The organism is Paenibacillus sp. GXUN7292, assembly GCF_050864975.1.
Taxonomy (GTDB): Bacteria; Bacillota; Bacilli; order Paenibacillales; family Paenibacillaceae; genus Pristimantibacillus.
In genome coordinates, this window is sequence record NZ_JBOZWO010000022.1 from 57,672 (window position 1) to 106,812 (window position 49,141).

A 49,141-nucleotide genomic window follows, 5' to 3' on the forward strand; every position below is an offset into this window, starting at 1 on the left:
GGATGGGTCCAAATAACCCATTCTTACTGCCTTGGCAATAGCGTATACAAACAACGAGGTGCAGGAGTTTTCCAGCCAGTTGTCAGGAAGATCGCCCTTGTCCAAAACCTGATACCATAAGCCGCTCTTTTCATCCTGGAATTTAGGCAGCGCTTTAAGCAAATCCTGCAAAATAGCAACCAGCTTCGGCTTATCCTTGTGGTCATTAGGCAAATAGTCAAACATCTCCAGCAGCGCTACCGGGTACCAGCCTACTGCTCGCCCCCAAAATTCCGGCGCAAGCCCCGTTTTCTTATCCGCCCATACCGCTTCCTTCGATTCATCCCAGCCATGATAGAGCAAACCTGTGACAGGATCCTTTGTATGCTTTTCCATTAAAATAGCCTGGAATGCCATCAAGTCAAAGTACTCGCTTTTATTAAAAGTATGACCATACTGTACCGCGATCGGCCCAGCCATATATAAACCGTCAAGCCACATCTGGTTCGGGTATTTCTCCTTATGCCAGAAGCCCCCAGATGCATTCGTCTTCCAATCCTTAATTAACGGAACAAGCGTATGAAGCGCCTTCGTATATCGCTCGTCGCCTGTCTGCTCATATAAATTGAACAATAGCACGCCTGGCTGAATATCATCCAGCTCGTAGGAATTGTATTTGCGAATACTGCCATCCGGCAATATTAAGCTGTCGACCCAGCGTTTGATATAGGTATAATAATCATCATTGCCCGTTGCCTTCCAGCATTGCTCCATGCCTGACAGGAACACGCCCTGGTGATAGTGAAAACGATCCGGCGGCAGCTGTTCCGGCTCGAATGTCGCCATGAGAACCCGGCAGCCCTTCTCTGCCCATTGCAGCGGCGTAAGTGCATCATTAATTTCCATTACTGATTCCCACTCCTAACTGTTATTGTTCATCTCCTTTACTATAACATACAAATTAAAACGTTTACATACCATTACAAACTTTTTCGTACATTATCAAACGAACATAGGCGAACGAGAAACTTAGGAGAGGAGCGATTAATTTTTACGAAGATTGGCAGTGAAGATAGCACTTCTGTGGAGACTGTCGATTAATTGTGGATAGGGCAACAAGCAATAGAAAAGGGGCCACTGCGATCAAGATTGGGATTCCGACCACTGTTGTGGTCCAATTTTTTTGATGAAATAACCCCCTGTAAAGGATAAAATTGGCCTACAAAGGCGGACGCTGCCGCTTCTCCTTTCCCAATCTTTCTCTTCGTTCCCTCTCTTTTTGCTTGCCAATCGTTGCCCATAATTAATCGACACCTTCCTATGATTCGTTAGCGCCGCGGCTCGCCAGCTGTATTGCCCTGCACCATAGGGCCCAGCAGCCGAATATGCTCACATGGCAGATGCGGATTGGCTACCCGCCGCAGCATCAGCTCAGCAGCTCGTTCCCCGGCCTCCTGCACTCGCAAGATCGGCCTCGTCAAATGCGGATATCGCTCATGCTCATCATGCTCCATCCCAATGAGGGAAAGCTCATCCGGCATGCTTATGCCTAATTTTTGCGTCAGCTCTATAATCCATTCGGATTCCTCTGGCATTACGGCAAGAACAGCCGTATATTGGCTTGACAGAAGCTCTGCTTCCAGTTGCTTAAGCCATGCCTCGCGATTGCCAAAGCCGGCGTCCATTAATCCAGTCATAGCTATATCCATCCCATTACGTGCAAGCGCAGCTGAAAAGGCAAGCCTTCTTAGCCGAAAGCCCCGCTGGCTTTCAATATTGCCAACATAAAGAATACGCTTATGCCCGTCGGCATGCAGCCTATCAACCGCCAGATGCACCGCATGCTGCACATCCCAAACGACACTGTCAACCTCGGCAGATTCTGGCGGGTAACTGATGAGCACCTTGGACAGCGGCAGCTGAATGAAAAACGCCTCCATCCATTCAGGTATGCCGGGAGCCAGAAACAAGCCGTCCGCATACAGATGCCCTTCCCGCTCCATCCACTCCATCAGCTCATTCTCATTCTTCAAATGCTTTGGCGGTACTACGGAAGCAATACTATGACCAAGCTCCTGCATCCTTACTTGCAAGCCATTAAACCTGGAGGCAAAATAAGACTGCTGCGCTCCGACAAACAAGACAAACCGTCTTCTTTTTCCGTCAATCGGATATATTCTCTCAGCCATCATGCCGTCCTCCTGTGCTTTCGTTACATAACCGAGCTCTCTAGCAGCAAGCAAAACTTCCCGCCGCGTAGATTCAGCCATGCCAGGCAAGCCCCGAAGCGCTTTGGACACAGTATGTACTGTTAATCCAAGCTGATCTGCCAGATGACGCAAGGTAACTGTTTTTTTGCGCGGCAATTTATTCCCCTCCTTACTTGCTAATGATGAAAACGCGGATTACGGCCTATTATATTTACGGCTTTGTACAAATGTAATGGCGGTCATCATGATCACTGGCGGTAGGCTGACTACCGTAAACATCCAATTGCCCGTAGCAGCTGAAACAAATGAAAAAATAATAATAGTTGCTACACCTATCAATAGTGAAACCAGTATGCTTGACTGCTTTGCATCGCTCTGCGTCATTTTAAAAGAATAAATTGCACCCGTAATCGCCCAGCTCCCCATATGAATAAACAGCAAAATAGCAAGCGCAAAAATAATATTAAGCTGAACGCCCGATAAGGCAAGCATCAACATCACATAAATAGCAGCGAAAGTAAAATACCAGGAAATAGACCGGGCTTTATTCCATATAAAATGATACACTTCATCCAGACCGCGCTTCTTGCCTGCTGCGCGCCTTCCCAAAAACCATCCTAAAAAACCAAGCACCATGCCGCCGTATAGTCCTACATACTCCATCTAATCCTTCCTCTCCGCAAGCTTATTTTTCAAAAATAAACACTTCTTCAATCGTCAATTGAAACGCTTTTGCGATTTTATAGGCTAATTCAAGGGATGGATTGTACTTCTCCGTTTCAATGGCAATAACCGATTGTCTCGACACTCCAACTGTTTCTGCTAGCTGCTCCTGCGTCAGTTGATGCTGTGCCCGTAAATCCCGTATTCTGTTTTTCAATTTTTCACCCCTAAAATGTAAAGCTAACTTTACGTAAAGCTTACTTTACATATAGCAACCTTGTCAAGACCAGAGCTTTAGCTCGCAAAAATTCCTGACAGACTTTTAAACGCAATGCCCTCTCTATCAGCGTAGTACTTATTTTTATTTACTTTAATTTTTATATGAAACTAAAATGGCACTATAATGTATCCATTATTCTTCCTATAATGAGGTCAAATTCATGGAAGGGAAGCGATCACTTGTCAACAAACCATGCATCGATAAGCACGAGCCGCAATGTGCCTGTGCATGACAGCGCTGATATTATCGTCGTTGGCGGCGGGCCTGCTGGAGTAGCCGCTGCTATTGGAGCTGTACGAAGAGGGAAAAAGGTTATACTTATAGAGCATTCCGGGCAGCTTGGCGGTATGGGCACGCTTGCGAATGTCAGTGTTTTTATGGGGGTCGGCAATGTTACCGGCATATATCGCGAGCTGATTGCAGAGGTAATGCCTGAGGCGCTGCCAAGCACGCATCAGCAAGGCATATGGCCGCAATATTCTCCTTTCAAGGTAAGACATTATTTGAATCAGAAGCTGGAAAAGGAAGGCGTGCAAGTTTATTATCATGTCAGCTTTGTCGATTCCTTAATGGAGGGCAATCGCATCATCGGCATTGTCGCTCATACTCGAGAAGGACTGCGTGCCTTTATGGGCAAGGCAGTCATAGACTGCACAGGCGATGCTGCCGTCGCACGCGCAGCAGGCGTGCCTATACGTACCGGCCGCGACAGCGATCATATGACGCAGCCAATGACATTAATGTTCACGATGCAGGATACTGGGCAGCCCGTTAAACCTTACCTGCCGGAGGACTGCTACTATTACGAATCTGTAGCCGACCTGCCGCAAGGGCGCCTGCTCTATTGGGAAGTCAAAGAAGATCGTACCCTGCTTGTCAATATGACGCGCGTTAAAGGCAACGGGGCAAGGATGGAAGATATCAATTTCGCTGAAAAAGAAGCACTGCGCCAGGTGTTTTCAGTCGCTCACTACTTGCAGCGCAACGGATACGCCAACTATATTATTTCGCATATTCCGGGTCAGACGGGCGTTCGTGAAACGAATCAGATCGAGGGAAGCTATACCTTAACTGAAAATGACTTGATAAACAGCGCTGTATTCGATGATGTTATTGCTCAAAGCGACTATGAAATCGATATTCATAGTCCCGATGGCGGTAAAACGACAGATGAGCGCAGGCTTGGGCTGTATGACATTCCATACCGCTGCATGCTTCCGAAGCAAATTGAAGGCTTGCTTGTCGCAGGACGATGCATCTCAGCAACTCATGTGGCCATGTCCTCCATGCGCGTACAGGCTACCTGCTATGCGCTCGGTCAGGCGGCAGGCGTAGCGGCTTCCATCGCAATCGATGAGCAGCAGCCGTTAGCCGATATTTCCATAGCGGCTTTGCATGACAATCTGCAGCAGCAAGGCGTGGAATTTAGACGCAAGCCTGTAAGCTAGTAAAAGCGCAAATAAAGGTACCCCAGCAAAAAAAGCCGGTGGTACCTTCCCTAGTCTTATTTATCGTGGCTGCCGTTTGCTCCGTTCCCATACAATAATCGGAATGAGCAGCAGTGAGAGTATGCCGCCCAGAAGAGACAGTGTCGTATAGCTGGAATGAGCGACGATCGCGCCGGACATCGCGCCGCCCGATGCCCCGGCAATAGCGATAAGCACATCGACTGAGCCTTGTGTTTTGGCGCGTGTACTTGGAGTAGTCGCATCAACAATTTGCGCGGTACCGCTAATGAGTCCGAAGTTCCAGCCAAGACCAAGCAGGGCCAGCGCCAAAGTAAGCAGCAGCATAGAGTCGGCGGGCGCTAGCGCTGACAGCAGTCCGGCTGCAAGCAAGGTTAACCCTGCCATATAAGACATCGTCGTTCGCCCCAGTTTATCAACTAGAACGCCAGTAATTAGAGATGGCAAATACATGGCTGCTACATGAATGCCGATGACTATCCCCACCTCGCCCAAGCCATGCCCATGGCTTTTCATATGAACTGGCGTCATCGTCATAATTGCAACCATGACGATTTGCGTTAGAACCATTACCGTTGCCCCTATAACTATGCCGCGCTTATTGGCAGCTGTGATCTGCGGGGCTGCTTGGCCTTGGCCTGCATGGCCCGGCCTATTTTGCTGCGCTTCAGCAATGCCTTTCGCAATAATAAACGGATCAGGACGAAGCATGATCAACAATACGGTACCCGCCAGTAAAAAAGCGGCGCTAGCCAGCATGAAAGGGCCAGCTAATGGCGGCACACCAATCGATTCCGCGAATTTGCTCATGACATCAATCAGATTAGGACCTGCCACTGCGCCGAAGGTGGTGAAAACCATAGCCATACTGATCGCCTTGGCTCGCTGCGTCGGCCCTGCGAGATCCGTCCCCGCATAACGCGCCTGCAGGTTCGTAGCTGTTCCAGCTCCATAGATAAAGAGGGATATAAATAACAATGGCAATTGATCGAGTATAGCTGCTATAATTACGCCTATTGCTCCTACACCACCGGCAAAGAAACCGGCTGTGAGACCCACTCGCCTTCCAAGCCGCTGCGAAAGTCTTCCTACAATAAAGGCTGCTGCCGCAGAGCCTAGCGTAAATAATGCAGTGGGCAAGCCTGCCAAACTGTCCGATCCGATCATATCCTGAGCCAGCAATGCGCCGACAGTTACACCTGCCGATAAGCCTGCTCCGCCGAATATTTGTGAAATAATGATGATAATTAATGTTTTTCTGTACAGCTTGTTTTGTTTATCAACAGATTCAATATAGTCCTGTATATTATATTTGACGTTTTTTGAGTTTATCTTAACGTTGCTTTGTGCCATCGTATTTTTATACTCCTTTGTAACTCTATACTTGCTCAACCGTGTATTCAATCGCCGTATGCTAAATCTATCAGCGGTATCAATTTTTTAATTTACGAGACGCGTCATCCCCACCTGCCTTAACACTTTTGTTCTGTTCCCCTGCTTCTACCTTTATCTTACTCTACTTCAGGACAGCTATACAGCTTGTTTTTTTATTTAAGATCATATTCAAAAAGCTTTACAGCCAATTCTAAAGGGAAAAACTCATACTGTTGAAAAACCTTTATATCGCGAAATGTCCAACTAAAAATAGTTTTGGGCTGGCTGCGAGCAGTTCTGTATGATAATTCATACACATATGTGTTTTTCGGGACATTTTAGTGTAATGTGTATGATTTTTCATATACAATCGTGTTTTCCAGAGCATTTCAGCCTAATGTGTATGAAATTTCATATACATTTAGCCGTTTTGAGGTGGCGCCGACCGATTATGTATGATTTTTCATATACATTTGTGTATTTTGGGATATTTTAGCGAAATGTGTATGATTTTTCATATACAATCGTGTTTTCCAGAGCATTTCAGCCTAATGTGTATGAAATTTCATATACATTTAGCCGTTTTGAGGTGGCGCCGACCGATTGTGTATGATTTTTCATATACAATCGTGTTTTCCAGAGCATTTCAGCCTAATGTGTATGAAAATTCATATACATTTAACCGTTTTGAGGTAGCGCCGACCGCTTCTGTATGATATTTCATCAACACGAACACATGCTATCAAATCTATTTGAAAATCTTGTCACTTAATATTTATACAAGACATTCTAGACAGTCTTATAAAGGCCGAGATCGAAGCTTTCATGGTTAATCGCGATCAAGAGAAGCCCAACAGCCGCAATGTAATAGTTACTATCTACGACCCCTTCACCGCCCCCTTCACACGAAGTATGGTTTTATTGACGAGCTTCATGTACCTCAAGACCGTAATGGCAAATTTCAGACTCAAGTGTTTGAGCCGTACCAACGGCCGAGCTGGCTGGCTATGCACCCACAAAACGTAACAGGGTGTTCCCGCTCGCCGTAGGCAACAGGAACACCCTTACTACTATTCTATATTTGTTGCTGACGATCTCTCAATGCTGTTTTTAGCGTAGACTGCTCATTAATAACCATAACCAAATGCTCTATTCGCTCAAGCGTCTCCCAGCTAATATGATGCTCCATTTCCTCGACCTCTGCTTCAATCTGTTTCTCTGGGACGCCGAGCTGCCGCAAAAAAGCTTCCAATAATTGATGCCGCCGCAACAATTTTTCTCCAGCATGAAGCCCGCTTACCGTTAAAGCAATACGGCGCCCATATTTCTCAAATGTTACATAGCCCTCGTCGACTAATCTTTGTGCCATTTTTGAAACAGAGGAATTATTTACAGACAAGGCAGCTGCTACATCTGAAATTCTTGTATGGCCATTTTCCCGAACTAATTGATAAATTTGCTCAAGATAGTCCTCCATCCCTGGCGTTCGCATGTCCTCCCGCCTTTCTCAGATTATGATAATGCTTTGGCCGGACGAACATATTTTGCAATAACTCCATGCCGTGGAGAGCATATAAAACTTACCGCAAACACGACACCTGTCGAAAACGCCATTGAGCCTGAGATCGAAGTATCAAGCCATGCTGCGATATAATATCCCATTACAGCTGACAGCACTCCGAAAAAAGCGCTCAGTGCAAACATAACAAGCAAGCGATCAGTCCATAAATAGGCCGCAGAAGCTGGTGTAATCAACATGGCAACTACCAGTATTGCCCCGACAGCATCGAACGCTGCCACGCTCGTTACAGAAACTAGCGACATAAAAATGTAATGCATGAAAACGACAGGAATGCCAAGGCTGGCCGCTAAAGCCGGGTCAAAGGAAGTGATTTTCCATTCTTTATAAAAACCTATTATTGCAACTAATACAACGAAAAGCACAATGGCCAAAATAAATACGGCTTCAGGAATTGATCCGATCCAAGGCAGCTCGATTTTTTCCCATGGGATAAACGTTATTTCTCCCATCAAGGTATGCCGGATATCAAGATGGGCATTTCCGACTTTAGTAGCGATAAGCACGACGCCTATTGCAAATAAAGTTGTAAAAACGATACCTATTGAAGCTTCTTGCTGAACACCTCGCGCATGAAACCACTGCACCAAAATTGCGGTCAGCAAGCCTGCTGCAATGGCGCCTATCAGCATATGGACTCCGCTCAACTCCCTTGTAACGAGGTAAGCTACTACAATGCCAAGCAATACCGAGTGGCTGATTGCATCAGCCATCATTGCCATTCTGCGCAAAATCAATAACACGCCGATGAGGCCTGAGGACAGTCCCACAAGAGATGCCGTCAATAAAATCCATCCTGCATAGCTCATACTGTCATCCCCTCCCCAGCATTTTCTGTTCGGTTTGAGACCGTAATAGCACTTTTCTTTGGCCGCGCTGCTGCAGAAAAATAACCAGGAGCCCTTTGCTTGCCCCAAAAGTAAGTGACACTAAAAATAGAGCAGCGGCTGCAATTACAATAAATGGACCTGTCGGCCATCCTTTGCCCATTGTACTAATTAAGGTTCCAAACATACCCGAACCGCCGCCAAACAATGCTGACAATATAAGCATCCATTTAAACGAATGCGTCCAGTAGCGCGCACTGACGGCTGGAATAATCATTAAGGCCGCCATCAGTATAACTCCAACTGCTTGAATGCCAATAACGATAACAAGCACCATAACCAGCACATAAATACTGTTCATCCAGCGGTTTGAGAGCCCCAAGCCTTTGGCATACTGAGGATCAAACAAATATAGCTTCCACTCTTTAAATGCCACAATGGCAATAAATAATACAATTAAAGCAAGGACCGTCATCATTACTACATCTTTATATACCATTGATGCCGCTTGCCCAAATATGAAGCTATCCAGACCGCTTTGACTGCCGCCGGACATTCGATTGACGAACGTTAACAGCATAATGCCAGAACCAAAAAAAACAGATAAAATGATTCCCATAGCAGCATCTTCTTTGACTCTGGTAGACGTACGAATCCATTGGATTAACCATGCTCCGATCAACGCGCTTACCGCAGCTCCGCTTATCATGATTGGCAAGCTTTTTGTGCCGGCCAGCATAAAACCAATAATGACGCCAGGCAAGGCAGCATGAGACAACGCATCGCTCATCAGGCTTTGCCGCTTCCAATAGGCCAGACAGCCTATCGTTCCTGCAGCCATTCCGAGCACTAGTGTACTTAAAAGAACCCACTGGGCATTGTGCGACAAAAATCCAGTCATCCCAGCTTCTCTCCCATCCAGCGCAGCGTGCCGCCATAGGTGCGAAGAATATTATCCTTGGTAAACGTTTCTTTTGTCGTGCCATGCGCAACGACTGTGCGATTCAAGAGCAGCACATGATCAAAATAATCTTCCACGGTTTGAAGATCATGATGAACAACCATTACCGTTCTGCCCTTGCTTTTCAACGTTTTCAAAGTATCCATAATCGCTCGTTCAGTGGCCGCATCTACGCCTGCCAACGGCTCATCCAAAAAGTAAAGCTCAGCATCCTGAACCAGCGCCCGTGCCAGGAAAACACGCTGCTGCTGTCCGCCTGAGAGCTGGCTAATCTGCCGTTCCGCATAATCAGCCATTCCCATCTCAGAGAGTGCATGCATCGCCATTTCGCGGTGCTTGCGCTGAGGCCATCTGAGCCAGCCGATCTGGCCGTATAACCCCATCATAACAACATCCAGCGCATTGGTCGGAAAATCCCAATCAACCGAACCGCGCTGCGGCACATAACCAATACGCGATTTTTCTTTTGTATAAGTAGAACCAAAAAATTTTATCGTGCCAGACAATTTTGGATGCAAATCGAGCAATGTTTTCAGCAAGGTAGATTTCCCCGCTCCGTTCGGACCGACAATACTAGTCAGCGTACCCGGCTGGATGTCAAAACCTACACTGTTAAGCACTTTATTTTTCCGGTATGAGGCCGATACGTCTCTAACACTTATAACTGGAAACATTTAAATCCCCCCTATTCACTCAATGCTTTGTAAATTGTTTCGACATTATGGCGGTACATGCCAATATAGGTTCCTTCCGGTGTTCCTTCCTCACCCATCGCATCCGAGAAAAGCTCTCCTCCCAGCTTGATATCGAGACCTTGCTTTTTAGCTCCCTCAATAACTGCGTTAATAGAGGCTGGATTAATACTGCTCTCAATAAATACTGCCGGCACTTTGTGATCTAAAATTATTTTTATTGTATCTTCTATGTCGGTCAAGCCGATCTCATCTTCTGTACTAAGTCCTTGAAGTCCAACGACTTCCACATCCTGCAATCGCCCAAAATAACCAAAAGCGTCATGCGCTGTTACTAAAATTCTTTTATCTTTTGGAATTTGCGAAAGCTTTTCTTTAGACTCATTTTTCAGCTTTTGCAGTTCTTCAAAATACTTTTCTTTATTCGCTTCGAAATAATCCGCATTTTCCGCTGACATTTGTTTTAGCTTACTTGTAGCATTTTCTAGGGCCTGCTGCCACAGATCAATGTCGAACCATATGTGCGGATCGATCGCTCCGCCTTCATCCTTCAGCAATTGATCAGCAGCGATAGAGTCTCCTATGCCAAGCACAGGCTTGCTCTTTCCTATTTCCTCAAACACCTTGGTCATATTCGCTTCCAAATGCAAACCGCTGTAAAAAACCGCATCGCTGCTCTCCAGCTTTTTTATATCGCCTTGCGTTGCATTGTACAAATGCGGATCCACACCAGGACCCATCAAGCTGGTAACCTCAACCTTATCTCCGCCTATAATAGACAATGGCTCAGCAATTTGAGCAATTGTCGTAACAACATTTATTTTATCTCCCTGCTGCGACTTCCCATTGTTCCCCTTGTCTGATGTGCAGGCCGAAATAACCATTGCCACCACCAAAACAAGTAATAACATGTACTTGCTTTTACTTGAATATCGCTTCTTTTTCTCCACCACTTCTACCTCCTGTTTTCAATGTTTCCTTTGTGCAACTATTTTATATATATGTTATTGTTTTGCCTTAGGGAAACTTTTTTGTTAATGTACAATTTATAGTGTAACCACCATTTTGTCAACAGCTTTTTTGTATTTTTTTACTACTTTATTAGCTGGCTTGTACATATAGATAGGAAAATAAGTGCAATACAATCAATGAAATTTACTGGAGGATGAAGGATGGAGGGCTATTTGTCAGGGTTACTAATTAGCTCGCTTGCAACGGGTATAGGCGCAATTCCGATTTTATTTTTTCGCCGCATATCACATTTTTGGATGGATATACTTCTTGCCTTTACAGGGGGAGTCATGGTTGCTGCCTCGACGCACGGGTTGATCCCTGCTTCTCTTAAATTGACCAATTTGTTCAACTTTAGCTGTGGTGTCATCATAGGCGCGATCGCTCTAGGTATTGTGGAGAAGCTTATTCCGCATGTGGATTTGAAGCATAGTCAAACAGATATCATTATCCCTGCACAATCCATCATGCTTATAACTGCGATGGCTATTCATAATATTCCGGAAGGACTTTCTGTCGGTGCCGGCTTTGCCAGTGAGGCGGACAAGCTCGGATTTCTGATTGCTCTTTCGATAGGCTTTCAAAATATACCCGAAGGATTTCTGATTGCGCTCTTTCTAGTCCATCAAAAAGTAAATCGTTTTACTGCGATTGCCGTCGCTTTTCTTACAGGAGCCATTGAAATTGCTGCAGGCGTTCTTGGCTATCATTTGTCCGGCCTATCGCTTAACCTCGTTCCGTTTGGTCTAGCTTTCGCTGCAGGCGCAATTCTTTTCATCGTTTATAAGGAACTGATCCCTGAAACCCATGGGCATGGCTATGAGCGCGCAGCTACATTTTCATTCATAGTCGGGATTGTATGTATGATCGGTTTAGTAGAGTGGTTTCGATAAGTACTTGAGCTGAAGCAGTGTCCGCCTTGATGAGCAGGGGAGACGTTTTTCTTGCTTGTTTAGGAGCTTGCTAATGCTTTCTTAACTAACTGTATTTACTCAGGCCTTTGAAAACGCTAACGGAACTGAGACACGCTATTGTATGGAAACCAGCCTATTCTAAAATCTAAAGGAACTGAGAGACCTTATTTACTCAAAAACACTACCTAGACGGGGAAAAGATCACCTATAGCGCTCCACAGTTCCGTTACAGTTTTAAAACACCTTTTTATTGCTAAATAGAGCCTCTCAGTTCCGTTACAATTCTAAACAAATGGCAGCCTCTCCCCTACTGGTCCATTCTTCTTTCCAAGCTTTCTTAAAAAAGCCCAAGGCGCCAAACAACACGGCGCCTTGAGCTAATCTATCATTTTATTGAGGCAATTCTCTGTATTCTGAAGGTGTTAAGTTCGTCGCACGCTTGAAGAACTTTGTAAAATACGCCGCCGATTCAAAACCAAGCTCCATCGATATTTCATGCACCTTGAGCAGCGGATTTTTGAGCAATTGTTTTGCTTTATTCAATCGGACTTCAGTTATATACTCAAACAGCCCTTCGCCTGTCAACTGCTTGTACAAACGGGACAAATAAGAAGGATTAAATCCGACAACTTCTCCAATCCGGGTAAGCGACAGATCGCCAGCCAGGTTTTCCTCGATATAACGTTTAATAGTTGCGATTACCTTGAGCTCAAGCTCCGCCACATTTGATTGACTGTAATCGAATATCGATTCCGCTACTTTTGCCAAATAATCCATTGCCTCTTCCCAAGTGTTGTGAGCTGAAAGCTGCGTAAGCTTTCCTAAGTCAATATCGAGCTCGGTGCTGCTCTTATCCAGTGGTTTATTCAAAAATGTAAAAAAAATCGGAACGACGGCATAATACATTTGCAGCTTGATATGATCGTTCGCATGCTCTTCTGCACGTAGAACGAGCTCAGAAAAAAGTAAAAAAAAGGGCTCGCGCTGCGAAGTTTCAAGATAGGTTTCCAGCCTGTGAATCCTCCCGATCAGTGATTGGAATGAAGCATCACTATCACTTTCACTTTCACGCTCCGTACTGAGCGATAACTGGCTTTCCAGCAATAGCACCTCTTTATGCAAGCCATACTCAAAATTGAAAATCCGTTTAAGCCTGCCGAATGACGGACTGCAATCATGGAAATGTACTGGCGTTGTTCCAGCCAGCAGTGACACCTTCAAGCCTAGATGCTTTTTGCAAGCCGCTTGAATTTCCTCTAAGGACTGGCTAATAAGTATCGCAGCATGCTTCCAAGAGCTGTCCATATCGGAATTGCGGTCGGGTTTCCCCGAGTCAAGCCTGGGCTGAATAAGCCAAATCAAATTGCCGCGTTCATACATACAAGAAAACAGCTGAAGAGAAGGACTAAGCAGCTCATTTACTACCGTGTGAAGCGAGAAGCCGAGCATCGTCTCATCCTGTGACTTCAGCTCCCGATCCTCTACTCTGCCCAGCATAAGCAGTACAGGCTGCGCAGCATTGAGCGGTATTTTCAGCTCAGCCATGCGCCTAGCCAGTCTGTCAGCATCCTTCTCTTCACCGCTTAGCAAATCAGTCAACCATTCCTTTTGAAGCATAGGCAGCGCTTCGTTCATATAAGCATTAGCCTGCAAAACCAACCGCTCCCGCTCAAACTTATTTTCAAGCATTTGAACAGCATTGCGGATGGTGTCGACGATAATATTGTCATCCTCTGTTTTCAAAATATAGTTAAAGCTATTGTTGCGGCTGGCTGTATGCAAATAATTGAAATCATCATGCCCGGTCAAAAATATAACGAAAGCGTGCGGCCACAAACGATTGATCTCCTGCTGCAAAGCAAGCCCTGACATGCCGGGCATACGGATATCGCTAAGCACAATGTCAATTTTCATGCGGTTAAATATATCTAAAGCTTCGAAAGCAGAATAAGCGAGCTGAATTTCCAATTCCAAATCGTTTGCACTTTCTATGAGCTGTGCCAAGCCTTGAACGATCAATTCCTCGTCATCAACGATTAGCAATCTATACATGCTTAAGTCCCCTTCGTTATCGGAATAGCTGCTTCGACACATAAACCGCCAAGTGAAGAACGCGAAACGGATAATCCATATTGTTTGCCGAATTTCAACTGCAGTCTGCGGTGCACATTTAACATGCCGGTCGTTTCCACATGCTCCTCCAATTTAAGTTCCATCGCAATCCTTTCAATTTGCCTATCCGACAGATCCTCGCCGTTATCCTCCACCGTAATTTGCAAAAGCTCATCTGTCGACGAAAAAGACATTTTCACAATGCCGCCGGCCATTTTATTTTCCAACCCGTGCTCATATGCATTTTCCAAAATAGGCTGCAGAACCAGTCTGGGCACCAGAACCTCCTTACAGTTGTCTGGAAACTCTTCACAAATGGTTTGTATTCTGCGCGAATAGCGCAGCATCTGAATTTCAATATAGGAATGGGTATGGCGAACTTCTTGCGCGAGCGCTATTTCATCAGCCCCATTCCGGGTAATGTAGCGAAAATATTCGCCCAAATGACGGGACAATCGAATGACTGTGTCGGTATCATGCATCTGCGCAACACGATGCAGCACAAAATAGCTGTTGTACAAAAAATGAGGGTTAATTTGAGATTGAAGCTGCTTCAGCTCAGATTGCTGCGAACGTATTTTCTCTTCATATACCTCGTGCACGAGCAATTGAAGCTTGCTGGACATCACATTGAACTGTTGGTACAAGTAAGCAAATTCATCCTCTTGGCTATGCTTTAAGGAAACATTCAAATTGCCTTTTTCCAGCTTGCGAAATGCAACGACCATTCTTTGAATCGGCTGATGGATGATACGATAAATCCAATATGAAAATATAATGACGATAACAACCGAGGTCAGTGTAATGATCCAATACCAATAGCGGTATTTCGTAAGCGGCCCAAGCGTCTCTGCCTCCGGCAAAAAAACAGCCATAACCGAATTTAGTACGGACGACTTTTCGTAAATAACCGTGTATGCCACACGACCGGCCGTAATACTAAAGCTGCCGTTCTGAAATTGCTCCAGCGATTCGCCAGCTATGTGCGGTATTAAACTTTCGGCTAACGCATGCATCTGGTCGCTCCCGCTCACAATTTTCCACTGTTTGTCGGCTTGCATCAGCATGCCGCCCCCAAGCTTCGTATTGTGCACTTCATCCAGAGACTGCTGCAGAAAATCTTCCGAAACAGAAAGCTTTAATATAAGAAAAGGCTCATCATCGCTGTCCTCAATCCCATAAGTGCCTGGGTACGAACCGCCTATCAAATATTGATCATTCCAAAAAACGATAGGCGATGAAAGAGTAGACTGCTTGAGTACAGCAATTTCATCTTCAACTGGCAAAGCTATAAATCCCCTCGAGGAAATATTTCTTTGAATGCGCGGCAAATAAACACTGATATCATCCATATATAAGCTGGAAGCTTGAAGCAGCCTCAGCTTCTCTTGAATGCGGAGAATAGCCTGTGCGTACAAATAATCGGAGAGATTATGCTTGGCATAGCTAAGCGTTTGCAGATCGCTGTCCGCCAGCAGCTCATTCCTTAGCCGCATTATTCTTTGAAAATCTGCATCCATTCCTCGGACATAATTGTGCAGCCTGGATTTAAGCGATTGTTCAATTTGTTCCTTCACCGTTGTAGAGCTCGAATAGTTTAAATATAAGCCGAGAATAGATAAGGGCAGCATAATCAATAAAAATGCTATAGCCAGTTTGAAAAATATGCTAGACAATTTAATAGGTAGCACCTTCATTGTATCCCCCTATTTTTTTGAATGTCTCTCTTGCTGCACTGCCGGAGTATATAAAGAAGAGCAGTCCAAGCGTAATAATCTTGAACTGCTGTTTTATATATAGGATTCCTTATTTTACACCTAGCAAGCGATAGATGACAACAGCTGCCTGCGCTCGTGTTGCAGCGTCATTCGGCTGCATTTTATCGGCAGAAACTCCCTTAATGATTTGCTCATTTACTGCCATTGCAATATCATTAGCCATAGATTCTGTCAGCCCGGAAATATCGGAGTATTGACTTAAATCATCACCTGCCTGAGGACTGTCCGCCCCCTGATGAAATAGTCTGATTGCCCGCCCGGCCAATACAGCCATTTCAGCACGAGTAATCGCTTCATTCGGGCCAAATACCCCGTTTCCACGGCCTGTAATTAAACTGCTCGCGGCAGCGGCAGCTACGTAAGGCGCATACCAGTCAGACTCTTTAATATCAGGGAATGGCTGTGATGAGTCTGTATGATTCAACTTGTACAGCCTGACCAGCATCGCTGCAAATTGTGCCCTTGTCACAGGTGCGTCGGGAGCAAAGCTTCCTTCCCCTTTTCCATTTACAATGCCGTTTGCAGCAAGCACTTCAATTGCGCGTCCTGCCCATTGCTTGACACGGTCAATATCATTAAATGCGACCTTGTTTTCCAGTATAGCGAAGGTGGAAGCACCGCCTATGAATGCTGCATAGCTGCTGCTGAGCATTTCGCCTCTAATCCATTCAGGGCTGCCTTGGCCAAGATCAGCCATTACGAGCAGCTCCTGATCGAAGTCCCCGTCGGCCGGCAATTCCAGACGAATCGGCTTTTGGAAAACAGGCTGCTCAGTTCCATTAATTTTCAATTGTATACGATAAGCAAGCGAGGCAAGGGTCTGCTCCAAATGGCCTGCTTCCGGCAAATCTACTTCTGTAATTTGCAATTCTGTCTTACCATTAAATTGTTCTGGATCAAAGCTTACAGTCACGCCCGACCATTTTACAGAGACATCCAGCAAACCAGCATCCTGTAGCTTCTTTAAAAGCTGTTCATCCAGAATTAAAGATAGGCGGTCTGCTTCAGCGGAACCTAAATCCATAATCAAATTCGCCTGCAAGGCTGAAGCGGATGGATCAAGCTTTCTTAACAGCTCATTCAGATGCTTCACGGATGCTTGAACACTCGCAATTTGCTCCAGCAGCACCTGTCCGCCAAGTTCAGCAGCTGCGGCGCCAGCATTAATGGAGACGGCAGAGCTCAGGTCCAGTATGCTTATTTGTTCCAGCACAACTGCAATTCGTTCCGTTCCAGCAGCAATCAAGGCAGCCTGTTCAGACGCATCTGCGCCAGCCAGCTTTTGATCCATACCTTTCAAATATTCCTCCAGCTCCGCAATAGGAGTAGTTGGCTTCGGATCGATAATCATTCCTCCTCCTGGATAGGTTGGTAGCGGGCTTAACTCATAAATGCGCACCTCTAGTGGGCCATACGTTTGCTGCAAACGATTCTGACTGACTGCGATGCTGCTCCCTGCTTTCCAATCCTTCACCTGCATGCCTGCAGCTATGCTGAAAGATGCCTCCAGCTCCTCTTTGCTGCTGTTAACTGCAGCAAGATACGTTTTTCCGTTTACTTGACGGCTCATCCAGTGCAGATGCTCGCTTTCGCCGCTAATTACCTTCACATTTGTATCTGGTTTATCGGACAAAATAAATGCCTGCAAATCTTCTATTTCTTGGGCTACCGCGTTTACATGGCCTAGCAATTTTTCATAGGCTTGTCCGCTCGCATCATTTTTCAGATCGAATAAAGAATAAAACAGTATTCCTCTGGCACCCTCAGTAATATATTGCCAGGCCATATTGCGCATTTCCTGCTCGGTCGGAGGACGAAGCCCGCCTTGTCCGTAGTTGCCTACATTTTGCGCTTGTACGACCGCCCACTGCCCTTTTTTGCCAAGCATTGCTGTTGTCTCTTTCTGCAGTTCACCAGGCTCACTGATCGGATCGGTTTCGAGCCCTTTAATTGGATAAACATCTAACCCGAAAATATCTGTCGTTTTGTCCAGAGTATTTGCATTCGGCAAATTAAAATCGACAGTATAAGCTGGATGGTTCGGATCATTCGCTTTCACCGCTTCATAATGGCTCGCCAGACGATCATCATTCGGTGACTCATCATTCAAATACCAAGCCAGCAAAGCCGGATGGTTCTTGTAACGATTCGCAAAATCGCTAATCATTTCAACAGCATCCTCATCGCTTTCAATACCCTCAGGCGCCCATGTCGACCCGTAATAAAAATCCTTCAGCGAAAAGATAACGGATTTGCCGTACTGCTGGGCAAGATCAAGCTGCTGCTCAGACGGATAATCATAAGGCAGCAGTGTATTGATCGGGCTGTCCTTCAGCTCCTCCAGCTCTGAAGCCATAATTTTGTCTGCATATATGCCGATCGGCAGAAACAGCTTACCGTCTCTCCAAAATCTACCCTCCCCATCCACATAGGATCTTGGCTTCTCAGCACCACTGGAAAGCTTCTGAATTGTCCATTCCTTGGAATCAACAACCATATCGGCAGAAAGGGCTTCTACCCTGACTTTATAAGTACCAGGAGCCAAATGTAGAGAAGCAAATGTGGTATCTATGCTTGCAGCGCCAGTAAACTCCTTTGCATCCAGTACAGAGTCGTCTGTTCCTAATAAGAGGGCACGCAGGGTATAAGCTGTCAAATCAGCACCAATTGCCGGCTCAGCCGAAACCTCAATCGGACTGTTCTCTCCAGGCAGAATAAGTCCACGATAATTCGGAAACTTAAGCTGTGTTTGCAGCAGTTTAGGCATAACTGAATAGATTTGCAAATCGTCGAACCAAACCGTACCTGTCGAGCCTCTTGTGTATAAGGTTAAATCTGCCTGTGCCGCATTAGCTGGAGCTGTTAGCAGCGGTATGCGCAGCAGCGTCCATTGCTCAGGCTTAATCGGGTTGACATAAGAGCCGGTTAACCAATCTCCGGATGAATCAATGACATCCAGTGCAAGCAACGCGCCTTCTTCTTCTGTTACGCCTTCTGTTTTTACCCACACTTCAGCGTAATATCCCATGCCAGGGGTGACAGAAAATCTGAATTGCGGTGAAATATTGTTTGCTCCATTATCATACTTCAAGGAGCGATTGCCTGTACGGGATACGGTAGCATCATAGCTCGTCGAGCTTGTTATCCATATATCCTGTTCTTCGTCCTCTTCGAATGAAGTTTCATATCCTGTGATGGCATTGCTGCTTGACGATTTCTTGTATATCTTGACATCGTCAAACCATACCGTACCCGTGCCGTCCTTGCTCAAATAAAGCGAAACCTGCGTTCTTGTCGCATCCTCTGGAATGGTGTACGTTGGCAGCTTCAGCAATGTCCAGTCCTCTGCTACAATGCCTTCTGTATATTGCCCGCCCTTCCAATCGTCACCGTCGTAAGCCTCTAAAGCGATTCTTGCTTTATCGGCGCCGGCAACATTTTTTGTTTTAATCATCACTGTAGCATAATAAGTGGAGCCGGGCTCCAAATTAATTTGATACTTAGGATATTCGTATTCATTGGGGTCCGTCCGCTCATATTTCAAGGAATGCGTACCGCTATAAGCCTCCGAATCATCATAGCTAGTTGCGGCCGTAATCCAATCCTGCTTCTCTGTATCATCAAAGTTTTCTTCAAACACCAATTCATCGCCGCTGGCTGCGTAAGCAACCGAAGACGAGCGGTCTGTCCCGCTTGGAACGAGCCCTAGCTGAAGCACGAGAGCTGCTGCAATAATTAAGCTGAGCCACTTTTTTTTCATTTCTTCCACCTAACCTTCCACCTCATAGATGTGTACTTGCAATGGTACGAATGAATCTGTAAATGTGCTTGTTGTTACCGGCAATACACGCCCTTCCTTAGGCACCTTTACTTGCTGCGCTCCCGCAACTTGAAAGGATGCGGTTTGATTCGTTTTTTCATTATTCACCGCAAAAATATAGGTTTTGTTGTTATACTGCTTGACTGTCCAGTTCAACCAGCTGCCGCCAGTTGCCGTTGTCAGCGGCGCCGCTTCGATAGACAAGAGCTGCGGCACGAACTCTTCTACCTCTGCTGCAACCTGCTTCACGTTTCCTAGCAAAGTCGAATAAGGCTGCCCGCTGGCATCGTTTTGCAAATCAAACAGAGAGTAGAACATAAGACCGGTAGCACCCTCAGTTAAATACTGCCATGACATATTGCGCAATTCTGCGAGTGTAGGCGGACGAGTGCCGCCTTGCCCGTAATTGGCAAGATTATGCGCTTGAACGACCGGCCATTGCCCACGAAATGGAAGCGCATTCAAAGAATCCCTTTGATAACGGCCAGGCTCGCTTATCGGATCGGATGAAAGCCCCTTTACGACATAACGATCCATGCCAAATATATCGGAAGACCGCATGAAATTGTCCGGGCTTGGAACATTATAATCTACGATATATGCCGGATGATCGGTATCATTGGCAATTACGGCTTCATAATGAGCAGGCAATCTCGCATCAAGCGGCGCTTCATCATTCAAATACCAAGCGAGCAAAGCCGGATGAGATTTGAACCAGTTCACATGCTGGGCGATATAATTGGCCTCATCTGCCACACTCGTAATAAATGAAGGGGCATGCGGAGAGCCGTAGTAAAAATCTTTAAAGGAATAGATGACCTTTATGCCATAGCTATTGGCTAAATCCAGCTTGGCTGCATCAGGGTGCACATAAGGCAAAATCGTATTAATTGAACTATTGTTAAGTTCCAGCAATTCAGCTGCTGTAATGTCGGAAGTATAAATGCCTATCGGAAAAAATAAACTTCCATCCTTCCATAGCCTGCCGTATTTATCAACATAGTTGGCTGGAGCTGAGGCCGTTTTCGTAATCGGCTTTTCGATATAGCCCTTCACTTGCCCTGTTGATGTTTTAATTAATTGAATAACAAGCTTGTAGCTTCCATTCGCGAGTGCAGAGCCGTCAAATATCGTTGCCGTAGACTGCTGGCCAGTATAAGAGGCAGAATTTATTACAGTGCCTGCCTGATCATACAAACTGATTTTTGTCGTATATCCGCTGAAATCAGCCGACCAGGCATAGGGGATCGTCTTCACTCTTATGTCTGTATGATCCCTATTAAACAGCTTGCCGCGATAGGACGGATAATCAAGGTAGGCATAAACCAATTGGCTTGGCTGAATCTCATACACGTTCAGGTCATCAAACCATGCTGTCCCTGTTGTGCCTTGCTCCAAATAGAGTGAAATGCTTATTTTAGCTGTGTTTGCCGGCAGCGTATACATCGGAACGGTAAGCTTTGTCCATTGTCCCGCTCGAATGCCGTTCACATATTTCCCTCCCAGCCATGCATTCGTTGAGCTGAGCGCTTCAATAGCTATCGTTGCGCCGCCTGAGCTGCTAAGTCCCGAGGTTTTAATCCATACAGTAGCGTAATAGCTTTCACCAGCGCTTGCAGGCAGACTCTTAGCAGGATATACATAGCTGGAGCTTGAAGAGCGAGTATATTTTAAAGATTGTGCAGAAGATCGATACTGGCTCGAATCATAGCTGGTTGATGCTGAAAGCCAATCTGTATCGCCGCTATTTTCGAACGGCGTCTCATATACAAGCAGATCAAAGGCCGCATGCGCAGGTATAGCCGTTTTTAATCCATAAAGCATGGTCGTACAAATTACAGCTGACATAAACAAGATAAAAAATCGAAGCTTTTTATACATGTTGTCATCCACCTTTCGCTTTTACCCACTCAGTCACTTCTTTCGTAATAATATTTCCGCCTAATTCTTTCCACTGGTCCACATAATCATCGAATGCTTCCAGCGGCAATTCGCCCATAATGATCATCGTGTAAGTGTCTAGCGTGAGCTTTTCGAGGATAGGCGTGACCCCGCTCATCGTCTTGGTTGGCGGGCCATAAAACTCATTCATCTGAATAAGCCGGTGATCAATTTTATCCCTGATATGCGACCATGCGCTAATCTCGCCATACATCCCTTCTTCAAACCAATACTGATTTGCTCCTTGCCGATAAGCCAGGATATTGTCGTAGTAGCCTTTTTCCACGGTATTCAGTTCATTTGAGATGCCTGACTTCAAAGCTTCCTGTATATGGAGATAGTTTTTATAGCTGCCGTTTTCCGGCCATGTATAGACTAATGGATAGTTATTGTATAAAAAACCGTCCTTGCCAATGAAAAAACGTTCCCATTGCGGCTCCACATAACCGCGGTATACCATTAAATTAAGCAAATGAACGAGCGCTTCGGGATGCTTTGTTCCTTTTTTAACGACAAAATAGCTATAGACTGGAAAATTGTATTCCACCTTGGCTGGCATATCATTTATAGAAGGAATGCCATATGCTCGCCAATCCGCATCAGGCTCGGCATCCTTACTTGCCTGCAAGGGATAGGTCGGGTTCCACCAGGCTCCATACTGCATTCCTACCTTGCCGGCTACGATTTCCTCCGCCATATAATTTTGATCCTTTACAGAAAACTCCGGGTCGAGCTGCCCATCCTTATACATTTCCTGCAAAGCAGCTAATGCAGCCTTTACCTCAGGCTGTATGCCGCCAAAGGCGATCTGTCCGTCGCTTGCCTTAATCCAGCTTGAAGGATAAGCGTGAAAACCATTTAAAAATCCTTTCAGGGAGGCCACATTAATCCGATTATGCAAGCCCATGTTAAGTCCAAGCCCGAACGTATCCGACTTGCCGTTCCCATCCGGATCAAGCTTTGTGAATGCTTCCGAAATTTTTATAACGTCCTGCATCGTTTCTGGCTCTGGCAAACCGAGGCGCTTCAGCCAATCATGTCGAATCCAAAGCACTTGCGATTGATCCGTGGTTGAAGCTCCTTGCGGGATCGCCATCAGCCTTCCATCAAACTCTGCTGTTTCCAGCGCATTCGGAATTTCTTCAAGCATTCTGCGTGCATCGGCAGATGCATGTGTCTCATAGACATCGGTCAAATCCTCGATCAAGCCCGCTTTAACAAGCTGTTTGAGCTGCAGGCTGTCCACCTCGAATATATCTGGAATCTCGCCTGTCAATATCGAAGCGTTAAGTCTCTGATTATAGTCTTCCGTTCCTTTTGTCGTCGTCCACAAATATTTAATCTGTATGCCGAGTGTATCCAAGTAATCTCTGCTCCACACATTGTTCGTCAGCGATTCCCCCGCCCGGAACACAGTGCTGTCATTTAAATTACGCACAGCAGTAAGCGTTATCGCAGGGTCAAATTTCGGAAACGGGCCTGATTGCACAGTTTCTCCGGCCGTATCTTTTTTCCCAGCCAGATACAAGCCAGCCGCAACTAAGGCAGCCAGTAAGATTGCTATAATTAGTCCGCGTTTCCGATTAAACATGACCGCTTGCTCCTTCCGGTTAATGCTTTTCTATCTATTTTTTGATTTTATCTAGTACAGCTTGGGCAGCTGTGTCGCCTTTCTTCAGCAGCTCCTCTATATCCAGCTTGCCGGCCAAATACTCTGTGAACAGAGGATCAATCGCACCAATCCACTCTTCCCAAAGCGGATTATCGCCGACATTGGATGCATACTCCATGCTGTCCAGAAACACCTTGATATTGGCCGGATTTCCTTGATGCTTGGATAAAGCCGCGTCTGCCATCGCTTTATTGGCTGTAATGCCTTCTGCCAAAGAAGCGTTCAGTTCCTGTGCTTCATCGCTAAGGAAATATTGAATAAACTTCCAGCCAGCTTCTTTCTCAGCTTCGCTTGCTTTTGCATCCAGCACCCAGGAATTAGCAACGAGCGCGCTGTAATTCACACCGCCAACACCCTTTGGCATAAGCGCTACATCATAATTGATACCTTCCTGATCGTTTGACAGTCTTCTGGCAAAATTATCATAGAACATCGCCGTAATGCCGCGCGGGAACCATGTGCCATGATTTGGCGTAACTTCCCCTTCTTGCTCCAATAAGCCTGGCGTTAAGCCTTCATCCCAAAACTTTTTCATGTAAATCAAAGCTTCTTTTACTTTCGGATCGCTCGCAAATGTGCTCTTCATACGCGTTTCGTCCAGCAGGTCTCCGCCGAACTGACGGATCGTCGTATACCAGCCGTAACGGAAATGGTTGGCAAGGCCAATACCGTATTGCTTATTATCTTTATTCGTCAGCTTCTGAGCAGCGGCGTACACATCGTCTGTCGTCCAGTCTGCTGTCGGGTAAGCAACATTCGCGGCATCAAACATATCTTTATTATAGTACAAGACGTTTACTTGAATAGCTTGCGGAACTGCGAAATACTCGCCTTTTGCATTTTTAATGGCATCAAATCCGTAGTAGTCCTGAAGCGAAATTTCTTTCAAGCGCTCTGTCAAATTTTCAATGGCGCCTTCTTCGGCGTATTGTGCAATATATGGGCCATCAAGTAAAAATACAGTTGGGCCATCGCCCGAAGCCAAATCAACTTTCAAGTTAGTATAATGTGTCCCCCAGTCTGTACCCAAATCTTCTACTGTAATATGCTCGTTTTTCTCCATAAACTCATCGATAATTTTTCCGAACGTTTCTCTTGCTGTTTCATCGGCGTAGTAGGCAACCTGAATCTTAACCGGCTCTTCCTTAGGCGATTCGCTAGGTGCTGGCGATTGATTTTTGCCGCTGTCCGGCGTGGAAGAACTTCCGGCATTTCCTCCATTATTCGAGGAGCAGCCTGCCAAAATCATAGTAAATAGTAAAATAAAAATTGTGACTGCCTTCGTTGCTTTTTTCATTTTAACCCTCCTGAATTTGTTATATATGCATCAAGGATTATTATCCTTTGACACCGGATGTCGCGATACTTTTCACGAAATAGGGCTGTGCTGTAATAAATAGAATAATAACCGGCAGCACAAGCAATACGTTGCCCGCCATCTCCAGCTCCGGGCGAGAATTGTATTGTCCCGTGGACAGATCGCGTATTTTCAGCACCATCGTCCATAAGTCGCTGTTTTTGCCAATAAAGATCATCGGATACAGTATTTCCGCCCACTTTTCTTGAAAGGTCAGAATAGCTAAAGTGATTAATGGAGATATCATCAGCGGCAGATGAATACGGGAGTAAATCTTGAACCACCCAGCTCCATCAACCTTTGCAGCTTCATCCATTTCTTTGGGAATGGTACGGTAAAATTGTCTTAATAAAATAATGCCGAAGGCTGAAGCTAAAAAAGCAGGAATAATTAGCGGATAATGGGTGCCTAGCCAGCCCAGCTCTTTAAAAATTAAAAACTGCGGTATCATCGTCACCTGAGACGGCAGAAATATAGAGATGACGGCAAAGCCAAACACAATATTTTTACCCGGGAATGAAATCCTTGCGAGAGCAAATGCGACCAGGCTGCACGATAATACGGTGCCGATCATAGCTAGCCCTGTCACCTTCACGCTATTGAAAAAATACAGCATAAACGGATGCCCTTTTTCAGGGAACAGCAGTCTCGTGTAATTTTCCCATTGCGGAGCAGCGGGCAGCCATTTGAATGCATTTAAAAACTCGCCATTCGTTTTTAAGGATGCTAGAATCATCCACACAAATGGCAATAGCATACTTATTGCCCCAAGCAGTAAAATAATTGTAAAGATGATCGTGCTCGTGCCGATCTTTGTTCTTTTTCTTTTGTTCGCGGCGATACTGGCCAATTGTCCTGCCTCCTATTCTTCGTAATGAACCAATCGTTTCTGTAAAAACAGGACGATAAGCGTTACGATAATCATGCATAGGAACGATACCCATGCAATGAGCGATGCATAGCCCATATCCATAAAACGAAATGCTTTTTCATAGAGATATACCATCAGATGCGTATCCGAATATTTGTTATAGCGATTGAACACCATCGTAAAATGCTGGTCGAAGGCCTGGAACGCACTGGATATCGAAATAATGACAATTAAAAATGTCGTTGGAGATATCATTGGCACTGTAATGTTTCGAAATCTTTGCCAAACGTTTACACCGTCAATTTCAGCCGATTCATATAGTGAATCCGGAATATTGTTAAGCCCAATAAAATAAATGAACATCGCATAGCCAAGACCCTTCCATACGGCTACTAGCGCTAAGCTGGGAATAATGGTATCCGAGCCAATTCCTAGAAAAGCGATATCGGACATGCCAAACCAGCCTATTATTTGATTGACGATGCCAATTTCCGGAGCAAGCAGCCAAATCCAAACCATACCGATTACAAACCAGGATGGAATAGCCGGGAAATAGTAGATTGCGCGAAGCCAATCCGACCATCTGCCTTTGATCAGTCGTTTGGAGTAGCTCAGCATCACTGCAAAAACAAGCGGTATGACAACCTGAATCGGCACATAAATGAGTGAATAATACCAAGTATTTTTAAAAGCCGTCATAAACACCTGGTCCGCTAAAAGCATGCGTATATTGTCCAGCCCGTTGAACAGCGGCGGCGATATGACCTTAAATCGTGTAAAAGAATAATATAAGGACATGCAAGCTGGGATTATAAACAACATTAAAGCGCCAATTACATACGGTGTAATGAATAAATAGCCTGTAAAATAATCCGAGGCTTTGCGTCGCATCATGTCACCTCTCTTTCCGGCAGTTTTTGTAATCGTTTTCTAACCGCTTGCTTAATTATAAAATTGAACCTCCGCCCAATCTATTTCCGTCTCTTTACTTTCTCAGCCTTTTGTTTACTTGTTCGTGCAAAAAGAGTACTTGCACGCAAAACAGGCCTCCGAGAGCTTCTCGGCAGCCTGCTTTTGCGGTGCATTTCTGTGGAGGGTGTCGATTCATTGTCGATAGGGCAATAAGCAATTGAAAGGGAGGTTACTACGATCAAGTTAACTGTATTTCCTCAGGCCGTTGATAAACGCTAACGGAACTGAGACACGCTATTGTACGGAAATCAGCTTATTCTGAAATCTAAAGGAACTGAGAGACCTTATTTACTCAAAATCACTACCTAGACGGGGAAAGATCACCTATAGCGCTCCACAGTTCCGTTACAGTTTTAAAACACCTTTTTATTACTAAATAGAGCCTCTCAGTTCCGTTACAATTCTAAACAAATGGCATAACGACTTTTGCTCGATTATTTAACCCACTACCCCATCTATTTCCGTCTCTTTACTTTCTCAGCCTTTTGTTTATTTGTTCGGGAGAAACATGAATTTGCATGCGAAAACAGGCCACCGAGAGGTTCTCGGCAGCCTGCTTTGAGGTTCTTTTCGTTTGGGCTTACGACCACTGTTGTACGCCAATTTCTCAGCATATATAAAACCTGAATGGTTAAAATTGGCCTACAAGGCGGATGCTACCATCTCTCAAGTCCCAATTTTGCTCTCCGTTACTCTTTTTTTGCTTACCATTCTATTGATAAGCAGGATTCATCACACGCACCTTGTAAAAAGCCGCGCCCGTTAATGTCCGAGTGTAAGTTGGATTTACAAAGTCAACACTGTCGGTGCACCAGCCATTAAAGACACATGCGCCGACGGGTACTTTCGCATAGTCGGGCTGCGTAGAGATGATTTGACCAGATAATTGATTGCTGACGCTCTTAACTGCTTCTCGGTCAGCGCCAGCGCTTCCAGCATATGAGGAGTCAAATGTATTCGTCGATTTGACATACTGGTAAACATGCTTAGCTGTTGATATCCACAACCGGTCCGTATTTCCATATACCGGCTGAAGCTCATGACCAGAAGGGTTAGGCATTGGATCGCCATTGCCCCTATATTGCTGTGGCAGATCGACCTTCAACACCTCTTGGATAGTTGGTGCATCATCGGTTCCATTCACACTTAATGCTACCAAATGATAATCACCAAGCGCCCACAAAAGTGATTTCTCTGGATCCCATAGCACACCATGCGCGCCAGTCAAATCATATTGGGCATACTCGGCTGAATCCGGCCCCTGCGATGCGGTGTATATCCGAACCCAGTGACCGTGGCTTGCAGCCACCGCTACATTTCCATTTGGCAACAATTCTGCGGCATGCGGATTGCCTCCTACATTAACTCCCCATTGCTTACTGTTCCCCGCGGGATACGGCACAACAGCAGCCAAACCCTTAGAATCTGCAATAACGAGCCATTGTCCGCCGAATACATCACTTTTGCGAAGTCTTAAATCGCTCGGATCTTCAAATGCATTGGTCAATCCACTGAAACCATTTGCTGCACTCGGCGCCCATTCCCATATAATCGATGAAGGATCATTCCATTCTGTGGCATTCGGATCAAAAAACATAATCTTGTCATTTTTCTGGTCACCGCCGCCAATTGGATGGTCAAATACAACCGCAGTAGCAGACTCAGGCTGTTGGTACTCCAGATTTATGAAATGAGCCTTATAAATCGCTGCTCCGGTAAGAGTACGAGTCATTCCAGGAGCAAAAAAATCAACCGTATCCGTACACCAACTATTTGAACAGCCAACCTTCGGCGTTGTTTGAGCAGCCTGTCCCGTTATAAGATCGCTGCCAGCACTTCTCACATTAGCACGGTTCATCTCACCAGACCCTGAGTACGAAGTCGAGAATGTGTTTGTTGTTTTATTGTACTGATATACACCTGAATTAGTTGGCACCCATAGCTTGTCTGTATCCCCATAAACAGGCTGGACATCACGACCGCCGGTCGTAGGTAAATTTACTTTCAAGTACTCTGTCAGTACAGGAGCAGAACGGGAACCGCCAACGAGCAAAGCGACTAAATGATTGTCGCCGATTGCCCAAAGTACATTTCCTAGGGGATCCCACATTACTCCACGTGCTCCTGGCAAGGTATATGACGCATACGTATCCGAGGAAGAGTGAAGGGCTGATGTGTAAACTCGAACCCAATTTCCTTGACTTGCAGCGATGGCGATATTACCGTTTGGCAGCAATTCCGCGGATTGAGGGTTGCCGCCAACATTCAATCCCCATTTTTTACTGTTTCCTGAAGGATAAGGTACAATGGCTGCCAATCCTTCTGAATCTGTAACAATTGCCCATTGACCGCCGAATACAGAATTATTGCGAATCTTCAAGTCAGTGGGCAGCCCCCATGCGGCTAGTAAGCTATCAAAACCGTTTGCAGCTGTCGGTTTCCATGACCAGACAAGCGCCTGACTGCTATTCCAATCTGTTGCATTGGCATCCATAATCATGACACGGTCACCATTTTGCTCAGTAATGCCGATAAGCTTTGGATTATAAGTTAAAGTAGTTGCGCTAGCATGTATATTCCAAACCAAAGATAGTGTTAAAGAAGTGATTATAAGAAGACTGATCCAGAAAATTTTCTTAGAAGCACGAACTGACATCATTTCATTTGTCTCCTTTCGAAATAAGAATCGACTTACAATTCGTGTATACCCGTTTCGCAGTATGATTTCGAACTTCATACATAATCGGTCCATCATACCCCACTTCTTGCAATGCACTTAGCGTATCCTGCCAATCAATCGTTCCTTCTCCCGGATACCAGTGCTGCTCGTCAACGGCATCATTATCAGATATATGAGTTGTAATAATTTTGTCGCCGATTTTACGAATGAAATCTCCGGGAGTTTCATAAAAAAGATGATTAACATCGGCACATACCCGCAGCTCAGGATTATCTGCAAGCAGCATAAGCATTTCATCTGCCGAATGAGCCAGACATGTTCGCGGCAAGCATTCAGCGGCAAGCCTTGCACCACGCCCAGCAGCATACCTCGCAAGAATACCAAGAGAAAGGGAGGCTAGACGAAGCCTCTCCGCTCGCGCTTCCACCGCTATTGGTTCAAAGCTGGGATGTATAACCAGTGTATTGATGTTTCGATCACAAGCAAAATCAATTAGGCGGATCAAACCGGAAATGGCACTATCTCGTACGACATCATCCACTGATGAAGGGTCCCAATCATCTCCGTAAGGTAGGTGCAAGGACCATACGCGGATTCCGCAGCGCTCTGCGTCGCGGATAATGCGGTCACATTGTGCTAGAGCTGAATCCGATAACATATTTGCCGCGCGCCAGGTTACTTCGATACATGCAATGCCAACTGCAGACAACTCTTTCAAATTCTGCGGCACTGCTGCGTTGATAGACATCCCCAATGCCCTATCGGTTTGAAGTTGATAAGCGCACATTTTGGTTCATCCCCTTCCCCTTACTATGAATTCATTTGATTCACTTCATCGATGATTTCCTGCCCGTGATTTTTGTAGAAATAATCAACCCACTTTTCAAAGGCATCGATGGATTCGGAGCCTGTTACTATTTTCATTTTCATTTCATCAAAATAGGTGATCAAATCCGGCAAATATTGCGATGTTACCGATCCGGCAATTTTCATTTTATTATAAATACCGAATTCCGCATTCGCTTTAACGTCTTCGTAGAAGCCTGGTTTAACTTCATCAGCCAGCTTGCTGTATTCAATCCGCTCCGGATCAGGCAGCATATGTGAAGAGGAGTACATTAGACGATAGCTAAACCGGTATTTGTCAGCAAGCGCTTCAGGCGTTAATTGCGAATCTGGAATCTCCTCCAGGTATTTACCGCCAAGCAATGAGCTGTGAACCCCTACTTCGCCCATATTAATGCGGTCCCCCATCGTGCTCGTATATTCGGTATCTGGATCGGGCTCCATAAACCAGTTAAGCAGTTTTGCAATAGCTTCCGCTTGCTCTGGTGTCGTACCTTGTGTAATCGTCCAATACATACTAATATTGTCGCCTCTTGGCAATCCCTGCTGTCCCTCTGCTCCTTTCAATGGAGGCAGCAATACCAGTTCAGCGTTTGGATCGGACTTTTTAATGTTAGCTGCAATCCGGCCACGCGTTGCATTTGCCAGGAAGCTTGCCGCACCGTACTTTCCGCTTGTTATTTTCTCTTCCAGCTTACTGTAATCTAATACCATAGATTCCTTATCATAAACACCAGATGCATACATATCTCGGAAATAAGCTAACGCTTGCTTGGCGCCAGGCGTAATAAAATCAGGTATAAGCTTGCCATCAACTTGCTGCCAATTAATTGAATTAGACTGTGTATCTAAATTTACACCGAAAGGAAAAGCAAGTGTGTTGTCCATAAAGACCAGATTTTTCTGACTGGCAAAGCCGTACGTATCATTTTTGTTATTACCATCCGGATCTTGCTCCGTAAACGCCTTCATAACTTCCATGAACTGCTCCGTAGTTTCAGGCATAGGCAGTTGCAGCTTATCCAGCCAATCTTTACGAATATAAGTAACTGTTGGATTTTGCAAGCTGGAAGTAGGAGCCGGAATGGCATATTTCTTCCCCAAATACGTAACATTGCGCATGTCTTCATCACTGAGGTAACGCTTTAAATTCGGCACATGCTCTCCGATCAGATCATCGACTGGGATAATAATTCCGCTGTTAGCCCAGTTAATCATATCCGTTTTCGTAGAGAGGACAAGATTTGGGAAATCTCCTGCTCCCATTAGCATTTGTTTCTTCTGATTGAACTGAGCAGAGTCACGTGGTAAAAGAATCCATTCAATTTCCAAATTCGGAAACGATTCTTTAAAAATATTCGTCCATTTATTATCATTTGGATCGACATTAGCCGGCATATCATATAAGCCATTCATGATGGAAATTTTCACTGGTTTCCCCGTAGATGATTCATCAGGTGAATTGGACGAGCCCAATGTGGTTGTAGACGATGGCGTCGTCGATGTTTGGCTGGATGGCGAAGCGGGATTATTTCCTCCGCATGCTGACAGCAAGAGTGCTGTTATAGAAATAAGCATTAGGATGGAACTCATTTTCTTTCCCATAAAGTCCTTTTTCAAAGAAACCCTCTCCTTATTTTTCATGTTCTCTATTTAGTTCAATACAAATTAAGCTTTAACAGCACCTAGTGTAATCCCTTTAACAAAATGCTTTTGCAAGAACGGATACACTACAACAATTGGCAATGTAGATACCACAATAACAGCCATTTTAAGCGTTTCAGTCCCAAGTGTTCCTTGTAAGTCTAGCTCGGCCATCGTTTGGGCATCGACAGATGATTGTGTGAAAATCATCATTTGTACGATTAACTGCAGCGGAAACAGGGACTGGGATTGAATGTACATAACTCCGGGCGTGAAAATATTCCAAAAATGAACAGCAGCAAAAAGACCAATGGTTGCTAATATAGGCTTGGAAATCGGCAGGTACACAAAGGCTAGCGTCTGCAGATCGTTACTGCCATCTATTGAGGCAGATTCCTCTAGCTCAGAAGGCAGCTGCTCAAAAAAACTTTTGACCAATATCATGTAATATACACTCATCATACCTGGTAAAATTAACGCCCAGATCGTATTATACAATCCCAAATTCCGAATATTCAGGAAATTCGGAATAATCCCTGCATTAAAAAACATTGTGACTAGAAAGTACAGCATGACAGTCCGTCTAGCCAGCAGTCGCTTGCGTGAAAGTGCGTAGCCAGTAGTTGTGACCGTAATCAACGAAAATAAAGTCCCTGCTAAGGTGACAATAATCGTCACTTTCAACGAATTCATAAACATTGGATTACGGAACACTTCCCGGTATGCATGCAAATTGAATTCCTGCGGAATAAATCCTACTTGACCGGTCATAACCATTGCATTGCTGCTGAATGACTTTGCGATAACATTAACGAACGGCAGCAGCATAGAGGCACCGATCAGTAACATAAATACAATAATTAGCCTGTTGAACATCTTTTCATTCTTCGTTAGCAGAAGTGTCACCTCCAATGATGCGAAAAGCACACGGATATACTTACCACAGCGCCCCTCCTGCTCTGCGGCTCAAACGATTGGCAAGAACAATTAGTGTAAATCCGATTATTGACTGAAATAAACCCACGGCTGTTGTATAGCTATACTTGCCTTGGAACAATCCCAACCGGAAAACATAGGTGGACAAAACATCACCAACCTCATAAACATTTGGAGAATACAGCACATAAATTTGCTCGAAGTCGCTTCCCATCATATTACCAATTCGCAGAACTAGTAAAACTACGATCGTCGGCATTATGGCAGGCAATGTAACATGAAGGGCTTGCTTGAACCTTCCAGCACCATCTATAACCGCCGCATCATAATATTCTGGATTAACTCCAGTTATGGCAGCCAGATAAATAATTGCCCCCCACCCCATGTTTTTCCATAGCTCAGTAACAATTAAAATGGTCCGGAATGCTTTTGGATCTGTAAGCAAAAATTCACTATAACGCTCACCGCCAAACCATTCTGTAATCGTAGCCAAGACGCCAGTATTTGGAGATAAAATGGCCACGGCGAAGCCGCCGACTACAACCCAAGATAAAAAATGCGGAAAATAAGTTACCGTCTGCATCCACCGCTTGAATACAACATTGCGGATCTCGTTCAACAATAACGCGAACAAAATTGGTCCGGGAAAAGCGAATAAAATTTGATAGAGATTGAGCACAATTGTATTTTTGAATGCCCGCCAAAAGAGGACCGCATCGAACAGTTCCTTAAAGTTCTGCAGCCCTATCCACTTGCTGCCCCAAATGCCATGCAACGGATTAAACTGTTTAAAAGCAATCAATATTCCGTACATAGGCAAATAACTAAAAACGAATGTCGCTGCAATGCCTGGCAAGAGTAACAGCAATAAATACTTCTGGCTGATTAGCGTACGAAGAAAGCGACGCTCGCCGGTTTGTTTAAAGACCCCCTTGATTTGAATATTCGTTCACCCCCTTGCTTTGGATTTGAGCAGAGCCGCGATATACTGGAATCGCTTACACCTCAAATCATAACGAAGCTCCGGGGATGAACATAGAGTACGTCTTTATGAAACACAGTGGGTTTTTATGAATATGGCGACCTTCAGTTTTTTGGGTAAAGCATCACTTTTATAGATCCGCGTATTTGCTGGACTTTTGGGGATGAAATTAGCTGGAAATAGATTGTTGCCTGAATTGTCCTGGCGTGCAGCCCTCATATTTTTTAAAAAAGCGCGCGAAGCTTTGCGTGTTATTGTAGCCTACGGATTGAGCGATATCATCCAAAGACAGGCTAGGCTGCTCAATTAGGCGCAGCTTACTATTTTCGATTCGAATCCGGTTCATATAATCGATAAAGTTAAAGTTTGTTTCGTCCTTGAACAGCTTACTCATATACGCCGCATTTAAACCGATGCGATCAGCAACGCTCTCCAGCGTCAAATCGTTCATATATTCCACACCAAGAATGACAATCGCTTGACGAATTTTCGGATGAATACTAGAAATGCCAGCTACCTCGTTTAGTCTTTCAATGATTTCCCCAAGTACACGCTCAAGCCAATCACGAAGTTCAGATTCTGACTTCAGAGTGGCAAGCTGGTGAAATAGCGGCCGTCGCATAAACTCCTGATAAACGGCGAAATTCGTTCCCTCCAAACGGATCAAGACTGCTGAAAGAAGCTTTAACACAATGTTCATCACCTGTGACCATGACAGATCTCGAAAATCGCCAAACCAATCGAACAGTTCATTCAACGTATCAACAGAAATAGATGGATCCCGAACCGCTATAGCATGACCCATTTTCTTCTCAAATAACGAAAGGGGATTAATCGTGTTTTGCGCAAAATCCGAATCTGGAGCTGCCGATTGGCAAGCAAGCTCATAGCGCGCTTTATGGTAGGAATGATAAATTTTTTCCAGTTCTTCTACTGTCTCGCCAACGCCAATAAGAGGCGAAACATCTGCCAATTCAGGATCAGGAAAGGTAAACAAGCGGGCAAACTCCAAAATCTTATCACAATCATCGGTTGGTGCATTCAACAAAACGGCTATGACATCTATCTCGAGCTCAATAGCAACGCCGTCAAGCTCCAGCTCGGCCATTATACGTTCTGCTCTATTAAGCCAAGCTAACTGTGCAATCGTCCGGGTACGAATGCTTTCCTCCTCATGCATTCGGGACGCCAGACCTCCAACCAGCACAACTGTAAAAAAACGATGGGGCAATTGTATATTCAAAAAAGCCAGCTGCTCTATTATGGCCGCTCGATCCATCTCATAACCCGTCATTACACGCTGCAACAGCTTGCTTATCATAAGCAGTCTGTTGTTCTCCACAAAACGTTCAAGATCAGTTTTACTGTTTAATACATGCATATAGGCATCTCTTATTAATTGAAATTCGTTATGGCGTAATTGCTTGCCTGATCCATGAGGAAGCACTCGTGTGACCAGTTTTTGCAGCGGGCTATACAAATAACGTCCATAGACAATAGAGCAGGCAATAGCGACTACAATGGTTGTTAACAGTACCAGCAGCGTCAATTGGTTAGCAACAGACAATCGGCTGGTCAGTCTTTCCATAGGCAGCATGCTAATAAGCTGCCAGCGACTAATTTCTGAACTCGTGTAGGAAACCGCAAATTTTGTTTCCCCCCACTCCATCACTTGATAATCTGAATTATTTACTTGCGTTGCTCCCGTTGAATAGAGTGACTTCTCGATTCCCTCTGTACAAGCCGAGCCATTGCACCATAATGGGCTTCCATTGGCATCTAGAACAATCGTAGTGTCCAAATCTGATAATCGAAGCGGATTGAATATATCTGCAAACCGATTTTCTTCAACTATAAGAAGGATAGAGCCAACATTTCGATAGGCAGCATTCTGGACAGGGCGAACCATAACAAACACTTGCCGCCCGTCAAGTTTCTGCAGAAAAAAACGCGGCTGATGCATCGCACCTGAAAGTGCAGTTAATTCTTTTTCAACTGCACTCATCTCATCACGAGTACGGAAGAAAGTGCCTGTTTCTTTATCGGCGCCTATCATGTAATCGAATTTGTCAAAGTGCAAATAAATCCCCGAAAGAAATCGGCTCTCGGCTTGCAGATTATCCAGCTTGAGGATTAAATCGTTAAATGATTTGGCATCTGAGCTATACTCCTCCTGCATAAATACCGATAGCTTAGGCTGATTAAGGAGATTAGCGGCAACATAAACCATCTCGCTAAACATCATATCCCCGTTCGTCTTTGCCTGCTCTAGCAATTGTTTATTCGCCGAACCGACTTCTTGCAGCATACTTTCGGTATAATGATCATGCAATACATACACAGTCAGGCTAGTAGGAAGTACAGCCATAAGCAGTAATCCGATAATTAATTTATACAAAAATTTCATTTTTTCGGTGCTTAACAACCGGCGTTTCATCCTTATATATCCCCCCTATGTAAATGAACGCTTATGAACCATGAATTTTTTGCTATGTTGTCAACTCGATGATCGGCTGGTCGTGAGTAAATCGGATAAGCAGCTTTTCGTCTGGTGAAATGAATTTCACAACTTCTTTTTCGGCATGTATCACTCGAATATTTATGCCTTCTTCTAATTCTCTTGTCACGATTAAATCCATCAGCCGCCCGCACAGTTGTATATCACGCAGCGCCATGTTGTTCCAAGCTTTAAGCAATCTTGGAACGCATTCGAAAGAATCCAGTGCAACTGGTTTAATTCCAAACATTCCTTCTGTAAATACTCTCCCATACAACGCACATTCCGCCGACAAATGGCGTTGATTACCTTCCGGGTAAGCTTCAACCGGATAAGGAACATGTTCACCCAACAGTCTCTTTCTCGCATAAGCACTCAAATAGGGCATGACACGTTCTGTTTCTCCCGCATTAAAGGCAGCACGAAAACCGTACAGTGTAGAACGATCCCAAAAAGTTGTGTCACCAGCCTGTGTAGCTAACCCGTCTGGCGTCCAAAGTCTAGAATCAAACATTGCTTCCAGCGTACCCTCTTGCCGCTGCATAATTCCCATCGTAAGCGGCAGACAAATCCATGAGCGTAATACATCATTTCCTTCGTAATAACGATATGTAGCAAAACCTTCGACTTCAGCTCCAAAATATCGCTCAATCGCCTCTGCCAATTCCTTTGCTTCTGCCTCGAAAGCTTCTGTCTCTGCTGTTTTCCCCAGTGATCTCGCTAAACTTGCGGCATTCCGCAACGCACCATATCCAAGCGAGGAAGTTGACAAATTTGCTTCGCCGGAAGGGAATCGATTTTCTAGCTCATCCGAATCGGAGGCGATAATTCCTTCACTTGTTAGTTTGCTTCGATTGTATTCTAAACACCAACAGATGGATGGCCATAGCTCTTCCGCAATTGCCCTGTCACCTAGAATAAGCGCAAAGAGAGAAGCGCCATACGCATACATAGCCGCATCACCGCGATCACCTGCGCCTTCCCATATGTCTGTGCCTTCTGCAATGATTGAAGTTGGAATCGGATCAAACTTCGGTCCCATAAAAGGCATAAAAAGCCGGTAAGCATTCAACGAAGCTGCGATGCCAACCGGGTCGTTAAGGAAAGCAAAAAAAGGCCCCGCATATTCCACCTGATCGTTGGTCCAAACCGCTGCATAAAAAATGCCGCCCCCTGGACTATGCATAAGACCGCTTTTTGTTTCATAAATACTCTCCATTAAGCGCAATTTAGCAAGGGCAAATCCCTCGTTCAGTACCGGATCTGGTGTTTCGAGCCTCAGGAAGCGAGCCGACCGTCGAACAAGCCCCTCTCTCTTCGCCTTCTCCTGCTGCCAATCGATTATCGGTGCGTCCTCCATAATGCCTCGCCCGTGTACTATCAAAGCAAAAGTTGTTCGCTCATTAGGATGTAAACGTACCGTTGCGGGTGCATTGCATATTGACTCCAACACATAAATCCCCTTAACACCCCGTCGATGGTACGTGCTATTTGGAGCTTCGATCTCTATTTCCACCATCTTATCGGATTGATTGGTCAATTCGATCATTTCCACATAAGCATGTAAATCCGTTGACGGAAACATACTTCGAACAATAGCAATACCTGCTTCAGTATGCGAATAGACAGTAAGTACGCCGTCAAACGTAATCCGATTGGGTTTCTCTACCCCGATAGACTTGCCGCAAATGCTAAGCTGAAGCGAAAGTTCCACACTAAATTCTTTGGTTAGGCTTGCATGTGTATCATTGGGAATTGTGCGCAGGGCCGGCCAAATCAGCAAACGACTTAGCTGAAGTTCCCCGTTCGCATTAACGCCATACCTTATAATCGACGATATCGCCATTCCGCTCATTTCAATATGATCTTCATGAGGCAAGTGGTTATCAGAACCTACTTCCCAGCAAATCCCCCCTGTTTCATTCAGCTTCCATCGACTAGTTGACTCATTTTGCTTCAAGTGTCATCGCTCCTAAATAGAATAATTGATAGATGATCCGCAAAAAATTCTGCTAGTGCACTCATGATGAATCGAAGTGTTTTTAAATTACTCCGCTTATTATTGCTCGTTTTTGCTCATTTTTTAAAATAATTTTAGATATACGCGCATAATTACACATTACAATACTATATCAGAGCAAAAACAAGCGCAATGGTTTATTCCGGGCTGTTGAAAAAGTATTTTTCCAACGAAGCTGGCGAAATTGTCAATTCATTGTGAATGATGCAATAAGCAATAAAAGAGGCGGCTCACAAAGTATTGACATGGTCACACGTTCGGCTATTTGTAATTTACTTTCGACCAACGTGAGAAGCTGATTGGAGCACTTGCTTTGTAAATTGTAACGGTCACAAATGACCGTAGGAGCCTTGTTTTCCGCCATTTGAATTGTAAACGGACAAAAATGTCCCTTACATAGCTTTTCCCCCTTAAAATAGCTTATTTGGTCGTGTAAAGGTCACTAGTGTCCGTTACAATTATTTTCAAGCCATTTTTGCCAGCCAAGGGTCACTAATGTCCGTTAGAGTTCTTCTAATACAAGGATAAACGGCTCCACCGTCCTTTGGAAAGACACGTTTACCGATGATGATAAGAACAAGTTTGTAGAAAAAACTTATAAATCCTTATAATTTAACAAAAAAAATCAAATCCTGCATTAAGCAGAATTTGATTTCCCTCGCGCTTTAACGGCGCCACTTCAGCTTATTTTATTTTTGTTTAAGAGCCTTCTCAAACCGCTCAAGACCTTCCAGCAGCAGAGAACGCGGTGTCCCGAAATTGACTCGCAAAAAGCCTGCGCCTTCGGCTCCAAACATAGAGCCTTCATTAAAAGCAACTCTAGCTTTATTGAACATCAAATCTTTAAGCACCTCAGGATCTGCGCTGATTTCTCGGCAATCGAACCAGGCCAGATACGTTCCCTCCGGCCTGTACATCTTAACCCCAGGCAGCTGATTGGCGACAAATTGCTCCATATCGTCAATATTTTGCTGCAAATAAGCAAGCAGTTCTTCCAGCCATTGCTCGCCTTGGCGGTAGCATGCCTCCACTGCTACTTGAGCAAAGCAATTTTCCATTGATATCGCAAACGTCTGCAATCTAAAATTAAATCGCTCCCTAAGTTCAGGATCGGCTATAATAGCAAGCGAGGAATGCAGCCCCGCGATATTAAAGGTTTTGCTAGGCGCAATGCAAGCGACCGTCTGCTTGGCAATCGCATCAGACAGCGAGGCAAACGGAATATGCTTATGTCCTTTGTACACAATATCCCCGTGAATTTCATCGGATAGCACAAACACGCCATGCTTTACGCATAAATTTCCAATTTCCGTTAGTTCTTCTTTCGTCCATACACGTCCTACCGGATTATGAGGATGGCATAAAATTAATATTTTTACTTTATCCTCAATTATTTGCCGCTCCATTTCGGCCAAGTCCAGCTCATATCGTCCGCTCTCTGTAAGCACAAGCTGGTTTGCGACAATATTACGCCCGTGAGAAGAAATGATGCGATAAAACGGATGGTATACAGGCACTTGAATCATTACATTGTCGCCCGGCTCTGTCAACAGCTCTACTAAAATGCTTAACGCTGTAACGACACCTGGACAGCCCACTATCCAACTCTGATCGAAGGACCATTGATGCTTCCGTTCCTGCCAGGATGCAACGGCTTCCAAATAAGAAGGACTGCGGTATGTATAACCGAATATGCCATGAGCAGCCCGCTCCTTCATCGCTTCTATCGCTGCTGGAGGCGCCTCAAAGTCCATATCGGCAACCCACATAGGAAGAATATCCGCTTGTCCAAACATCGTCTCAACCTGATCCCATTTTACGCTAGCTGTCCCTCTTCTCTCTATGACTTTGTCGAAATTATACATAGATGCCATAATGCAACCCCTCCAGCTGTATGATGTACTAAAATGAAATTTCAATCTAGTTTGATATGCAATAACTCTAACTATCATACCACAAATCACGATTTTATTATTCTACACCTTCTTATGTACCCTTAACGAATAAATCCCCCAAACCAGTTTTCAAGCAAGCATGGGGGATTATTTTAAAGCTTAATGATTGCCTAGAGCTTGTCGAGCATAGCCGAATACTTACCCTACAGGATTATCGCCTTTATTGCCTTTATCCGGCTCGCCTGTTGGCTCGTTGCCCTTGCCTTCCTTTTTTTCTCGACCCTTACCTGGTCCTTTTCCTGATTCTTTACCGGATTCTGCGGCAGGTTCTTTGCCAGATTCTTTACCCTTATCAGGCTTGCCGCCTTTCTCACTGTCGCCGCCTTTGCCTTGATGACCTTTTTCTTTCCCTGCGTCTTCGCCCTTCCCGTGCTTTTGCTCCTTTTCCTTGTCCTTTTCCTTTTCTTCTTTTCCTTCATGGTTCTTAGCTGTTTCCTTGCCATGCTTGTCTTGCTTGTCTTGCTTCTCCGGTTTGTCTTGTCTTTCTTGCTGATCCTGCTGCTCCGGTTCTCCTTGCTCATTTTGATTCGTCTGTTTTGCTTCTTGTTCCTTATTTTCTTTTTGGTTTTTGCCCTTGCCATGGCCGGGACCATGTTTACCGGGACCTTTTCCTCCTGGCATAATATTACCTCCTTAAATATGCTTTACATATTCGGCGAATGAACGCTTTTTATATGCTGAATATTGGTGTATAACGTTTTGCCTTCCGCTGTAATCATATGAACAACATTGTTCTCGATTCCTTTTAATAAGCCTATTTTGTTAGGGCTTTTCCCTAAATCGAAAACGACAATTTTGTTTTCCAGCTTTTTCAGCTGCTCATCAAAAGAACGGGATAATGGAAGATCGGAAGGACTTACCGGAAAATGTTTTTTATCCAAAAGATAAGGTGTGTGGGAGTTGCTGTAAGGAATAAGCCATTTCAAGTGGTTAAGCGGAATAAACATCGTTCTGTACACAGGGGTATAAAATTCAAAATAATTGGTCATTACATGGGTAATATAACCGTGAATTGAGTGGTTTCCAGAAATAAATATTTCTATAAATACCCCTTTGGCATTTGTTAAAATTTTTCTGTAGGATGTCTGCTTTTCATTATTAATCGGTTTTTCAGGAAGAGCGGAGAAGTCTGAAATACTTTTGAGCGTGTTCATACTGACGTTAAGAATATGAATAGAAGGAATATAAATATAGCGTTCACCATTGTACAAAACTAGAATATCTTGGCCTACATCTATTAAAACGCCGGTATGCCATTTGTCCCCATGCATTTCAACATCAATAACCGCTCCAAGCTTCATCTGAAAAAAATCCATCTATTTCACCTCCTCTCTCATAAACATCTGTGTTCATACGTATAAACAAAGGAGGCTTTCTTATAAATCGACCATTTTACGAGAGTAGCTAGAATAGGAAGGTAAAAAAATCACGCACATTTAAACCTTCACCCCACATGGAGCGAAGTTATCTATTTAGATTTCATTACAAGGGGCAGAGGAGGTCGAATAATTAGGATTCAGCATAGAGACTCTTCCTCCCCCTGCTTAATTACTGATAAATTAATTTTTTTCGTTGTTGTTATCGCTATTTTTTTCGTTGCTTTTATCGTTATTTTCTTGTTTCTTGTTGTCTTGCTGAGGTTCTTTTCTAACGCCGTAGGAAACATTTTTAATATGGTAGTTATAAATAGTTACCAATTCATGATTCACAACCATATTAATATAGTCGTCTGTCATTTCGGCTAATACGCCTTGCACGCTTTCATGGCCGCCTCGGTTTATTTGACACCATAGATTTTTCATGCCTCTTAACAGCCCTACGAAATTATCCGCCTCCATAATTTTCAATGCAGGCTGCACAGGCTCAACCTCTACATATTCTGGGGAATTTTTTGTATTTTGAGTAATGCTCTTTACATGCTGAGTGTTGTAATAAATAAGTCCATCCTTTTCATTGTAAATGACGACATAATCGGAACCGGCCGCAACAACACGGCCTTGTCTGGATTCAGGGCCTCCACGATCCAATCTTACTTCCTTGCCTATAAGAGTTAAATAATCAAACGCCATATCTATCAATTCACCTTCCGTAAATATATTTTTTTTACATAATGCATTTATACGCAACTAGTAAAAGATTGTACTAAGCGAATGTCCCCGCCGCTATTAATTCCACTTTTATCCCTATAGTGCAAATGCAATAGGATTAACGCCCAGAAAAAAACCTTCTTTCGTGTACGAATATATCTCTCCTATTGAAAGAAGGGAACTTGGCCTTTTCATACTAGAATTACATCTCTTTTATATTGGAAATGTCAGAAATACTGCTTAAAGCAACCACATACACAACATCACGAGTAGACAATACGACTATGCCCTCATTCAGCCCGATTACGGCTGCGCTTAATACATCCTTTAGCTGTTCAGCCAAAGTATTGAAGTCGATTCTGGATTTGCCCACTAGTGGCTTTAATACACTTATCATTCCCCCTGCTTCGTTTTCGTCTGTTTTATCAGATTGATCATTATTGCTGTTGCTGCTAATGAGTTTGCTGTCGTAATCCTCTGAAAACAGCTCTATCCCGGCAATTAGATGAATAGGTATATAGCGTTCTTGCCCGTTACTTGCAAAATTTAATATATATTTATCAGCAGATAGTATTCTTGCATTAGAATATTTACTGTTTGAATAGTCTAAAGTGTGCAGCTCTTTAATCGTATTATTTTTCAACTGATTAAGCATGTTTTGCATCGATTCTGCATTGTTGTGGCAGTGGCAGCCATTATTGTATTCATCCGAGCATCTGTCTGGATGCTTATGCGGCCCTGGCGGCTTTGGTTTCAGACCATGAGGCTTCGGTGGTCCCGGCGGCTTATGCGGAGGCCCGGGCGGTCCCGGCGGTCCTGGAGGCCCGGGTGGTCCCGGCGGCCCTGGAGGTCCAGGAGGTCCCGGCGGTCCTTGTTTCCCAGCTGGTCCTAATGGTCCCAATGGACCTGACGGTCCCGATGGCCCTGATGGTCCTGACGGACCTCTTTTTCCCCTTGAGCCTTTGGAGCCTTTTGGTCCCTTAGCGCCTTTTGAACCCTTGTGGCCTTTTGAGCCTTTTGTGCCTTTTGAGCCCTTGCCTCCCCGTTTGCAAATCATTTTTTTACATCCATGCTTTTTACGTCTTTTTAGACATAATCGTTTTTTTCTTTTTTTGCCTGACATTTTTTTCTTTATCCGCTTATGCTTAGAGCAGGTGCATGGCTGACTGCCTTTGCAGAGAATGCAAATGTTTTCTAAGCTGCTAAGCTGTTTTGGGGTAAGCTGCTTCTTCCTTACTTTAATCGAGCTGGATTTGCTCACTCCCTTTACTACCCGAAAAATTTTCACTCGAATTTTCCTTGCTTTAGAATGAACATAAACTTTTTTTCGCGTAACGATGACGTAGCCCTCCTTTCACCTATTTGAAACTAACATAGGAAATTTAACTACTAGGATATTTGCATTATTAGTATATGAATCTATAAAAATGACTGCTCTAGTTAATTCGCACATTTTCAACAGGTATAAGCGCATAATTTTCAAATAAAAGAGTGGGTTTTATCCTTGACCATTACAAGAAACGAGACAAATACATACAGTAGAAATAGCTATTCCTGTCATTCGCCCTGTCGCACTCCATAAAATAAAAACCTAAATAGCATAAAAGATTGACTGACAAATCATCGATTATCATAAGAACTGCAAGCAATAGAAAAAAGCCCATAAGTGTTTCGTCATTGGGCTTTTTCGTGTATTAAATGGTTATCATAGGCCATACTAATACATCGAGTTTTTGCGTATAGGTATGTATGGGGGGATCGGTGAATGCAATTTGCGGTGCGAGCTGGGTTAAAGCTGAATTTTGTTGTATGCTCGGCTGCACCTGTTGCAGCGGCCATGGCAGATGATGGAGATCGATCGCCATCACCTGATTTTTCATGTAATACATGCGATATCTTTCTGTGAGCCAGTAGGTTAAAGTTCCTGCTTCCGCATAAAAAATTTGATTGTCGGGTAAATATGCAGCTTCAAAAATAGCACTGTGACTCTGGCTTTGACGGTCTATACGTTCACTTTTAAAATAGCATTCCGACTGTAGCGTTTTGTTTAATATAATATTAGCATGCATATAAGGAAGCCCTGCCAGCCTCGCACCTTGAACAGCGGCAATGCTAGAAGCATCAAGACTAAAAAAGTAAACGCCGGCAATGCCTTTATATCGTACATAAGTACGAATATTCAGTTCACGAAAGGTATGAAGAAATGGCAGCCTGGGAATATAACGCAGCCGCAAATTACTGACACGGAACGAAGCAGCGCTTATCCATGCTGCCCCTTCCCATACATCAAGCTCAAGCTGCTCCGGCACTATTGCTTGGAGCTGCTTTATGTCGACTGGCCAATGCACAAACAGCAGATCATTCCAGGTTTGCTTCATTCCCCATTTACGTTCTGGAAGCGCAAATGGACGATGATTAACTTTATGGAGCAGTCTCTGTACCATTTATGCGCCTCCTTAAAGTGTAGATGTCTATTGCTCCTCCAGACGATTAACCGCTACCGTTTGTGTATTAAGCGGATTGGTGCCTACTTGCACCGTTGCCATTTCATTAGCCATATCTACACTCTCTATCCAAACGGAATGCTCGCCGTCAAGCTTAACAGGCACAGTATCCTTCATTTCCAAAATCGTTTTTGCTCGTTCAGCCTTCATGCTATAACCTCCCTTCTTTCGCTTAATGTAAAGCAAATCATGCTTTTTTATGCATTTTATACAACAAAAAACCTATGCATTTGCTGCATAGGCGGTTTCAAGCATTCGTTTATGAAAATTGCCAAAGCCCGCTATCGGCTCACGAACCATATTGGACCAAAACATGCCACATATATTTTAATTCCTGAAGCACTTCCTCATAGCTTCCGCGATCTTTCCATAACTCGGGATGCCGCTTCAAATTATTGACTGCAGCACCAATAACACTAGCATCAATATGGCTTTCCTGCGCTATGCGTTTAGCCAAGGAGGGCATTGCAGGCCCTCTGAAATCCTCAGGCACTTGCTCTGTATGCAGAACAAATCCCATATGCCAACGTAGTTCAATACAATATTTTAAACATAATTGCTCTAGAATATCTCCTATGTAAGTCCCCTTAAAAGAAGGATCGGCTACAAGCACTTCTACATCTTCCTTAAGAAGAACATCTCCGTGTACTTGCGCTTCTATATAATGATTAAGATTTCGATTCGGCTTGCGCTTTGAAGGATCGGGTCTGGGCTGATCAAGATGATGCAGCATATGCTCGATTAATCTTTTTGGAGTAAGCTCCTTTTCACCAATCGCTTCATTTCGTAAAAATGCATCTTTAAACAACGATGCTAATATATCGTTAAACTCTGCATACGTGCCTTTTTCTATCGGATCTTGATGAGAATCCAAATACGTATATGTACAGCGTGAGGAAACTTCTGGTGCAAGCAGAAAGTAACATGAACCAAAACGAGGGGCAGGACCATCCGGGTGCAGCATAAGATCAAGCGCTCCATATTTCGGACGCTCGCTATTTGTTACGCCAACTAATTGATAGGAGCCGCCAAACAGCTTTTTCTCCCATAGATCCCGCATGCCGCCTGGATATGCGGATACACTGCCGTTAGAAACAAAAGTTTCAAATTGGCTTTTATACAAGCCCTGCTCCAGCATTTCCTCAGCTACACGCTTCATGTTCGCAATGGGACGATCAGGGTGAAAGTGCAGTGCTACCCTGGCGTTTGAAAATAATTTCGCCGAAGCTGCCTCCAAGGTGCTCCAAGGAATGTTCGACATATGCATGATTTCGTAAAGCGACTGCTGCGCTTCTATTTTTCTGCTCCTGGCATATTCAGTAATATAGTCCACAGCTAATCGCTGCGCATTCGATAACCTGGTCCTATCAAACATTTATATCGCCCCCATCCAGTCATGCTGCAAAATTCATTTTGAATAGAATATCATGATCTTCATGCTAATTCTATATGATTTTGACCGGAAGCCAACCTTCCAGAAGTGCTCCTCCGTCAGATAGGTTGCTTGCACCGAGCTCTCCCCCATGCCGCCTAACAATCGTTTGTGAAATCGTTAAACCTAAACCGCTGCCTCCAGTTGACCGGCTTCTTGAGGCTTCTCCACGGTACAGAGGTTCAAAAGCATGCTTTATTTCCTCTGCAGAGAAGCCCGGTCCCGTATCCTGTATTTTAAACCTTATTTTATTGCCGTCAGCAAAACATGCCACAACAATTTTACCCTCAGATGGCGTATGCCTGACTGCATTATCCAAAAGATTACTTATAGCCCGCTCTAATAAATGAGCATCGCCATTAAGAATACAGTCACCCGCAAATTGTTTCATTATAGAAATATGTTTTTGTCGAGCCTGAGGGTTCAAGCTGTATATTGATGTTTGGAGTATAGCTATAAGATCAACCGTATTATTGCTAAGTTTCCCTTCCATATAATCCAGCTTTGTAAATGTAAAAAGCTCCTCTACCAGCCGGTCCAATTGTGTCGATTTTTCCTTACACACAGCCAAATACTTTGCTATTTTCTCTGGTGTTTGGGCAATCCCTTGCTGCAAGCCATCCAAATAGCCCCGCAAAGCGAACAAAGGTGTCCGCAAATCATGTGCGACTGCAGCAATGACGAATCTGCGTTCCTCTTCCAATACAATTTGTTTGCGATTTGACTGTTTAAGCCCTTTGACCATCAATTCAAATCCATCACGAACGTGTGCAACCTCTTTTATTCCCGACAAAGGCAGCTGCGCATCCCAATCGCCTGCTGCAATCTGCCTGGCGGCAAGGCTCATTTTCTCGAGAGGCTTTAGAAGATGCCTGCGCATGACAATGCCTATAATAACGAATGCCAGCACTAATCCGGCAAGTGCCGCGATCATTTGAAACATGTTCGACTTCGGAAAATAAATAATAACCTTTCCGAGTAACCGTCCATCCTCAATGACCGAAAACTTTTCAGTTGACAGAAAGGCGCTGCGCTGCCCAGGGCTGGACCGATAAATTTCTTCATTTGAATCAGTTAAAATAATGGCATCCAGCTTCGTATTATGCAAAAGAGCTTGTAATTGATTTTGCCAATTGGAATCCGTCCATTTATCCGTGTTCATTTCGATCAATTGAGCAATTCTGTACAAATCCTTTTGCAAGCTTTCATTTTGCAGCTCGCTATTGGAAATGCTAAATGTTTTTGTTTCCATAACATGAGCTGTTACAAAGAAGAACCACGGCATTAAAAGGATGAAAAAAAAGCATAGCAAAGTAAACGTACGGATGCGGATAGGCTTCATTTTATCCTCCCTCAAAACGATAACCAACGCCCCATACGTTGACCAGGTATTGCGGATCATTCGGATCGCATTCAACTTTCTCGCGAAGCCGGCTAAGATGCACCCTTATCGTATGCTTATCGCCAACCCCGTCCCAAAATTTCGCCAGTAATTGCTCATAAGTAAAAACATGTCTTGGATGCTCGGCAAACAAGCGAAGCAGTTCATATTCCTTCGGTGTGAGAACTACGTTTTTCCCATCCACTGCCACTTCTCGTGCTGACAGATTGAGCTTCATGCGCCCATAATCCAAAATAGTTTCATTCCGTTGCTGTTCAGAGGCGGTGCGCCGCAATACAGCTTTTACCCTTGCGATGATTTCGCCGGGCGATGCCGATTTTACGATATAATCATCGCCGCCGAGAGTCAGCCCACGAATCTTGTCCACATCATCGCTGCGCGCGCTCAAAAACAGTATAGGTACGTTGCTTTCCTTCCGGATTTGGCGGCATAAATCAAAGCCATTTTGCCCCGGCATCATAATGTCGAGAATAATGCAATGAACGGTCCTTTGTTGGAACAAGCCCCATGCTTCAACAGTGTCACCAGCCGTGATGACTTGAAAGTTATCATTTTCGAAAAAATCCCTTAAAAGCTCCACGATGCTTTGATCATCGTCTACGACAAGTATTGTATGAAGTGCACTCACGATTATCCCACCTTTTCAACCTAGTTTAGCATTTTTTTTAAGGGAACAAGCGAAGCTGCTTAATTTGTGATACATTGTTTATTGTTTTGTGATTATTTCACAGCTTCATTTGAGAGATTCATTTGTTATGATGCTAGAGACAAGAGAGTGTCGATCAGAACGGGGGGGGGTTATTAATTGCAGAAGCGAAAAACACTATACGCGCTATTGGGCGCAATCTGCTTTATATTTATTGTTTATGCACTCGTAAAAAACTATTGGATTGATCCCGAAGCATATGAATTTTTAAGCAATAAATCTGGACTTAAGCGCGAGTTTAATGTCCCCGTGTGGCTAAATATCATGTATGTTCATGTTGCCTTTGCATGTATAGCCATGGCATCAGGACTGCTCAACTTTTCTACACGCCTTTTTCAGAAAAGCCGCCAGCTCCATCGTTTTAATGGGTATATTTATATCGTATCCGTCCTTTTAGTAGTACTGACTTCCGGATATATGGCGCCTTATGCGACCGGGGGAAAAATAAGCAGTATCGGATTTAATTTGCTAAATATCGCATGGCCGCTAATTACAGTCACAGCGCTCATCCATATCAAAAAGAAAAGAATCACCCAGCATCGGAACTGGATGATTCGCAGCTATGTCTTTTGCTTTACAAATATGTTCATTCATCTTATTACATTTGTTTTTCACAAAGGTTTAGGCTTCATTTACTCTGACAGCTATACCATTGGCATTTACGGTGCCATCGCGCTGTTATTGGTCATTTCTGAGGTTATTGTCAGAAGGATAAGTCGAGGCGGATTTTGAACATAGTGCTGCACAATGGAATCAATTTCCTCTATGCGCCTTAGAAAAGCGCTATCTGGGTGCTTGTCCGTCTTACGGAAGCTGGTGATTCATTGTGGAGAGGCAACAAGACGGTACTGCGATCAAGTTTGGGAGGGGCCGCAATTTTTTATTTCTAACGGTTGCCACAAACGCTATTCAGACTAAAATTACGAATTAATTTTTCTAACGGTTGCTATCGCGCTTAAAACAGAAAAATG

General features: G+C 44.4%; 38 protein-coding genes and 1 pseudogene (1 of these 39 running past the window's edge). 4 read left to right on the forward strand and 35 right to left on the reverse strand.

What is annotated here, in order from left to right; translation table 11 throughout:
• The 4 genes from ACRRU2_RS17785 to ACRRU2_RS17800 all read right to left on the reverse strand — a co-directional run.
• Positions 1-885, reverse strand: the 5' portion of a protein-coding gene (locus tag ACRRU2_RS17785) for a glycoside hydrolase family 88/105 protein (protein ID WP_432503679.1). It extends 219 nt beyond the left edge of the window; 885 of the gene's 1,104 nt are visible here — the first part of the coding sequence; the start codon lies at positions 883-885; its stop codon lies off the left edge, out of view.
• A gap of 422 nt (positions 886-1,307) precedes the next feature.
• Positions 1,308-2,345, reverse strand: coding sequence for a LacI family DNA-binding transcriptional regulator (locus tag ACRRU2_RS17790; RefSeq protein ID WP_432503681.1), 1,038 nt, complete (start codon positions 2,343-2,345; stop codon positions 1,308-1,310).
• 39 nt (positions 2,346-2,384) lie between these two features.
• The gene (locus ACRRU2_RS17795; RefSeq protein ID WP_432503683.1) at positions 2,385-2,852 is read right to left on the reverse strand and encodes a hypothetical protein; all 468 of its coding nucleotides are present in this window, start codon (positions 2,850-2,852) and stop codon (positions 2,385-2,387) included.
• A 22-nt stretch (positions 2,853-2,874) separates the two neighbouring features.
• Positions 2,875-3,069, reverse strand: a complete 195-nt coding sequence (locus ACRRU2_RS17800; protein ID WP_331697316.1) for a helix-turn-helix transcriptional regulator — start codon at positions 3,067-3,069, stop codon at positions 2,875-2,877.
• Positions 3,070-3,311: 242 nt separating this feature from the next.
• Between ACRRU2_RS17800 and ACRRU2_RS17805 the strand changes: the two genes are divergently transcribed.
• Positions 3,312-4,580: an FAD-dependent oxidoreductase gene (locus ACRRU2_RS17805; protein ID WP_432503685.1), complete on the forward strand. Its 1,269-nt coding sequence runs from the start codon at positions 3,312-3,314 to the stop codon at positions 4,578-4,580.
• Positions 4,581-4,640: 60 nt separating this feature from the next.
• Here ACRRU2_RS17805 and ACRRU2_RS17810 read toward each other — a convergent pair whose 3' ends face one another.
• Positions 4,641-5,951, reverse strand: a complete 1,311-nt coding sequence (locus ACRRU2_RS17810; RefSeq protein WP_432503687.1) for an MFS transporter — start codon at positions 5,949-5,951, stop codon at positions 4,641-4,643.
• 923 nt (positions 5,952-6,874) lie between these two features.
• Between ACRRU2_RS17810 and ACRRU2_RS17815 the strand changes: the two are divergent.
• A pseudogene (locus ACRRU2_RS17815) lies at positions 6,875-7,021 on the forward strand (transposase); the annotation flags it as partial.
• A gap of 26 nt (positions 7,022-7,047) precedes the next feature.
• Here ACRRU2_RS17815 and mntR read toward each other — a convergent pair.
• Genes mntR through ACRRU2_RS17840 form a run of 5 tightly spaced genes read right to left on the reverse strand, consistent with a single transcriptional unit; the run spans position 7,048 to position 10,942 of the window.
• Positions 7,048-7,464 (reverse strand): transcriptional regulator MntR, encoded by a 417-nt coding sequence (gene mntR / locus ACRRU2_RS17820; protein WP_432503689.1) that lies wholly within the window; start codon positions 7,462-7,464, stop codon positions 7,048-7,050.
• A gap of 20 nt (positions 7,465-7,484) precedes the next feature.
• A complete protein-coding gene (locus tag ACRRU2_RS17825; RefSeq protein ID WP_432503691.1) occupies positions 7,485-8,360 on the reverse strand; it encodes a metal ABC transporter permease in 876 nt (291 codons plus the stop codon).
• 4 nt (positions 8,361-8,364) lie between these two features.
• Positions 8,365-9,279 (reverse strand): metal ABC transporter permease, encoded by a 915-nt coding sequence (locus tag ACRRU2_RS17830; protein ID WP_331702543.1) that lies wholly within the window; start codon positions 9,277-9,279, stop codon positions 8,365-8,367.
• A complete protein-coding gene (locus ACRRU2_RS17835; protein WP_432503694.1) occupies positions 9,276-10,013 on the reverse strand; it encodes a metal ABC transporter ATP-binding protein in 738 nt (245 codons plus the stop codon). Before ACRRU2_RS17835 ends, ACRRU2_RS17830 begins: the two co-directional genes overlap by 4 nt.
• An 11-nt stretch (positions 10,014-10,024) precedes the next feature.
• Positions 10,025-10,942, reverse strand: a complete 918-nt coding sequence (locus ACRRU2_RS17840; RefSeq protein ID WP_432503743.1) for a metal ABC transporter solute-binding protein, Zn/Mn family — start codon at positions 10,940-10,942, stop codon at positions 10,025-10,027.
• A 261-nt stretch (positions 10,943-11,203) separates the two neighbouring features.
• Between ACRRU2_RS17840 and ACRRU2_RS17845 the strand changes: the two genes are divergently transcribed.
• Positions 11,204-11,935, forward strand: a complete 732-nt coding sequence (locus ACRRU2_RS17845; protein WP_432503696.1) for a ZIP family metal transporter — start codon at positions 11,204-11,206, stop codon at positions 11,933-11,935.
• Between the two features lie 411 nt (positions 11,936-12,346).
• On the opposite strand, the gene ACRRU2_RS17850 is transcribed toward ACRRU2_RS17845, so the two are convergent.
• The 25 genes from ACRRU2_RS17850 to ACRRU2_RS17970 form a co-directional block, all read right to left on the reverse strand.
• On the reverse strand, positions 12,347-14,008 hold the full coding sequence (locus ACRRU2_RS17850; RefSeq protein ID WP_432503698.1) for a response regulator transcription factor: 1,662 nt from the start codon (positions 14,006-14,008) through the stop codon (positions 12,347-12,349).
• A 2-nt stretch (positions 14,009-14,010) separates the two neighbouring features.
• Positions 14,011-15,765, reverse strand: coding sequence for a sensor histidine kinase (locus ACRRU2_RS17855; RefSeq protein WP_432503700.1), 1,755 nt, complete (start codon positions 15,763-15,765; stop codon positions 14,011-14,013).
• 109 nt (positions 15,766-15,874) lie between these two features.
• Positions 15,875-19,606 (reverse strand): S-layer homology domain-containing protein, encoded by a 3,732-nt coding sequence (locus ACRRU2_RS17860; protein WP_432503746.1) that lies wholly within the window; start codon positions 19,604-19,606, stop codon positions 15,875-15,877.
• A gap of 9 nt (positions 19,607-19,615) precedes the next feature.
• Entirely contained in the window at positions 19,616-21,547 is a 1,932-nt protein-coding gene (locus ACRRU2_RS17865; RefSeq protein ID WP_432503702.1) for a hypothetical protein, read from the reverse strand.
• Between the two features lie 4 nt (positions 21,548-21,551).
• Positions 21,552-23,198, reverse strand: a complete 1,647-nt coding sequence (locus tag ACRRU2_RS17870; RefSeq protein ID WP_432503704.1) for an extracellular solute-binding protein — start codon at positions 23,196-23,198, stop codon at positions 21,552-21,554.
• Positions 23,199-23,232: 34 nt separating this feature from the next.
• On the reverse strand, positions 23,233-24,576 hold the full coding sequence (locus tag ACRRU2_RS17875) for an ABC transporter substrate-binding protein (RefSeq protein ID WP_432503706.1): 1,344 nt from the start codon (positions 24,574-24,576) through the stop codon (positions 23,233-23,235).
• Positions 24,577-24,616: 40 nt separating this feature from the next.
• Positions 24,617-25,486, reverse strand: a complete 870-nt coding sequence (locus ACRRU2_RS17880) for a carbohydrate ABC transporter permease (protein WP_432503708.1) — start codon at positions 25,484-25,486, stop codon at positions 24,617-24,619.
• A 12-nt stretch (positions 25,487-25,498) separates the two neighbouring features.
• Positions 25,499-26,401 (reverse strand): carbohydrate ABC transporter permease, encoded by a 903-nt coding sequence (locus tag ACRRU2_RS17885; RefSeq protein ID WP_432503711.1) that lies wholly within the window; start codon positions 26,399-26,401, stop codon positions 25,499-25,501.
• A 790-nt stretch (positions 26,402-27,191) separates the two neighbouring features.
• Positions 27,192-29,138 carry a DUF6528 family protein gene (locus ACRRU2_RS17890; protein WP_432503713.1) on the reverse strand — a complete coding sequence of 649 codons (1,947 nt, stop codon included), beginning with the start codon at positions 29,136-29,138 and terminating at the stop codon, positions 27,192-27,194.
• 1 nt (position 29,139) lies between these two features.
• Positions 29,140-29,946, reverse strand: coding sequence for a sugar phosphate isomerase/epimerase family protein (locus ACRRU2_RS17895; protein ID WP_432503714.1), 807 nt, complete (start codon positions 29,944-29,946; stop codon positions 29,140-29,142).
• Between the two features lie 23 nt (positions 29,947-29,969).
• Positions 29,970-31,625, reverse strand: coding sequence for an extracellular solute-binding protein (locus ACRRU2_RS17900; protein WP_432503716.1), 1,656 nt, complete (start codon positions 31,623-31,625; stop codon positions 29,970-29,972).
• A 48-nt stretch (positions 31,626-31,673) separates the two neighbouring features.
• Positions 31,674-32,525 (reverse strand): carbohydrate ABC transporter permease, encoded by an 852-nt coding sequence (locus ACRRU2_RS17905; RefSeq protein WP_432503718.1) that lies wholly within the window; start codon positions 32,523-32,525, stop codon positions 31,674-31,676.
• A gap of 61 nt (positions 32,526-32,586) precedes the next feature.
• A complete protein-coding gene (locus tag ACRRU2_RS17910) occupies positions 32,587-33,528 on the reverse strand; it encodes an ABC transporter permease (protein ID WP_432503748.1) in 942 nt (313 codons plus the stop codon).
• 208 nt (positions 33,529-33,736) lie between these two features.
• Complete coding sequence (locus ACRRU2_RS17915; RefSeq protein ID WP_432503721.1) at positions 33,737-36,004, reverse strand: helix-turn-helix domain-containing protein; 2,268 nt, start codon at positions 36,002-36,004, stop codon at positions 33,737-33,739.
• A gap of 52 nt (positions 36,005-36,056) precedes the next feature.
• Positions 36,057-38,024 (reverse strand): hypothetical protein, encoded by a 1,968-nt coding sequence (locus ACRRU2_RS17920; RefSeq protein ID WP_432503723.1) that lies wholly within the window; start codon positions 38,022-38,024, stop codon positions 36,057-36,059.
• A 749-nt stretch (positions 38,025-38,773) separates the two neighbouring features.
• On the reverse strand, positions 38,774-39,958 hold the full coding sequence (locus ACRRU2_RS17925; protein ID WP_432503726.1) for a MalY/PatB family protein: 1,185 nt from the start codon (positions 39,956-39,958) through the stop codon (positions 38,774-38,776).
• Between the two features lie 219 nt (positions 39,959-40,177).
• Positions 40,178-40,660, reverse strand: coding sequence for a hypothetical protein (locus ACRRU2_RS17930; protein WP_331702532.1), 483 nt, complete (start codon positions 40,658-40,660; stop codon positions 40,178-40,180).
• A gap of 23 nt (positions 40,661-40,683) precedes the next feature.
• Entirely contained in the window at positions 40,684-41,355 is a 672-nt protein-coding gene (locus ACRRU2_RS17935) for a DUF2642 domain-containing protein (RefSeq protein WP_331702531.1), read from the reverse strand.
• A gap of 243 nt (positions 41,356-41,598) precedes the next feature.
• Positions 41,599-42,108: a hypothetical protein gene (locus ACRRU2_RS17940; protein ID WP_331702529.1), complete on the reverse strand. Its 510-nt coding sequence runs from the start codon at positions 42,106-42,108 to the stop codon at positions 41,599-41,601.
• Between the two features lie 220 nt (positions 42,109-42,328).
• Complete coding sequence (locus ACRRU2_RS17945) at positions 42,329-43,183, reverse strand: hypothetical protein (RefSeq protein ID WP_432503729.1); 855 nt, start codon at positions 43,181-43,183, stop codon at positions 42,329-42,331.
• A gap of 637 nt (positions 43,184-43,820) precedes the next feature.
• Positions 43,821-44,570, reverse strand: coding sequence for a YqjF family protein (locus ACRRU2_RS17950; protein ID WP_432503731.1), 750 nt, complete (start codon positions 44,568-44,570; stop codon positions 43,821-43,823).
• A gap of 27 nt (positions 44,571-44,597) precedes the next feature.
• A complete protein-coding gene (locus tag ACRRU2_RS17955) occupies positions 44,598-44,780 on the reverse strand; it encodes an H-type small acid-soluble spore protein (RefSeq protein WP_331702526.1) in 183 nt (60 codons plus the stop codon).
• A gap of 139 nt (positions 44,781-44,919) precedes the next feature.
• Positions 44,920-46,005 (reverse strand): DUF3626 domain-containing protein, encoded by a 1,086-nt coding sequence (locus tag ACRRU2_RS17960; protein WP_432503733.1) that lies wholly within the window; start codon positions 46,003-46,005, stop codon positions 44,920-44,922.
• Positions 46,006-46,075: 70 nt separating this feature from the next.
• Positions 46,076-47,404 (reverse strand): sensor histidine kinase, encoded by a 1,329-nt coding sequence (locus ACRRU2_RS17965; protein WP_432503735.1) that lies wholly within the window; start codon positions 47,402-47,404, stop codon positions 46,076-46,078.
• Between the two features lies 1 nt (position 47,405).
• The gene (locus ACRRU2_RS17970; protein ID WP_432503737.1) at positions 47,406-48,092 is read right to left on the reverse strand and encodes a response regulator transcription factor; all 687 of its coding nucleotides are present in this window, start codon (positions 48,090-48,092) and stop codon (positions 47,406-47,408) included.
• 177 nt (positions 48,093-48,269) lie between these two features.
• Between ACRRU2_RS17970 and ACRRU2_RS17975 the strand changes: the two genes are divergently transcribed.
• Complete coding sequence (locus ACRRU2_RS17975) at positions 48,270-48,902, forward strand: DUF2306 domain-containing protein (protein WP_432503739.1); 633 nt, start codon at positions 48,270-48,272, stop codon at positions 48,900-48,902.
• Positions 48,903-49,141 lie beyond the last annotated feature (239 nt).

Excerpts from the sequence above, each read along its gene's own strand:
- ACRRU2_RS17890 (WP_432503713.1), bottom strand. The coding sequence starts at position 29,138 with ATGATGTCAGTTCGTGCTTCTAAGAAAATTTTCTGGATCAGTCTTCTT.
- ACRRU2_RS17835 (WP_432503694.1), bottom strand. The coding sequence starts at position 10,013 with ATGTTTCCAGTTATAAGTGTTAGAGACGTATCGGCCTCATACCGGAAA.
- ACRRU2_RS17960 (WP_432503733.1), bottom strand. The coding sequence starts at position 46,005 with ATGTTTGATAGGACCAGGTTATCGAATGCGCAGCGATTAGCTGTGGAC.
- ACRRU2_RS17895 (WP_432503714.1), bottom strand. The coding sequence starts at position 29,946 with ATGTGCGCTTATCAACTTCAAACCGATAGGGCATTGGGGATGTCTATC.
- ACRRU2_RS17865 (WP_432503702.1), bottom strand. The coding sequence starts at position 21,547 with ATGTATAAAAAGCTTCGATTTTTTATCTTGTTTATGTCAGCTGTAATT.
- mntR (WP_432503689.1), bottom strand. The coding sequence starts at position 7,464 with ATGCGAACGCCAGGGATGGAGGACTATCTTGAGCAAATTTATCAATTA.
- ACRRU2_RS17965 (WP_432503735.1), bottom strand. The coding sequence starts at position 47,404 with ATGAAGCCTATCCGCATCCGTACGTTTACTTTGCTATGCTTTTTTTTC.
- ACRRU2_RS17860 (WP_432503746.1), bottom strand. The coding sequence starts at position 19,606 with ATGAAAAAAAAGTGGCTCAGCTTAATTATTGCAGCAGCTCTCGTGCTT.
- ACRRU2_RS17850 (WP_432503698.1), bottom strand. The coding sequence starts at position 14,008 with ATGTATAGATTGCTAATCGTTGATGACGAGGAATTGATCGTTCAAGGC.
- ACRRU2_RS17840 (WP_432503743.1), bottom strand. The coding sequence starts at position 10,942 with ATGTTATTACTTGTTTTGGTGGTGGCAATGGTTATTTCGGCCTGCACA.
- ACRRU2_RS17885 (WP_432503711.1), bottom strand. The coding sequence starts at position 26,401 with ATGATGCGACGCAAAGCCTCGGATTATTTTACAGGCTATTTATTCATT.
- ACRRU2_RS17855 (WP_432503700.1), bottom strand. The coding sequence starts at position 15,765 with ATGAAGGTGCTACCTATTAAATTGTCTAGCATATTTTTCAAACTGGCT.
- ACRRU2_RS17825 (WP_432503691.1), bottom strand. The coding sequence starts at position 8,360 with ATGAGCTATGCAGGATGGATTTTATTGACGGCATCTCTTGTGGGACTG.
- ACRRU2_RS17940 (WP_331702529.1), bottom strand. The coding sequence starts at position 42,108 with ATGGCGTTTGATTATTTAACTCTTATAGGCAAGGAAGTAAGATTGGAT.
- ACRRU2_RS17795 (WP_432503683.1), bottom strand. The coding sequence starts at position 2,852 with ATGGAGTATGTAGGACTATACGGCGGCATGGTGCTTGGTTTTTTAGGA.
- ACRRU2_RS17935 (WP_331702531.1), bottom strand. The coding sequence starts at position 41,355 with ATGGATTTTTTTCAGATGAAGCTTGGAGCGGTTATTGATGTTGAAATG.
- ACRRU2_RS17925 (WP_432503726.1), bottom strand. The coding sequence starts at position 39,958 with ATGGCATCTATGTATAATTTCGACAAAGTCATAGAGAGAAGAGGGACA.
- ACRRU2_RS17950 (WP_432503731.1), bottom strand. The coding sequence starts at position 44,570 with ATGGTACAGAGACTGCTCCATAAAGTTAATCATCGTCCATTTGCGCTT.
- ACRRU2_RS17875 (WP_432503706.1), bottom strand. The coding sequence starts at position 24,576 with ATGAAAAAAGCAACGAAGGCAGTCACAATTTTTATTTTACTATTTACT.
- ACRRU2_RS17845 (WP_432503696.1), top strand. The coding sequence starts at position 11,204 with ATGGAGGGCTATTTGTCAGGGTTACTAATTAGCTCGCTTGCAACGGGT.
- ACRRU2_RS17810 (WP_432503687.1), bottom strand. The coding sequence starts at position 5,951 with ATGGCACAAAGCAACGTTAAGATAAACTCAAAAAACGTCAAATATAAT.
- ACRRU2_RS17945 (WP_432503729.1), bottom strand. The coding sequence starts at position 43,183 with ATGATTTGCAAACGGGGAGGCAAGGGCTCAAAAGGCACAAAAGGCTCA.
- ACRRU2_RS17955 (WP_331702526.1), bottom strand. The coding sequence starts at position 44,780 with ATGAAGGCTGAACGAGCAAAAACGATTTTGGAAATGAAGGATACTGTG.
- ACRRU2_RS17915 (WP_432503721.1), bottom strand. The coding sequence starts at position 36,004 with ATGAAACGCCGGTTGTTAAGCACCGAAAAAATGAAATTTTTGTATAAA.
- ACRRU2_RS17905 (WP_432503718.1), bottom strand. The coding sequence starts at position 32,525 with ATGTTCAACAGGCTAATTATTGTATTTATGTTACTGATCGGTGCCTCT.
- ACRRU2_RS17930 (WP_331702532.1), bottom strand. The coding sequence starts at position 40,660 with ATGCCAGGAGGAAAAGGTCCCGGTAAACATGGTCCCGGCCATGGCAAG.
- ACRRU2_RS17870 (WP_432503704.1), bottom strand. The coding sequence starts at position 23,198 with ATGTTTAATCGGAAACGCGGACTAATTATAGCAATCTTACTGGCTGCC.
- ACRRU2_RS17830 (WP_331702543.1), bottom strand. The coding sequence starts at position 9,279 with ATGACTGGATTTTTGTCGCACAATGCCCAGTGGGTTCTTTTAAGTACA.